Source organism: Nitrospinota bacterium, from assembly GCA_016235255.1.
Taxonomy (GTDB): domain Bacteria; phylum Nitrospinota_A; class UBA7883; order UBA7883; family JACRLM01; genus JACRLM01.
In genome coordinates, this window is record JACRLM010000087.1 from 1 (window position 1) to 54803 (window position 54803).

A 54803-nucleotide genomic window follows, 5' to 3' on the forward strand; every position below is an offset into this window, starting at 1 on the left:
CGGCGAGCCTCACAATCGTGTTGGAGATACCCGTCATACTACGCGCCGAACTGAAATCGAGACCAGAGCAAATCATGATAAACCTTCGTTCTCTCAACCTGTTACAATCAGTCATGTCGTTAGCGTTGGGACACTAGTGACAAAATGTTTAAAATCACTGGATGTATTTTATGAAATTAAGCCTCGGATTGTAACAAATATAAATGAACGGCGATAACACGGACCTTTTCGAGAGAGCCCTCGTCCGAAACCTTATGGAACGGCTGGGCCCCCCGGCGAAAGTGACCTTGACCGATAACCGGCGTTCACTCATCTCCGCGCGCCGCGTCAACGGTGAACTGGACCTTCGCGTATCCAGGTCTTTTGCGCTTGCCAACGAGGCTGTTATAGAAGCCCTCGTACGGTTTGTCACCGGAAAGGCCCGCCGCCTGCCAGCTTGCGTGAAGGAGTATATGGACAGGCGCCAATCCCCAAAGCACGTAGTGAAAAAAGCGCTTATCGGATTGAAAAGCAAAGGAATATGCCACGATCTCGCCATCGTGGCCGGGCGGGTGGATTCAAAATATTTTTCAGGGTCGCTAAATTGCCGCATTGCATGGGGAGAGCCTCCTTCAAGGTTGGCCCGCCGCGCCCGCTCAGGCTCGATCAAGCTGGGATCGTATGACAGGGACCTGGATTTGATACGCATACATCCTGCGTTGGACAGCGATATGGTCCCCGGTTATTTCATTGAAATGGTGGTCTATCACGAACTTCTGCATAAAAAACTGGGCTCAGGCATCGGGCCGGGGGGAAGGAGGACGCCCCATCACCCTGAATTCCGCAGGATGGAAAAACTTTTCGGGGAATATGACGCTGCGATGGAATGGGAGAAAAACAACATCTCCAAATTGCTTCGCGCCAGGCAAAGGATGGTGAAATGATGAAGGAGGGGAAGCGCGCCGGATTTGACATCGGCAAGGCCGTCGCAATTTTGCGGCGTGAGGTGAAAAGGTGGAAAACACCGATAGTCACCGAGTATTCGCAAAGCAGCCCCCATCCGGCTTTCCATGTGCTTATAAGCTGCCTTTTGTCGCTTCGGACGAAAGACGAGCAGACGGCGGCGGCCTCGCGCGGGTTGTTCGCCGTGGCGGACACGCCGGAGAAAATGCGGACGCTGCCGGTGGAGAAAATCGAGAAACTCATCTATCCAGTGGGATTTTACAGGGTGAAGGCGCGGACGATCATTGAAGTGTGCGGCGCGATTATGGAAAGATTCGGCGGCGAGGTTCCTTCGGAAATAGACGAACTGCTCACGTTGAAAGGAGTTGGGCGCAAGACGGCCAACTTGGTGGCGACGCTCGGTTTTAACAAGCCAGGCATATGCGTGGACACGCATGTGCATAGGATTTGCAACATATGGGGCTATGTGAAGACCAAAACGCCGGACAAGACGGAATTTGCGTTGCGCGAAAAATTGCCGGAACGATACTGGATTGAGTTTAACGACCTGCTGGTGACGTTCGGCCAGAACCTTTGCAAACCTGTGTCGCCGATATGCTCGCAATGCAAGCTGGACACGATGTGCCCGAAGATAGGAGTTGGGAAGAGGAGATGAGTATTGATTCAGGCTTGGATAACGTTTGACGCTATTTTTTTCGCCGGACCGTCAGTTTCTTGAATTCGTTTTTGGGCATGTCGATATCGCGAAGTATTTTGGAAAACAGTCCATGCCCTATGGTTTCGCCCCCATGAACCGGTATCACAGTGGCTCTTCCATTGGAATGTGCCAGAAAGACGTGGCTTCCTTTCTGCCTGATGATTTGATAGCCAAGACCGCAAAGAATCTTTATGACATCCGCGCCCTTGAGCGCCGGCATATCACTCATACCGCGATTCTTTGAACGCCTATAAGGTTAGTCTGGGGGAACTTTGTCTTGTTAGCATCAAGGTAAAGCGAAACCGCTTCTTTTGTCCTTTTTAGCAGGACATCCATTGATTTGGCTTGGGTGTGGCAACCGGGCAGCGATGGAACGTCGGCCACAAAATATCCATCCTCGTCCTGCTCGATGACAATCGTAAATTCCCGCTTTCTCATGATTTGCTCCGATAATGATCGGTATTTTATCATCGGGAGGAGAATTAGAAAGCGGTTTTTAACAAAAAAAGCCCCCGCTCCATGGCGGGGGCCGATGAATCGAAGAGTTAAACAAACAGCGATATGTTGGCGTCCGAAGCGTAATCCAGGTACATCGCGGCGCCGCCGACTTCCACACCGTCCACCAAATCTTCCTTTTTTATCCCCATCACGTCCATGGTCATCTGGCAGGCGATCATTTTGACCCCTGCCTTCATGCAAGTGTCTATGAACCACGGAATTGATTTTACGTTCGCCTTGCCCATCCAGCTGTTCATCATGGCGGTGGCCATCATGGTCATGCCGGGAAGGACGCCGATGATGTTTGGCACCGGCATCGGCGCGGCGGGATTGGCCAAGGGGGCCACTTTAAGGTTCTGGTATTTGTTCTTGTTGACAATGTCCAGGCCATAGAAAGTGAAGAAGATGCACGCCTCCATGTCCAGCGCCACGGCGGTGCTGGCGAGAATCAGCGGCGGATACGCCATGTCCAGCGTCCCTTTGGATGCGATAATCGCAATCCTCTTGGGCTTTTGATCAGCCATTGTAAAGCTCCCCCCTTTTTAAATTAAGCTCTCTTGATGAAAAACTGGTAAACACCGCCGGTCTCGGATGATCCGACTATGGGATTGCCAGTCCTTTTGGACCAGGCGGCCATGTCGTTCACCGATCCGGGGTCGGTGGCCAAAACTTCCAGAACCTGGCCAGACGATAAGCTGTTGATGGCCATTTTGGTGTGCAAAATAGGTTCCGGGCAGGAAAGCCCTTTGCAATCAATGCATTTGTCCGCGTTCATGCTGTTTTCCTTCTCTTGGCTTTATAATTTTTCCGGGCATAGCGCCCTACGTTTTTATTATCCGGCCGCCTCAGATCCCAGTAAAGCTAAAACTACCGGCTAACAATGGGATGGAACTATATACCTCACCCTTCAATGAGATAACCTTTTCCCGAAATGGATTCACACTTTATTGAATAAAGAGACGGAGGGAAAGTGTGACGGGTATCAGACTCCGGCGACGGGGGCTGACATCGGATTGGTAAGAATCTTGTGCTTGGTTCCGTAGCCAGATTCGTTGTTTACCACCTGCCGGGCAAGCATGCTTTTTTTATTGATGATGATCGGCCCCTGGAGGTTGGCGGTCATGTCATACGGGTCTTCCGGGATAGTGACTATCGCCTTTATCTCCAGTTCGTCCGGCCCGGCGGCTGACAGGCTTGCCACATCGTACTCGGAAAGGTTGACCGAGTAGCCGGGAACGAAAATATATGGATCTATTATTATGAAACCGAGTTCCGGCGAGTCCACCGCCTGCAGAAGGCGAAGCGGCGAGGAGTCCCCAAGGAAATCCAGTTCCACATACCTTTTCTGGTCGGGAAAGCCGATGATCCCGTCCGTGAAGGTTATGATGGAGGCTGGGTTTATCTCCACATCCCCCATGCGGGCCGATTTTATTTTCATTATTTTGTTTCCCCTTCACCAGCCGGCCTGGAAGGGAACATCCCAGCGAGTTTTTTCAGGTCCACCGCCTTTAGGAAAGCGGCCCGCTGGTTTTCCTCCTGTATCTTTGCGTAAACCTCTTCGCGGTGTATCGTCATGTCCGCCGGCGCTTCGATGCCAAGCCGGACCTGCCTTCCTTTTATGTCTATCACCGATATCTTGATGTTGTCCCCGATAGTGACGGACTCTCCCAGCTTTCTGGTCAACACCAGCATTTGAAACCCTCCATGGTTTACCGTCCTTTCCGGACACCGGCGATGAGCGGCCGGGCCGCGTCATCTCAGGAAGTCCAGCAAACTGGGCTGTACGATGGACGAAGACGATTTAAGCGTCGCCTGATAGGCCGTCTGCAGCATCGCCAGTTCGCTGGCGGCCTGCAGGAAATCGGCGTCTTCCACCTGTGATTTAAGCTTCGTGTTATCGTATTTCGATTGGTCCACCGCTTCCCTGGTGGATACCACCTGGTTCGCCCTGGCTCCAACCGTGCCCCTGACGGAGTTTGTATTTTCCATCGTGGAGTCCAAAAGACCCACTGCGCCCAGTATAGCCGACGTATCATTGGCTTTCAACGCCGCCGAGAACATTTGCAGCACAGGTATGATGTTCCTGCCCCCGCCGACGCCGAGCATGTCCGCGGTCTTGCCCGACCCTGTGTCTGTGGCGTAGGCCACGGTGAGCGGATTGGTGGAAGTTATTGAAAGCCTGTTGCCGGAGGCGGATATGGACGCGGTCAGGTTGATGCCCGCGCCGGCCGCGTTGATGGCGTTCAGGACGTCCTGGACGGTTGTGGCCCCGGCGAAAGACATAGTTGCCGAAGCGCCGCCGTTGAATAGTTTTATGTCGTCAAGCGGCAGGCCGGTCCCTCCGTACAGGCTTGAAAGCAGGGTTGTCCCGGTCACATTCGGATTCAAGTCGGTGCCGGTGAACACGCTTGTGTTGCGCGATCCTTCAATGCCCAGCGCCCGGGCCGTCCCGGCGCCGCCGTCGGTGATGCTCAAGGCCTGGATGGGATTGGCGTTGTTGTCCGTGAGGACCAGCGCCGAGCCGTCCGCCGACAGCGAGGCTGTGACGTTCAAACCTGTGGCGTTGATGGCGGCGAGCAGGCCGTTCACATCGGTTATGGGGCCTGCCGTGGTGTCCACCACCGCCGAGGCTCCGAGCCTGTTTGTTATGGTGAAAGTTCCGCCCGGGACGCCGGTCCCGCCGTTGAGGCTGGCCAGCGTTGTGGCCCCGGCCACGTTTGACATCGCGGGGCTCATGTCCGCGGTCAGGAATTCGGACGCCTTGACTGATATAGGAATCGTGGTTCCGACATTTATTTCCGCCCGCAGATCCTTTTGAGATCCCACATAGTTGCCGTTGGCGTCTATGGCCTGCTGGTCGGAGCGCTGTCCGGAGAATATGTACCTGTCGCCGACCCTCGTGTTTCCGTACTGGATCATCTGCTGGATCATGGCGTCGATGGTGGTGGCCGCGTTGATCCGGGTCTGGGCGTTGGCCACGCCGCCGGACTGCTGGAGCGCCAGTTCCTTCGCGCTTTTAAGCTGGTCGTGGGCGGAGCCTGTGATGGAATCCGCCGTGTTCAGGTAGGAGTCGGCGTTGTCCATCACGCGCAGATACTGGTCTGTCTTGCCTATGTTGGTGCGGAACTGGAGGACCTCCATCATCCCGATGGGATCGTCGCTGGGCCTGTTGATCCTTTTGCCCGAGGAAAGCTGCTCCTGAGCGGCCATCATTCCCGCGTTGTTGCGGAAGGCGTTGAACAGGGTGCTGTTGTACATCATCCTGTTTGTTATCCTGAACATCTTATTCCTCCCTTATCGTCCGGCGCGCCGCATTATCAGGCGCCCAGTCCAAGCAACGTCTGCAACAGTTCGTCACTCACGCTCACCAGCCTTGCGGCGGCCTGGTATGCGTGCTGAAACTTGACCAGGTTCATCATCTCCTCGTCCAAGGCCACGCCCCCCACCTGTTCGCGCCTCCTCTCTATCTCCGTGTTTATCCCCTCCTGCTGGGTGTATGAGGCGGAGGCGACCTTCGCCGAAACGCCCACAAGGCCCACCATGGAATTGTAGTAGTTGGCGAAAGTTGCGGTGCCGCTGGTGGCCAGCGAAGAGCGGTTCATGCTCATGGAATTTTGCGACTGGGCCAGCAAAAGCGCGTTGTCGCCGTCCCCCTGGCTTGTGGTCAGGCCGGCGGCGATCTTGTTTGTGTCCGATATTATGTTCTGGTGGACGGCCATGGCAAGCGATGCGTTGGCCGCGGGATTCACCGTGAATTTGTCGTTGGCGGCGGCGGCCCCGTTGAGCGCCACATTCATCCCCTGCCCAAGCAGCCATGCGCTCGTCTGCGGCCCGCCGGCGTACGCTTCGGTGGCCACCACGGTGTTCGTGGTCATGTCCCGGACGTTGTATGAGTTGGCGGCGGTGAATTCTATCTGGAACTTATGGACGTTAAGCTTGTCTGGCGCCACGATGGAGGCGGCCACGGTGGCCGCGCCGGTGTTGGCGCTGTTGGCGGTGGCCACGATGTTAAGCCCGGAGAAGAAGTCCTGGCCGGTGGTCCCGTCCAGGCCGTACCCGGCGGAGTGGACGTTGTTCAAGTCCCGGATCATTGTGGCGGCAAGCTGGTCGAGCTTGTCCATATATCCCTTGAACTCGGTGTCGCGCATGCCGATCCACGCGCCCATGTTCCCGTTGGAAAACTCGCTGGTGGTGTTGTACTGGACCCCGGAGGTGTCCCGCCACATGATGTCGGCAGCCTGGGGATCGTCGGGCCTGGTCCGCGATGAGAGCTGGAAAGCGGTCTGGCCGATCACAAGCGAGCGGCCGTTTGTCAGCATCACCGAAATCTGGTTTGTGCTCGCGTCTTCCACGGAGTTCACCTGGACATACTGGGACAGGTCGCGCACGAGAGCGTCGCGCTTGTCCCGAAAGTCGTTGGCGTTCACGCCGTTGGACTCCGATTCGTGGATGACCTGGTTGTATGTGGCTATTTCTCCGGTGATGCGGTTGATTTCGTCCAGCGACGAGGTGATTTTTGTGTTCAGGTCGGTCCTCAGGTTTTTCATGTCCTGGTTGAGCTTGTTGAAAACGCCCGACAGGTTCCTTCCCTGCGCCACCACGTCCGTGCGTTCGGTAAGCCCGCGCGGATTGAAGGCCAGGTCCTGCCAGCTTTTGAAGAAGCTGTCCAGCCGCCCGTTGAGCCCGTAAGTGCCGGACTCGTTGAATATCACTTCCATCCGCGAAAGGAAGTCCTGCTTCGAGTCCCAAAAACCGGCGTCCGACCGGCTCAAAGTCCTTTGCGATTCCAAAAACTGGTCGAACCGCCTGATTATGGCGGTGGCCCGCACGCCGGTGCCGATCATTCCAGGCGAACCGCCGGGCTTTATCGGGAACGCCGCTTCCAGCGTCACTTCCTGCTTCGTATAATTGGGGTTGTTCACGTTGGAGATGTTCTGCCCCGTCACCTCCAGCGAAAGCTGGTGGGTGATGAGGGCCATCTTGGCCGTGTTCATCGTTCCATATATAGACATGGCCGGCTCCTTTACAGGGTCCTGCTGACCACTTTACCGGGTTTCAAGGCGACCCGGACAGTGGAGCCCTTGTGATACGTGGATTCCGGCGCCAGCAATTCCTGCAGATTGGCCGCCGCGGCATAGTTGAGCTTCATCAGTTTTTCAATGAAACCACGGTTGAACTCGTTCTTCTCCGTCACGGAGTCCACCTTCTCTTTCAACCTGGTCTTCAATTCGACAATTTTTTCTTTCAGTCCCGCCCCGGCCACTTCCGCAAGCTTGCTCAAGGTTATTTGTTCGGGGGAAAGGCCCAGCCTTTTTGCAATCGCCTGGACCATTTTAATACGAGAGTCCTCGATCATTTTCAGACGCGACACAACCTCCATTTTCTTCTGTATGGCCGTGTCCAGCTTGTCCAGGGAATGGGCCTTAAGCGCCTCCAACTCGTCATGAAGAGCCGATTCCATCTCTGTGTACAGCTTTATGTTGCGCCGCACCAGATTGTCCAGGCTGTCCGTCAGTTCTTTCAGTTCCATTTCTTTGTTCCGGAGTTGTTAGCTCTCTCCGCCTCCCATGTATTATCGGATTTTGCCGTGTGTCCCATTACAACTATATATGTCTACATATTTCAATATGTTGCACATCACTCCGCGACCTTCCCTGTCTGCTTATACGCCTTGCCGGCCTGGGTCTTTACCGCTCCCGAGGTTGCATCAGCGCTTTTACCAAGTTTTGCCGCCATCTGTTCCGCCAACGCTGTGGACATCGGTCCGTTTTGCGAAAAAGCCATTTTCCTGGACAATTCCTCGTCCATCAGTCCGGTGAAAATTTCTTCTCCATGCCCTCCGTCTATCAGGCTGCTTTTACCTATTGTCGAACGCATGGACTTCAACATTTGCCCCAGAAATATAGACTCGAATTCCTTTGCCAAAACACCAAGCTTTTCCTTGTCGTTCATTGACTTTGAGCCGGATATGTTTCGCAACTGCTGCCCGCCGACTCCAGATTCCGGCTCCCGCATGAGCCGCCAATCCGCCGATCCAGAAAGTCCGGCCACTTTGCCGTCCATGTTCATGGTTCCTTTCTTGCCAATAGGTAATGCAGAATAGGCGCCAAAAAACCAACACTAGCCATTTCAGATGATCTCCAACTGCGCCTTCAGAGCGCCGGATGACTTAAGTGTTTGAAATATAGCGATTAAATCGCGTGGAGCCACGCCAAGGGAGTTTAGCGCCTTCACCATGTCGCCAATGCTCACTCCCGGTTCCATCACCATCACGCGGTCAGATTTGCCTCCGATCTCTTCCACTGTGAGCAAAGTTTTCGGTACACTGACAGACTCTCCCGCCGGCAATGCCCTCCCCTGTCCTGCGGCGGACTTGTCTTCCACCCGGATGGAAAGGTTGCCATGAGATATGGCGACTTTTGAAAGCCGGACGTTCTCGCCGACTACGATAGTTCCGGTCCGCTCGTCGAGGACCACTTTGGACTGGGTGTCTGTCTCTATGTCCAGCCCTTCAAGCTTGGCCACAAGCTCCACTTTTTTATCGGCGAAATCCTGCGGAATGGCCACGTCGATCGAACTGGAGTCCAGCGCCTTGGCCGAGTCCGGCCCGATGGCGGTGTTGATGGCGGTTACCGCCCTTTGCGTGGTGGTGAAATCGGGATAGTGCATGTTGAGGGTAAGCTTTGTGAGTTTGGAGAAATCGAATCCCACCTCTTTTTCCACCATGCCGCCGCCGGTGATTTTCGCGACGGTGGGATGGCTTTTAGCGTCGTTGACCCTGCGGATCTTGTCGCCATAACCGCCTCCGACGGAAACGGCGCCTTGTGCCACGGCATAAACCTCGCCGTTGGCCGCTTTAAGCGGCGTTAAAAGCAGCGTCCCCCCCTGCAGGCTCTTTGCGTCGCCGAGGGAAGATACTGTCACGTCTATTTTGGCTCCCTGTCTTGAGAAGGGAGGCAGGTCCGCGGTCACCATCACTGCGGCCACGTTCTCCACCCGCACGTCGCGCAGCATCCTCACGTCGGACACGCCAACGCGGCTGTCGGTGAGCTGGCGGACGTCCACGGTGGTGCCGAGGCGTTCGAGCATGGAGAGTAAAGTCTGTATGGTGAAAGGGCTCTTGTACGACTTGTCGCCGGAATTGCGCAGGCCGACCACAAGCCCATAGCCGATCAGCTGGTTCGGGCGCACCCCCTCTATGGAGGCGATGTCCTTGAGCCTGGCGGCGGATGCTGTCTGCGGGGACGCCAGGAGCCCCATCGCGGCCATGAGCGCCGCCACAACCATGGTGAACCTTGCCGCTGATTTCATGATTTTCTCCTTTAAGCCTTTAGAAGGGCCATACCTTGTTCAACATCTTGCCGATAAATCCAGGCCCCTTGCCTCCGTCCATCCCGCCGGCCCCCGTGTATGATATGTCCGCGTTGGCCATCTGCGAGGAAAGGATGGTGTTGTTGTACTTTATGTCGTCCGGGCGCACCATGCCGCGCACCATGATGTATTGCTCTTCGTTATTGATGGTCATGCGCCGCTGCCCTTCCACCACCATGTTGCCGTTGCCCAAAACCTCCGTGACCACGCAAGATACCGTGGCGGAGAACTGGTCGGACCTGGAGGTCCCCCCGGTTCCCCTGAACTTCTTGCCGCCGCCAAGCTTTATGGAAGTCGGCGTCACGGCCCCGGTGTCCAGGGTGATGGAGTTGTTCAGGTCTGTCTGGTCGGTGGTGTCGGACTTGTTGAGGGCAGTGGTCTTTTCGATCACGTGCACCGTGACTATGTCGCCGATCCTGCTGGCCTTGTTGTCCGAGAAAAGGATGTTCTTCTTGTTGGCGCCCGGCCATAGCGAGCCGTTTTTGTATGACTGCTTTTCCGGTTCGATGTCCACCGCGGGCCGCGCCGGCGGCGCGGACGCGCATGATGTGATAGTCCCCGTGGCCATCACACCCAGCGCAATGAGCGCAAGTGCCTTCCTTAAGTTGCCAAGCATCGCCCTGTCTCCCATTTTAGAATTCAACCGTCACCTCTCCGGGGCCGCTCACTTTAGCGTTCAGGCTTTTGCCGGAGTCCATGTTCACCACCTTGATCCAGTCACCCTTGTCCCCGTCCTGCTTTGCCTTGCCGGGGGTGGAGACCCTTATCGTTGCGTTGCCGGCCACTATGGTCACAGTCTCGCCGGCCGATATCATTTTCTTTTGCGATACATGGTCCAGCCGCAGTGGCGCGCCGGCCTTTAAGTTCCTTGCCGACTGCTTACCCACGATTTTCGCCGGGTCCGTCACAATTTTTTCAAACTCCGCCCCGATGGAAACCTTCTCGATGCGAAGGTCTTCCTCCTCGATGATGGCCCCGTGCTTCAGGTCCCGGGCCGCCACCACTGCGTTCATCGTCATGTCCACCCTGGCCGCCGCCGCGATCCGCATCACCGCCCTTCCATTTTTCAGGAAAGCGATGTTGGCGTGGATCTTTTCCCCTTTCCTGTTTTGGGATGGGATGGAAATGTCGTATGCGTCGAAGTCCTCGGGAGCCCGGACGTTTTCCGGAACAGTCACTTCCACATCCCCCACTTCGCGTCCGGCCCCGGAAAGTTTCGCCATCACTTTTTCCTTCACGGCTTCTTTGAGCCATGCGGCAAAATTTTCCCGGTCCACCGCCGGTTTTTCCAGCGCTTCGGGCATCTTGGCGGCCAGTAACACCGCCAAAGCCGCTAAGACCACGGTTTTTACAACCAACCGGCCGCTGTTCATGGGATATGACCTTTCATATTAACCAGTTAGCCTTATCGCTTCAGGTTATTCGCTGTCTGCAGCATCTCGTCCGAGGCGGTGACGGTCTTGGAATTGACCTCGTAACCGCGTTGGGACATAATCATCTGGGTCAGTTCCTCCACCACAGACACGTTGGACACTTCCACGTACCCCTGAAGGATCGTTCCAAACTCGTTCTGGCCCGCAAGCCCGGTTATGGGCGTTCCGGAACCTTCCGTCTCGGTGAACAAACTTTTCCCGTCCGAAGATAGCCCGGCGGGATTGACGAAGTTAGCAAGCTCGATCTGCCCTGCCTGTGTTGGGGTGGTGGAGCTTGGCTGGCTGGCGTTTATCACTCCCTGTTGGTCAATGGAGACCAGCGTGGTGTCCTGCGGGAGGGTCACTGGCGGATACAGAGGGTAGCCGTCGGAGTTGACGATCTGCCCTGTGGCGTCCACCTGGAAGTTGCCGGCCCGGGTGTAGCCTATCGTGCCGTCCGGTTTTTGTATCTGGAAGAATCCTTTGCCTTCAATTGCCAGATCCAATTCGTTCGCCGTGTTTTTCATGTCGCCCTGCGCGAATAGTTTTGTGACGGCCGATGGCTTCACGCCAAGACCCACCTGTATGCCGGTGGGCACCTGGTTGCCGGTGGAGGTCACAGTTCCCGGTGCGCGAAGGGTCTGGTAAAGCAGGTCCTGGAAGTCCGCCCGGCTTTTCTTGAAGCCGAGGGTGTTGACGTTGGCCAGGTTGTTGGCGATAACGTCAATGCTCATCTGCTGGGCCACCATCCCGGTGGCGCCTGTGTGCAATGATCTGATCATGGTCTGGCCTTCTCCCTTTTTGTGTTTTTCGTTTCTCTTGTGAACCATTGCGACACGGAGGCTTTTGGCGGCGGGAACACGGCGGTCATGGCCTTTCCCTTCCCTTCATGTCCAAAATGGCGTTGTGGCGTTCTCATTTCACGTTACCTTCCAACCTGCATCAGAAGCGTGCTTGTCATGTTGTCGCTTTCGGTGACAGCTTTCTGGTAAGTCTCCGCCAGCCGCTGGTTTTTGATAAGCTCGGTCATCTGGCCGATCATGTTCACGTTGGACTGTTCCATGCTCCCCTGCATCACTTTCGCCTCGCCGGCCGGGACCGCCGCCGAAGGGTCGGAAGCTTTGTAAAGTCCGCTCCCTTCCTTGGAGATCGAAACAGATTTCGGGAACGAGACCACTTTAAGTTTGCCCGCAAGCTTGCCGTAGGAGCCTTGTTCCATCGGCGTCCCGGATGTGTCTGCTTGGCCGGACTCGTTGCCAACCCATACGGAGCCGTCCTCGTCAATTGTCACAGTGCCGTCACGGACGGATATGGCCCGGTTCTGGTCGTCCAGGACTATGTGCCCGTCGCTGGTGACAAGCTCCCCGTTCTGGCCGATTTTAAAAGCTCCGTTGCGTGTGTACATTTCTCCCTGCGAAGTCATCACGGAGAAGAAACCCTCACCGTCAATTGCCACGTCCAGCGGGTTTTCAGTTGTTTTGACGACCCCCTGGGTGAAGTCGGTGTATTGATCCGCCACCATCACATAATCGGATTGGCTCGTTTGCGAGACAGCGGCGCCTTGCGGGGCGGCGTCCTTCGCGTTGGCCAGATAGCTTTCAAAAACAAGCTGATCCGACTTGAAACCGGGCGTGTTTATGTTCGCCAGGTTGTTGGCGATGGTGTCCAGCCTCTTCTGGGCGGCGATATGACCGCTGGCGGAAACATACATGTCCTTGTGCATACGCAAACCTTTCGTCAAATAAACCGACTACACGCATGTTAAGCAAGGACGATGCCAATGTGTTTTTGTTCAAAAAGTTGACGGCGTGAACTCGGCAATGCCAAAGAGAGCAAGCAAGGCGCCATGTGATAAAATAATCAAAAATAGCCGGAGAGCTTCATCTATGGCCGCAACCAGTGAAATCATCTTTCTTGTCGAAGACGCGCCGGAGGGGGGATACACGGCACGCGCCCTTGGCGAATCAATTTTCACCGAGGCGGACAATCTTGACGCTCTCCATGAAAATGTCCGCGACGCCGTAATTTGCCACTTTGACGAGGGGAAGGCCCCGCGCGTCATCCGGCTCCATTTTGTCAGGGAAGAAGTAATCACCATATGAAACTGCCGCGCTCTGTAAACGCGGCTCAAATCGTAACGGCCCTGCGCCGGATCGGATATGGAGTGACAAGGCAGACAGGCTCTCACATCCGGCTAACATTAAGTGAGCCTCCGGAACATCATGTGACCGTTCCCAATCACGATCCAATCCAGGCAGGAACGTTGTCTTCAATTATCGGGGACGTTGCCAAGAGGTTCAATATAACCAGGGAGGAAGCGGTAAGAAGGCTGTTTAAATAATCATTTTTGACCATGGACAACATGATAGAAATCTGCGACAGGTGCGGGGGGCGCATAGGGCCGGGGGATATCCGGTATCTTGTCCGCCTATCTGTGAACGTGGACGACGGCGGCGTGATATCCGGCCCGATCGGCGAGGACGAGATAGACGCGATAATCAGGGAACTTTCCAAGGCCGATCCGGAGGAGCTTGAAAGAGATGTGCACGAAGAACGGTCATACATCATTTGCCCCCGCTGCCGCCGGGAGTTCATGAAAGACCCGCTGGGGAAAAAGGGATTTGAGTGACGCATGACCCGGCATCATAAAAAGAAAACATATCGCGTTGCCATTATCGGTTGTGGGCGCATAGCAAGTCTCCTTGAGGAAGACCCTCTGCGTGAAAAACCGTGCACCCACGCCGGGGCGTTCCACGCCCATCCGAAAACAAAAATCGTGGCGGGATGCGACATAAAGCCTGAAAGGCTGAAAGCATTCGGTGAAAAATGGGAGGTGACGGCCCTTTACGGCGATTACCGCAAGATGCTGAAACGCGAACGGCCGGACATCGTGAGCGTTGCGGCGTGGACGGAGTTCCACTCCGAAATGGTGGTGGAAGCGGTGAAGGCCGGGGTGAAAGGGATTTATTGCGAGAAACCGGTGGCGGCGAACCTTTCGCAGGCCCGGCGGATGATCAAGGCGTGCGAGGAAAAGGGCGTCTCCATGGTGGTGGGGCATGAACGCAGGTGGGACAAGCGTCACCAGGTTGTGCGCGACGCAATACAATCGGGAGAGTATGGAGCGTTGAGATCCATCACCGGTTACACGCTATCCGGGGCATGGCCGAAACTTTCACGCAAGTTGTACGGCGGCGGCCCGATGTTCCACGACGGCACGCACCTCGTGGACCTGTTCCGGTTTTTCGGGGGTGATGTGAAAAGCGTCACGGCCGTGGAAGACAGGCCAAACGGGAAGGATAGCGTGGAGAACACTGTCGTGGGCATCATCAATTTTAAAAGCGGAGCTCGGGGGCTTGTGATCGGCGGAGGTGAACGAAAATATTTTCATTTCGAACTGGACGTGCAAATGGAACGGGCCAGGATGATAGTCGCCAACCACACTCTGGAAATGCACGTGGCAAAGCCGAGCAACAGCTTCACGGGATTCACGGAACTGGAAAAAACGAAATTCCCCGATTGCTCCGGCAGGATCAATCCATTCGTCGGCGGGGTGGAGGACCTTATCACGCAGATGGAAACAGGGGCCAAATCGCTATCCGGCGGGCGGGACGGGCTCAAGGCGCTGGAAATAATACTGGCTCTATACCGCTCCGCCGGCAGTGGCGGGGCGCTTGTGAAACTTCCCCTTCGCTGACCGGACGGAGTTTCGCGAATGCCCGAATACCTTTCCCGCAACATCGAAGCGCTGAAGAAACGTTTTCCCCTCGCCGCCATGGCCGCTTCACAGGCGGCAGGCGCGGTGGATCTGTTCGCGGCAAAAACCGGAGCTGTCACCGGGCGCATCGGCGGAATACTTCTGTCTAGCGCTTATGACCCGGTCCGGGAAGGCGCCATGTTCGCCGGGGCGCATGATATCGGTCCGGGGGGGCATGTGGCCCTGTACGGCCTTGGGCTTGGATATCACATAAAGCCATTGCTGGAGGCCGTCGGCCCGCAGGGGAGGATCGTGGCGGCGGAGGCGAATGGAAGCATTCTCAAGGCGGCGCTGGAGGTGATTGGCGATCCGGCGGTGATCTCGGACGAGCGCATCACATTTGTGGCCGCCACGTCGGAAAACGAGTTCCTGGCCGAATGGGCGCGGGCATTTGAGAAACTCGATCCGGCGCGCACAAGGGTGGCGATACACACCCCATCGTTCCAGTCCATCCCGCAATCGTTCACCAGGGTGAAGAACGCCGTGGAGATGATCCGGATGGAGCGGCGGTTCCCTTTGATAATGGGGAAGAAGGAAAAGGAAAATTTCAGGCGCAACCTTGGCAGGCTTGCCGGATCGCCCGGCGTGTCCGCGCTGGCGGGAATGTGCGAGGGGGGCGCGGTGATCGTTGTGGGAGCCGGGCCGTCGCTGGACCGGGATATCACGCAGGCCGCCTGCTGTAAAGGCCGGGCGGCGGTCTTCGCGGCGGACACCGCGTTGCCATCGTTGCTTGCGGCGGGAATCACGCCGGACCTTTTGTTCACCGCCGATCCGCAGGACGAGAGCATGCGGCACTTTATCGCCGCGGGCAGATATGACTTGCCGCTGGTTCTGACACCCACCGCCAACGCGGACCTTGTGGAAAAATGGCGGGGGCCGCTGTTTTTTGGATTCCAGAATCCAGACAAGTATCCAAAGCCCGCGGACGGCTGGGCCAGGCGGATGGGGGTGTTTTCATCCGGAGGTTCGGTCTCTTCGTTCGCGCTGGAGACGGCGTTGGCCGCAGGGGTGTCTGTGGCGGCCTTGGCTGGGATGGACTTCGGCTATCCCTGGGGACGCGCTTACGCCAACGGCAGCGCGCCCGCTCTGCTTGGGGCAAATGAAGCCGCTTTGCGGGGAAAAGTGGAGGTGAAAGATTATTGCGGAAGGCCGCTTTTAACATCGTTGAACATGTACTCGTACATCCGGGCCTTTGAAAACATCACCGTTGCGCCGGGCCGCACGGTGGTCACGTTCTCCAATGTCGGGGCGCGGCTTGGCGGGATTGAGGCGGTGGCGGCGCTTCCGGCCGGAATTTATACGCGCCGCGGTTTTATTGTTCCAACCCCTGGCGCCAATGGCTTTGACGGACAAATCAAGGCCGCGTTGGAGCAATGGCTTGATAACGCGTAGCCAAAGGTTTTGCGCCAAAGCTCCTTTACGATATACTTTGCCCATGAGGATTATTGCGCTACTGACCGCCGCGCTGGCGGCCATGTTCACTCCGGCGTTCGCGGAAAAGGGGGGGGTGATCTCCGTCCCGGCTGAGGCGAGCGTGGACGTGCCCGACGGCAACTATGCCCAGGCGCGGATGCGGTGTCTGGACGCGGCGATGAGATCGGCCGCCCGGATAGCGGTGGAGGCGGTGGTCCCCCCGGAGGAAGCGGCCAGGCACAAGGACGCCATAGAGAAGAAAGTGATAAGCCGAGGGCAGGATTTTGTGATGAGCTTCAAGATACTCGAAGAGAGCACGGACAATGCCGCGCGCAAAATATCGGTCCGCATCCAGGCGGCTGTCAGCTCCAAGGGGATATTGCGCGTCCTGGGCATCGGCGTAGCTTCGGCCGCGAAAAAGCCGGAAGCGCCGTCGCTGCTTGTGATCGTGGAGGAGAAGAACGCGGCGTATGTTGTTGGGGGCAATTTCCTGGCATTAAACTCCGAGGCGGAGGAAGTGTTGGCGGCGAACCTGCGGCGCAAGGGATTCACGGTGTTTTCCAGGAAAAATGTGCGCGAAGCGGGAATGGACAACGTGACCCTGGCCGCCATGCGAGGCGAGCCTGAAAGCGTGAAGGCGATTTCCGGACATTTCCACACAGGAACGTTTGTGTTCGGATCCACCGAGACCGCCGTCAAGCCTGCGGCCAATGGAGAGATCGCCAGCGTTTCGGCCAGGCTGTCGGTGAGCGGGGCCTTGAATGGAAAGGAGCCGTTCACGATAGCGAAAAGCGGCGCGGGAGTTTATGATGACGCCAATGAGGGGATCAGGGCGATGATCGGCTCGATCATGGAAACGGCGGCAAAGGATATCGAGGCCGCATTAGCGCCGCAACCGTCGGTGAAAGCAGCCCCCGCTCCCGCCGATGCCGCTCCCAAGGTGGCGCCATGAGGGAATTTTGGGCCAGGCCTGTGGTCCGCGCCATTGCGGTGGCGCTGGGGGTTTTGGTCTTCGCCATCTTTATATACGCCGCGCGCGCCGCGCTTTTTCCTTTCATAGTGGCCTTCGCCATCGCCTATGTGCTCGACCCGCTGGTGGACAGGATGGAAAAAGCGGGCATGAGCAGGATTTTTGCGATTGTGGCCATCCTGATCGCTTTGCTCGCATCAGTCACCACCGTGGCGGCGCTTGTGGCCCCGATGATCGGGGCGCAGGTGGAGGCCATGGCCGCCAATGTGCCGCGCTATGTGGAGACAGTGAAAGGGCTCATCGTCCCATGGCTCGAATCGTTGACGGACGTGGACAAGGCAAGGATGGACCAGGCTGTACGGGAAGGGATGATGGCGTTGGGCGACCTGCCGGTAAAGGCGGTAAAGGCCGTGTCGTCCGCCGTGTGGGCCGGGCTGTCAAACGTGATGGACGTGGCGCTGGCGCTGTTCAACCTTGTGATCATCCCGGTGGCGGCGTTTTACCTGCTCAAGGACTTTAACGACATAACAGAAAAGCTGGGCCAGCGCGTTCCCCCCGCCCGCAGGGAGGCTTTGTTCGGCTTTATGGGGAAGATAGACATGGCCCTTTCCGGCTTCGTCAAAGGGCAGCTTACCGTGGCCTCCATAATGGCGGTGGTCTATTCAACCGGCCTTTTTCTCATCGGCGCGCCGATGGGCATCGCCATCGGCCTTGCCGCGGGCGCGGCGAACATAGTCCCATACCTCCCCATCGCGGTGGGATTCATCCCGGCGCTTGCGCTTACCTATCTGCAATACCCCGGATTTGAGCGGGTGCTGATGGTGGTGGCTCTTTTCGCGGCGGGGCTGGCGCTCGAAGGGATGGTGATAACGCCAAGGACACTGGAAAAATCGGTGGGGCTGCATCCTGTGGCGGTGATGGCCTCTCTCTTTATCGGCGCGGCCTTTTTCGGCTTCATCGGAATATTGCTGGCGGTTCCGGCGGCGGCGGTGATCAAGGTGGCGCTTATGGAGCTGGACGATGCGTACCTGAAATCCGAATTCTTCACGGGGAACGGCGGGGAAGGGAAGTAAACCACCGGCAGGGGCGCGAGGGATCAGCGGCCTGCGGCCTTGTGGAATGTCACCTCGTTATCCCGCGCGTTTATCTCGAACACAAAGCGTGAAAGAAAGTTCATCCCGATAATGGCGCTGACATGCCCACGCCCCGGGAAATCCATCACCGCAGCCTCCAGCCGCATGGCATGGGCCCCGCCCACATTAACATCGTCGAGAAATACAACCGGCGCCTCCACGATTCCTTTAGAGGTCCGCAGCCGGGTCTTGCCCGCTTTCCGGATATCGGCCCCTAGGGCGGCCGCCAGCTTGCTTGTGATGATTATGGTCTCCGATCCGGTGTCCAGTATGGCGTTCCGTTTCACAAGGCCGTTGAACATGGCCTCCACCGCCATGCTCCCCGGGGGATTGAAATGGACCGAAACGGGATTTGGCATCGGCGCGGCGAAGGGCTCGGTCCAGTCCTTATCTTCGCGGACGGTCACAAGTTTCATCGGCGAGGCGGTGTTCCTGCGATCTTTGGGAACGTCCTCGAGCCTGCCGGATATCCGCACCGAACCATCCACATCGGTCCAACGGTATGCAAGCCCCTCATGCCGCAAGTCCGCCGAAAGGACCAGCGCGGCGAGCAGGATGACCGTCTGCGGAATCAATCCGCCACCACGAACGATTCGGTAAAACCCTGGCCTTTAAGGGACGCCAGCGCCGCCTTTGCCTTGTCCATATCGTCAAAAGGCCCGGCCTGCACCCTCAAAAGTTTCAGCCCCGACGGCGGCGTGTATGGCACAAGCCGCGTCCCGCCTGCTTTCGCCCTGGCCACCCTGTCCTTCACAAGCTCCGCGTTAGAAGCAACCGAGAAGGCGCCCACCTGGACATAGAACGTGCCGTGCTTGAAATCGGGCACGGGGCCGGAGGGGATTGGGGCGCCCCCATCGGCGGGACGCCCTTCGGCCAGGGCCACAAGTTTCACCTTCGCGGTGCCCGGCCCCGCCACTCCCAGCTTTTGCGCGGCGCCATATGAAAGGTCTATGATCCGTGTCGGCACGAACGGGCCGCGGTCGTTTATCCGCACGGCGAGTTTCTGGCCGTTGTCCAGCCGTGTCACCTCCACCATCGTTCCCATGGGCAGGGTCTTGTGCGCGGCGGAAATCCCGTACATGTCGTATCGCTCGCCGTTGGCGGTGGCTTTGCCGTGGAAATCCTTACCATACCACGATGCGATCCCGGTCTCCTCGAAACCATATGAGTCCGCCAGCGGGTAATATGTCACTCCGGCGATGGTGTATGGCCGGACGTTCTTAAGCTGCCCGGCGGCGGGAGGGCGGGTTGGCTGGGTCACCCCCACCGGTTTTTTGATGGCTTCCCGCGTGGCGCAGGAGGAGCCGATGAAGACGAAGCAGAGCGCCATCACCCAAAGGGGGGCGAAGGTATTTTTGTTTATTGAACTTCTTTTACGTATCATGTCGGATATGATTTTCTCAAAACTTTGGCGATGACACAAAAAAAAATATGGAGCCCGCTCCCGGAGGCGGGGCGCGACTGCCACAGGATGCTAATCAAGGTAGATCCAGGGGACATAGCATACCTTGTGGAGGTGTTCGAAAGCCACGAATCTTTGGGAATCCCGCGGACGATAGACCAGGCGGAAGGAATCGTGGAAATCCTGGCCTCCCCCGATTACGTGGAGGAGGCCCGGGCGCTTCTGGAGGCTTTAAAAGAAGAGATGCGGGTGGACGTTATCCGCATGTGAGCGTCGCCGTTCACCCAAGCCAGGCGTCTTCCTCGTCGGTCTCCGCTTCGATCCATTTGACCAGCCCTTTGCCGTTGCACAGGTAGCACGGCTTCAAATCACGCTCCGTGTCATCCTGTGCGGCGGATTCTTTGTCATACCCCTCCCCTTCGCAGGCGGGGCATGTTTCAAGCTGTGTCTTCATGGTCACACGGTCTTTCGTTCACCCGATCCCCTGGACTCAAATTCGCGGCGGCGTTCCTCGTGCCCCTTGCGCCCCATCATCGCGTATGCGTAGTTCTTGCCGAACTCCACGCCGGGCTGGTCGAAAGCGTTTATGCGGTACAACCCGCCGGCGAAAGCGGTGGCCACTTCCAGCATGTACAGCAACTGGCCAAGGGAATCCGGGCTTGTGTCCGGCAGTTTTATTGTGATGTTGGGCCTTCCGTTGGCCGTCAGCGCATACTCCGTCCCCCGTTTTTCCACGTTCAAAAGTTCATTGAGCGAACTGCCGCCAAGATACGAAAGGTCGTCCACATCCGGATATTCGGCCGGGATCGCCACCGTATTTTCAAACCTGCCCACCTCAAGGAAACACACCACCTTGTCAAAAGGCCCTTCCACATACAATTGCACCTGCGAGTGCTGGTCCGTGGCTCCCAGCGCCTTTATCGGTGTCTGCCCCACGTGGACCGGGCGGCCGTCCACGTCCGTTTTCTTGCCCAGCGATTCGGCCCACAACTGGCGGAACCAGTCCGCCACGTAGTAAAGCTTGCTCGAATACGGCATCATCACGGTCATCTTCTTGGCCTTCGATGTGTCCAGCAGATAATGGACCGCCGCGAAAAGATACGCCGGGTTTTTCATTATGGAGGCCTCCCGGCAACGCAGGTCCATCCGCGCGGCGCCTTTGAGCAGCTTTACGATATCAATCCCTGCGCAGGCCGCCGGCAACAGCGAAACAGGGGTGAGCACAGTGAACCTGCCCCCCACGCCGTCCGGCACCAGAAAACTCTTCAGCTTGTTATCATCGGCGATTTTGCGGAGAATTCCGGACTTCGCGTCCGTGGTGATGACAATGTGCTTGCGCCAGTCTTTCTTGCCGAACTTTTTTTTCAGCAAGTTCAGGGCGATCATGAACTGCGACATCGTCTCGGCGGTGGAGCCGCTTTTTGAAATGACATTGAACACCGTCTCGCCAAGTTTCAACGTGGACAGAAGATCGGAGAACTGGTCGGGATCAATGTTGTCCACCACGAATATTTTCATGCCGCCGCGCTTCTTGGCCGAAATGGAATTGTGAAACGAATGGCGCAGGGCGGAGACAAGGGCGGTCGTACCCAAAGCGGACCCGCCAATGCCCAGCACCACCATCGTGTCAAAATCCTTGCGGAGCCTGGCGGCGGCCTTCACGATCTCCTTCGCTCCTGCGGTCTTTCCGGGAAGGTCGTAAAACGGCAACTTACCGTCCCTTCGTTTGATGGCCAATTCCGCGTGTACCCGGCCTCCCGCCGTCTCCAGCGCCCGGATGTTCTCAACAGAAATCCCGTTTTCACCGCCTATTGCGGCGGTCAATGCATTGGTGTAATCAAGAACAATGTCCATAATGAACACTCCCCTTTCCGGTTCAATCATGAGGGGGGAGGATGAATTCGTTCTTTTCTTTTGGGAAAAAGAAAAGAACCAAAAGAAAACCGTGTGCGCCGTCTTGTGGGGGATTGCATCCCCCCAAGCGGCGCAAATGAGTTTCTTTTTGCTTCTTTTTCTTTCCAAAGAAAAAGAAGAACTCCTCTCCCACCCTCTACGTTAAACCGGAGCGCAGTTTATTTTTGTACCGTTCCCTTCCGGATATCCACACACGGTGGACGACCCGGCCCTCGTTGATTATATCCCTGAAAACCGATCTTCCGCGCATATGATTTATGGAGACCGCCACCGCGTCGAAGGGGGCGCCGGCGCGCAAAGTTCCATGGCCATACGGCAGGCCCAGCGCAGCGGCTCCGCCGGAGGTGGCGATACGGAAGATTGCTGCGTCATCGAGCGAAGGGAAAAGCGCTGAGAGGCTCCTGGCTTCGGCCGCCATGTCCAGGTCGGTGTTGGAGGCCAGGCTGTCCGTTCCCAGTCCAACGGTAATCCCTTTTCCCAGCAATTCAAGCAGGGGATGTTCCATGGTGCGTTCGAACCATTTGTTGGAATCAGGGCAAATGACAACCTTCGCTCCAGCCTTGGCGGCGCGGGAGATGTCCCCCCGTTCCGGGTAATTGAAATGGATCAGCAACGCCGATTTTAGCGCCCCATACTTTTCGATGGCGGCGCATGGCGACGATTTGGGATGGGAGCCGGGGGCGAACGTTCCAAATCGTTTAAGCATGGACATGAACGGCCCCGTCCCGCTTTTCGCGAAAAGGTTTTCGTCGGCGGTCTCCGAAAGGTGGATGGCCAACGGTTTTTTCCTCATGGCGGCGTATTCGGCGGCGCCCCGGATAAGCGGGCCGGAGGTGGAGTATATGGCGTGGGGTGAAACGCCATGGGTCACAAGCTCCGATCCGGGGGTGCGTTCCACGCTGTCCACAAGCTCCCGAAGCAGCACGCCCGCCTTGTCCGGCTGGTATCCCAGTGTTTCGTGGAAGATGACGGCGCGGATTCCCGCACGTTGGGCAAACGGCGTCACCGCCCCGGAGGAGGCCACATCACCGACGCAGGTTGTCCCGGTGGCGATAAGCCTTTCGATCCCCTTTTTGATTCCCGCCCCGACGGTCCGTTGTGAAGCCTGCGACCGCTTTTTCACCAAAGCCTTTATCCATCCGGTGAAGCCGGCTTCCGGGCTTAGTTTGCCCTTCAGGAAAGAAAGCTCCAGATGGCAGTGGGCGTTGATGAAACCGGGGTGGAGGACCTGGCCGGCGAGCGCGATCTTCTTGTCCACCCGGCGCCGGGACGCCGACTCCGCCGGGAGAATCTCGATTACTTTCCCCTCGTGCACGATGAGCGAAGCGTTTTCCAGAATGGTGTTTTCGTCTATCACCACGGTCTTCGCCGTGAACTTGACGACGGGGTCCAGGTGGTGGAAGAGGCTTATCATCCAGCGGCCGTCAGCTTTTTATCCATTCGCGCCAGTTTTCCGGGAGGTCCCCCCGTTTTTTATAGCGCAACATGGCGTCCTTGCAGCCGCACTCCCTGGGCATGCCCGCCGCCGCCGTCAGCGCGGAAATGGCCATGGCGGGCAAGGCGCGCATCGCCGTCTGGACAGTCTGTTTTTCCTCCGGCGTCTGCATACCCTCGAAAAGCTCCCCTTTGACGTAGTCGCGGCGGCATATGCCTTCAGCGTAGTTTGTCAGGTAGCACACCGACGCGTAGCACATCTCAAGCTCCCTTGCCAGGAACAGCTCCGGGACCAGCGTCATGCCCACAAGGTCGGCCCCGTATGAATGGAAGAGGCGGATTTCCGCCGCCGTCTCAAGCCTGGGCCCTTCTGTGCAGATATAAACCGCCTCGTGATAATTCTTTGCGCCGGATAATTGAAGCGAATAAAGAAGCGCGTGACGCAGGTCCGGGCAGAATGGATCGCTCATGCGGATGAAACCCGCGCCGCCGCCGGTGAAAAAAGTGGAGGGGCGAGATTTCGTCTGGTCTATCACGTCATGAGGCACGGCGAAGGCGCCCACTTCGAACGAAGGATTGATTATCCCCGGGCCAGACCATGATATTATCCGCTCCACCCCCAGCTCCTTGAGCGCCCAGATGTTGGCCCGGTAGTTGACGAAAGGAGCGGCCACATTGTATCCCCCCTCGCCGTGGCGGGACATGAAGCAGAACTCCATGCCGTTCACGCGAATTTTGAAGACCGGCGAATGGGCGCCAAAGGGTGTGGCGACGGGAGCCACGGGAACGGGAGCGCTCAGCAGGCCATTTCCGATAAGGTCATAGGCGCCGCTGCCGCCGATGACGGCCAGTGTTGTCATCCGGTCACCAGTCCTTTCCCTGTCTTGGAGTTTCCTTCATCATCCTGTTGCGGATTTTGTTGCGAAGGTTTTTTTCGTCAGCCGCCACTGCGGATAGCACCTGGCTGGCCTGCTCCCCGGTCATGCCTTCCGCGCCATCTTTGCCATCCTTTTCATCGCCGTTTCCCTGGTCTTTTTTGCCTTTGTCTTTTTCTTCCGGGTGTCCGGAATCGCCGCTTTTCCCGTCCTGCTGGTCCTTGGCCTGTTCCTGTGGCCGCTGTTGCTGACCGCTCTGGTTGTCCTTTTTTTCGCTGTCGTCTTTCGCGCTATTATCCTTGTCGTCCTGGTCCTTTGGCGATTGGTTCATGTTCGCCTTTTTTCTCGCTTCGTCCAGCTTTGCCAAGGCCAGTTCCAGCCCCTTTTTCACATTTCCGTCCGCCGGATCGGCCAGGATGGCGGACTTGAATCCCGCCACCGATTTTTCCAGAAGGCCCACCGCCATGTCCGCCCGCCCGGTCTGCAAGGCATGATCGCCCGCCTTGTAAAACGCGGCCCCCTGGCCGGCGACGGCGCTTTTTTTGAGGGCGGGATCCTTTGATTCGGCCGCCCGCTCGAAGGACTTGGCGGATTCGCCGTAATTCCCAAGCTTGTAGAACGCCTCCCCCAAGTTGAAATCTATCTCCCTGGACCGAGGGTCAAGGGTTCCGGCAAGCTTGTAGCTTTCCAGCGCCTCTTTATATTCCCCCTTCGCGTAAAGATCGTTCCCTTTGCGGTTGGCGAAATAGGCCGGATCGCCGAATCCGTACGAAAGAACCGCGGCGGCGATGGCCAAGGCCGGCCTTTTCATGGACTGAATGTCTTTCCGCCAAGCATTTTCATCACCAATCCTTCGCGCAGGCCGTAGTCCGATACAATGATATGGTCCGCCCCCGCCGCCTGCATCGTGGCCAGCAGGATGGCGAATCCCGGGACGATAAGGTCCTCCCGTCCGTTTTTCAGAGATGGAATCCGGGAGCGCTCCTCAAGGGTCATGGAACATATCTTGTTTCTGAGCGATTCTACGGCGTCCGCCGTCAATTTGTATCCGTTTATGCGGACAGGATCGTATTCCACCATGTTCATGTCCATTGCGGCGATGGAGGTTATGGTCCCGGCTGTTCCCACCAGCGTCACATCACGCACCGGAAGGTTGTTGAACACCATGTCCACGGTGGTCTCCACTTCGTCCACAAGGCGGCAGTATTCAGCGTCTTCCACCGGATGTTTTGTGATGTATGTCTCCGCCAGGCGCACGACTCCAAGGTTGGTCCCGTATGATGCGGCGGCCCGGCCCTCCTCCGCCAGGATGTATTCCGTGCTTCCGCCCCCCACGTCGAAAAGGATGAACCTCCCGTCCTCTTTTCCGACAGCCAGCGCGGCTCCGGTGAGCGCCAGATGCGCCTCCTCCTCCCAAGGGATCACCGTGAGGGACACCCCGGCGGTCTTTTGCAAAAGCGCGTCAAGCTCCGCCGTGTTGGATGCGTCCCGGGCAGCCGACGTGGCCGCTATGGTCAATTCAAAAGGGCGGAACCGCTCCGCTTCGCGCAACAGTCCGGCCACCCCGTCCACGGTCCTTTTAATCGCTTTGGGATCGAGTTTACCCGTGACGTGCAGCCTCTCGCCAAGCCGCGTGATCACCTGCCCGGAATAAACCTGCGAAAAGCCGTTTCCGGCGCGCTCGGCCACCAGCATGCGCACGGTGTTCGTGCCCAGGTCCACTGCGGCGGCGCGGGTCATTTTCTTTCCGTTTCAAACAATATGGCGTCCTGCTCCAGGAGCCCTAAAAACTTTTCCACCGCGTCGGGATCGAAATGGGAGCCGCTTCCGAGGCGGAGCTGTTCAATTGCGTCGGCCATCCGCATTTTGGGCCTGTATGGGCGGGTGGACAACATGGCGTCAAAGGCGTCGGCCACCGTTATGATCCGCGCCCCCAGGGGGATGGCGGAGCCGGATATGCCCACAGGGTATCCGCCGCCGGAGAACTTTTCATGATGGTGCAGCGCTATGCGCACGATGTCCTGGAAGTCCTCCACGTTCGAGAGGATGGCCGCGGTCATCGTTGGGTGCGACTGCATGGCGGCCCGTTCCTCGTCCGTATAAATGCCGGGTTTTAGCAACACACGGTCCGGTATGCCTATTTTGCCGATGTCATGGAGCATCCCGGCCAGATATATGTTTTCAGCCTCCGCGTCACCCAATCCCATCTCGCGCGCCACAGCCTTTGCGTTGTCCGCCACGCGCCAGGAATGACCCTCGGTGTATTTGTCCTTTGCCTCCACGGCGGAGACGAGCGCCATGACGGTCTCGTAAAAGAATTTTCTGAGCCGCTGGTTTTTCTCCTCCAGCTGCGCCGTGCGTTCCCGGACTTTCTCCTCCAGGTTTTTCGTGTACTCGATCTTTTCGCGCAAAAGCCTGGTGCGTTCCACGGCGTTGGCGGCGCTCAGGGTGAGCCTGTCGAATTCCATGGGCTTGAACTGGAAATCGAACGCGCCGTGCCGGAGGGCCTGGATGGCCACGTCCACGTCGGCGAACGCCGTGAGCAGTATTATTGAAAGGTTGGGGTCGATGGCCCTTATGTGGGGTATCATGTCCACCCCGCTCATCACCGGCATCTTCACGTCGGTGACCACGGCGTCAAAAACGGACTCCTTCACTTTTTCAACGGCGTCTGCCCCGTCCACTGCGGTGACGCATTCGTAGCCCATCTTTCCGAAACGGCGCTCGAGCACCTTGCGGACGCTCTCCTCGTCGTCAACGAGGAGAAGTTTACCAAAACCTGTTTTTTCCATGGATGAATTATAGCAAAACGCCTATCCCGGCGCTCAATTTGTGGGAAAGCCCCTAAATTAAGATAAAATCCCCTTGTTGATTATATCCGAAAATCCTTTTACGGAGATTTTTCCATGGCGTCCCTTCACGAGATAATCGCTTTCACCGATTCCTACCTGGACACTGGCTCCATAAAGGACTATTGCCCGCAGGGGCTGCAGGCGGAGGGGAGAGGGGAAGTGGGGAAGATCGTTTCAGGCGTGTCGGCCTGCGCCGCTCTTTTTGGCGAGGCGGTGAAACGAAAGGCGGACGCCGTGCTGGTCCACCACGGCATGTTCTGGGATTCGGAACCGAGGGTTTTGAAAGGAAGCCTTAAGGAACGGGTGAAACTGCTGCTGGAAAACGATCTTTCGCTCATCGCATACCACCTGCCGCTGGACAGGCACCCAGTGTCCGGCAATAATATCCAGTTGGTCAAAAGGCTGGGGCTTGTGGACGCGGAGCCTTTCGGCGACTATCACGGCAAGAGCATCGGCTACGCCGCGAAAACGGCCGCGCCGGTGAAAATAGCGGCGTTCATGGAGACAGTTAAGGAGAAGATCAATCCCGCGGCCCGGTTCCACGCCTTCGGCCCGGGTGAAATAAAATCAGTGGCCATATGCTCCGGCGCGGCCCCGGAGCTTGTGCGTGAGGCGATAGAGCGCAGGGCGGACATGTTCATCACCGGCGAGGAGCCGGAATGGATATACCATCTGGCCCGGGAGGAGAAGATACATTATGTTGCCGCCGGGCATCACGCCACCGAACGGTTCGGCGTGATGGCGTTAGGCGAGGTGATATCGGAGAAGTTCGGCGTGCCGGTGGAGTTCGTGGACATTCCCAATCCGATCTAACCAAATGACGGGGTGGCGATCGTCCCGTTGATTTTCACTATTGTGGCGCCGTCCGGCCCTTTCGGGAAGAATGACAGCAACGGCGAAAGCTTCTCCCCAAGCTGGCCTGTCAGGCGGATGTGCGCCTTCAAGGCAAGCCGGGAAAACCGGGGATCGGGCGCGGGGATGATTTCACCCTCCACCGAAAAGTCGAACATCGGCCCCTTGAACTCGCACCGGTTGAAAACGGCCTTGCCGGACTTGAGGACTATGTCCACAATACCGGAATCTATCGGTGTTTCGCCCAATGGGCCGACAAGCACCTTTGACAACATCAGCGACCCGGACGAAAGGGTCGCCTTGAAGCTTCCGTCACCTTTAATAAGCCCGGCGGCGGGGAGCGATATCTCACCGTATCCGTCCACTCGGCCGCGCACCTTGCCCCACCCCTCCTCTTTCCATATGGACATAAGCGCCGGATTCACGCCATCGAGCTCAAGGGTGAGTTTTGAGCCATCCTTGCCGAATCCGGAGCCGGCAAAATAAATCCAGCCGTCCAGAGTGGACGCCGAAATGGAGATGCCTTTTTTCAACATCAGCGCCGAGAGTATGGATGGCCGGGCGGTGACGCTTCTGGCGGAGAGTATCTCCACGTTACGCCCCGGATCGGGGAGCGATATTGCCGCATCGTAAAGTTTGACGCCGGGGGGGAAAGATAACGACGCGTCTTTCGCTTTTATAATCACCGGAGCTCCGGTGGAAACTTTTTCGACGACGGACATCAGGATGTCCGACGGGAACCGGACATAGAAAAACACCGCGAACGCCGCGATAAAGAAAAATATGTAGCCCGAATAGCGCGAAAGCTCCGGCATGTCCGAAAGCCGAGATTTCACCTTTTCCAGCGCCGGGCGCAGCCATGCCGGGACTTTAATTTGCGGGGCTTTCAATTTTGACATCACCGCTTTCATTGCGCAGCCTCATATCCCGCGATTGTTATGGAGACGTCCAGAAGCGACGGATCCTTGAATTGGGGTTTTATGGAGACCCGTTTCACCCGGAGAGACGCATCGGAATTGCGCACTCCTTCGGCGAACCGCACCAGCCGCGCCAGCGTGATCTTCTGCATGTTCACGTCCAGAAGCGTTTCTTTGATGTTCCCGGCGGTCTGCGGCTGCTGGGGTGTTATCCCGGTGATGTTTTCCCGCGCCCCGGTCATCTGCGCCAGCCCCTCTATTTCCCCCACCAGCGAAAGTCCCTGCGGGCGGCGGCGCACGTCCGCCTCCAGTTTATTAAGACCGGCGCGCAACGACTCCATCCTTCCGGAAAGCGCCGAAGCTTCGGCCAGCTCTTCGGCCTTGGTCTCTATCTTATTTTTCATGGTGGCCCGCCGCGCCGCAAGTGGCTCATAAACGCCCACCCATAGGATGGTGAGGGCGATGAACGCCGCCGCCGCCATCACCATGTTGCGCTCCCTGGGCTCCATGTTCCGGATGTTATTCATCGAAATCATATTTTCAGTTGGCCTCCAGCGAAATCTTGAAGTCCACCGATTGGCCTGTGGCAGAGGCCTTCACCCCTTCCACCGCCGCTTTTTTCACCCATCCAAGTTTCTCCAGCCGCTTTTTGTATAGCTCCACCTTGTCGAAAGACTCGGTCCTGCCGGTGATAGAAACTTTGCCCCACTCGTATGTCAGTTCGTCCGTGTCCAGCCGGGTGTTCTCCGGGACGGAGGATGTTATTTCCCCAAGCCTGTCGAGGAACGGATCTTTTTCCGCAAGCGCCGGGCCAAGGGCGCCCGCCCTGTTCTCCATGTCCTTCAGGCTGCTTTTCATCTGCTGGATTTCGGATACGATGTTGGTCACCTCCGGCATCGCGCGCTTGAACTCCGCCCGCAGCGCGGTCTTCAATCCATCGTACTTGCGTCCAAGCCTGATCTCCCCGGATATGTACGATATGGCCCCGGCCGCCAATAGAATCGCCAGCAATACACCGGTGACGGCGATTTGCCTCCTGTCGCCTGTGAACCGTTTCTTTTTTGCGAACTGGCCTGTGCGAAGGTTCATGACCGTCTTTTCCCGGCTGTCCATGGACTCGCAAACCGCCACCGCCGCCCCAAGCGCCGCCGCGAAAACCGGGGCCTTTTCTTGCGGCGTCATCGGGATGGATGAATCCACTCTCTCCACCACAAAGCCAAGCTCCTCCTCCAGCGCCCACCCGACGGCCTGCGCGTTTCCGATCTCTCCGCAAATGATCACATTTTTTACGGGGGTGAAACTTTCGTCGTCACGGGCGGCGGCGATTTGCGCCATTTTTATTTCTCTTGAAACGTCATTTGCGAATTTTTTTAGCGGCTTGTCCCAATTGGCCTTCAAGCTCTCAAGTTTCCCGCCCGTCCCGGTTTTCAGCGCCTTGTCGTGGCTCAAAATGGTTTCCACATCAACAGGCGCGGTGTGGAACAAGGCGGCGGCGCCGTTTTTCAATATCACTATGCTTGCGTTCTTATTGTCAAATTCCAGCGCAAGAGCCCACGTGGCGGCGGGATTGGCAACGGATTGCGAGATGGCGGCCTGGGATGGAATTATCCAGTCCGGGTCCGCTCCGGAAATTTTCAGCGTCTCGATGAACGCGGCCATGTCGCTTTTAAGGGCAAGCGCGCCTAAAACGCGGGTGATCCCGGAGTTCACCTCGACAGGCGACCACGCGCACACAAAATCGTCCGCATCGAAAGGTGAAAGCGACTCCAGCTCGAACGGCAGCGCGTCGCTTATCTGGCGCGCTTTTACGAAGGGCATGCGCACAGAGCGGCTGGTGATCTTGTCCGCCGGGAAAACCGCCGCCACATGGTCTTCCGCAGGATCGAAATCAAGGCTCCGCAGGGCGCCAGAAAGCGTTGCCTCGATTTTGCCGGGCGTATCCAGGCCGAACTTGACGACATTCCGCACCTCGTGGCCCCGGAAACGCTTTTCCACCACGGCAACCTTGATGTTTGCCGTCCCGATGTCTATCCCGAATATTCGCATTTTAAAACACCTTGTAGTAAAGCACGTCCACCGAGCTTGAGCTGCGCCGGTAAACCGCGCGGATCATCCGGGACGTTTCGCCGAATGTGGCGGCCGACTCGGCGGAGTAATAGTCGCTTTTCACTCCGATAAGGAGCGATATTTTCGGATACAGGTCCGAAACGCCCGGCACGCGCTTGATATCTTCCTTCACGGTGAAAGGGCTGGCCGTCCGCTCCCGGATTATCCCCTTGGCCACATCATCGCTGATGTCTTCGTCCAGGGCCATTAGCACCTTCTCCTCCGCCGTGTTTGCGTTGACGGCCCCCTCCGACCACACCGTGACGTACGGGCGAAGCTTGCGTATTGTTTCCGGGGCGAATCCTTTTACCAGCGCAAGCTCGTCCACGGAGTCGAGCCTGGCGTTCTTGGCCTTGTACGGTTTTTTAAGCGAAAGGTAATAGCCGTCCTCGGCCCCGTTGGAGCGCGGCTCCGGGTTGGAGTCCATCCAGTCCACAAGGCTATCGGCCAGTCCTTCGTCCAGCTCCAGTATCTTGAGAAGCCGCTGGAATACAGGGATCCATCTGTCTTCCGGATAGCCCCTGTCGGATGTGAGCCTGTTCAAGTCCAGCTTGCCGGACTCGTCCCGTATGGACACGAAAGCATATTCGTCGTCCAGCGGTATGGGAATGGAGCTTTGAGCCCACTCGTCCGTGAGCGCGTCCCGGGGCAATCCCTTTTTCGCGTCCTCCATCAGGATAAGTTTGGCCGCCGCCTGGCCGGAGCGGGCGGCGTACAGCGCGCGCGTGTCGTCCCGGAAACCGGCCGCCAGCGCCGATTGTATCCACGCCTTGTTGAACATGTCGAAAATGGCGATGGTCAATAGCGCCACCACGGTGATGGTGAGGATCAGGGCCATCCCCCCCCTGTTGGACAAAGGACGCGCGATTCTCATGATTTCCCCCCCACGGGCATGAGCGCCTGTTTTTTCACGGAGCGGCCCGTTTCATCGGCCAGCTCAAATTCGAGGCTCACCGCCTGGGGAAGCGCGCCCCCCTTGTTTTTCGAATCGTATGTGTCCGCCCACTCGCCGTTGGCGTAATAGCGCAGGCGGAAAGATTTGATTTTGTCCGTCACCTCCATCGCTCCGGCCATTTCTTTGGACGACTCCAGGTCGATTACGTACGGATTTTCGGAGCGGACGAGGGTGAGTATTTTCGTTTCCGGATCGGAGACGGTGTACCAGACGATCTGCGCCTGGTCGCTCCCCGTGTCCGGCCCTGCCATACGGCCGCCAAAGCCCGTGAATTTCAGCTGGCTTAACTCCTCGCCGCCGATTTTCTCCCCCTTGCCGGAAAAGATTCCCTGGGTGTTGTTCGTGTACATTGCGGCGGACGAAAGGTCCTCGGACATCTTGCGGATGATAAAGCGCGCCGTGTGATAAAGCTCCGCCTGCTCCTCCACCCCCCGCCCCGCGCCCAGCACGGCGGAGAAGGAGCCGAACACCATTGTGCCGATGATGGCCATGATCGCCACCGCGATAAGCGTCTCGATCAGCGTGAAGCCCGTTTTGTGTCCCGTTTTCATTTCTGCATGTACGCCTTGAGCCTGAAAATCCGGCGCTCTTTCCCGTCATTTGCGCCAAACACATAAACGCCCGTCTCCCACACGCCGCCAAAGGGGGTCTCCTTCACCTCCACGCGCCAGGCGTAGGCCGGATAGTCCTCCCGCGTCTTTTTCTCCGAGACCCCAGCCTCCGGCAATTGGCCCATGTAAAGTTTCTCCATCTCCTCGCGCCCCAGCGTCACCGCGTCGGTGAGCGAGACCGCCTCCGCATTCATCAAAAGCGCCTTGTTGTTCGCCGAAAGCAGCGTCACCAGCGCGATGGAAAGTATCGCCATGGCCACCACCACCTCCAGCAGGGTGAACCCCGCCGTGTCAAACAGGCCTGGCCGTGAATATCTTGAGCGCATGGTAACCTTCCAATATTTTCACCCGCCCCGTGAGCGGCGCCACGGTGAGCGTCATCTCTCGCCCCGCCTCGTCGGTCAGGTATATGGCCGCCTCCTCGGTGAACCCTCCGGGATAAAAGTGGATCGCCGCTTCGCCTTTCACCGCCTTGCCCTCCCCGGCGGTCTGCACGCCGGCGATATGCAGTTGGCCGGAAAGCTTCGTCTTTTTGGCAAAGGGCAGCCGCGTCTCCTCGAAAACGTTCTCCTTGTTCAAAAGCCACACGTTAAACTCGTTTTTCTCCATGTCCATCGTCAGCCGGTACACCATGCCGGTGGCCGCCGCCCTGTCGTACATGTACGATATGGTACCGGCGATCTTCCGCGCCCCGTACTTCAGCCGCGATGCGCCCACGTCCGGCAGACGCGGCACGAGCAGCCCCGCCATGACGGCGATGATCACCATCACCACCATAATCTCGATGAGCGTGAACCCGCCGCGCCGCCGCATGGCCGTCAGTCTATCTCCCAGCTGTTGATGTCGGCGTTGTTCCCTTCGCCGCCGATCTCGCCGTCGGAACCTTTGGACACAAGGTCATACTCGCCGCGGGTTCCCGGTGAGATGTACATATACTCGTTCCCCCACGGATCTTTCGGCGTCTTGGCAAGATATCCTTCCGGCCGCCAGTTTTTGGGGATCTGGCCGGAGGTGGGCTTGCTCACCAGGGCCGTAAGGCCCATTTCCGTCGTGGGGAAAACTCCATTGTCTATCTTGTACATGTTTAGCGCGGTCTCTATCGCCTTGATGTCCGTCTTTGTCTTCGTGATGCGCGCCTCTTCCGGCCGCCCCATGATCCGGGGGACGATCACCGTGGCCAGTATGCCAAGGATCACCACCACAACGAGTATCTCTATAAGCGTGAAGCCGGCGCGGCTCCTTTGTGCCAATGTCATTTTGCCTCTTCTCCTTTATCTATTTGACCACCTGGCTTAACTCGAATATGGGGAGCAGTATGGCCATGACTATAAAGCCGACCACCGCCCCCATCACCAATATGAGCACAGGCTCCACCAGCGACGTTATCGCCGACAGGGCCGTTTCCACCTCGAATTCGTACGCGTCGGATATTTTTTCCAGCATGTCCGGCAGCGACCCGGTGCGCTCCCCGGCGTCTATCATCTGCGTCACCAGCGGAGGGAAAAGCCCGGAGCGGCGCAATGGCGCGGCGATGGGCTGGCCCTCGGTGATGTTCACGATCGCCCCTTCGATGGCCTTTTCGATAAGGGTGTTCCCCACCACACCGCCGGTCACCTTCAAAGATTCAATCAGCGGCACCCCCCCTTTAAGCAGCGTGGACAGCGCCCTGGCGAACCTGCCGATGGCGGCTGCCCGCGCCAATTCTCCGAACACGGGCAATTTTAAAATCGCCGTATCAAAACGTTCCTTGCCCTCTTTGGTCTTAAGGTGGCGCTTGATCCATATTCCAAGCCCGATCAGGATCCCTATCAGCGCCCACCACCATTTTGAAAGGATGTCCGATACGAACAGCAATATGACGGTGGGCATGGGCAGCCCCTGGCGCATGTCCTCGAACATGGACTGCACCTTGGGGGTGACGTACGCCAGCAGGTACAGCAGCACACCGCTTCCGATCAGTGTCATCACCGCCGGGTATATCATCGCCGCCGTGACCTTGGAACGTTGCCGGAGCCGTTCCTCGCCGAAGGTGGCAAGGCGGTTGAGCGTCACGTCCAGCGACCCGGATGCCTCTCCGGCCCGCACAAGGTTCACATACAGCGGATCAAACTGGTCCGGATATTCCGCCATCGCCCCGGCCAATGGTGAACCTTGCATCACCTTTTCGCGGATGCCGGTGACGATTTTCTTGAACCGCACGTTCAAAGTCTGCTCGATGAGCGCGTCCAAAGACTCCACCAGCGTCAGCCCTCCGGTGGAAAGGGTGGCCAGATGCCGGGTGAACACGATGACGTCCTTTGTGGATATGCGGTCGGTAAGGCTTTTAAGCGGATTGGCCAGAAGCTCCCGCCGCCCGGTGTCCTCCGCCAGGGTGGTTATCAAAAGGCCCTTCTGTTTGAGCTTCGTACGGGCGGAGCGGGGGCTGTCCGCGTCTATGATCCCGGCGGCTTTGGCCCCGGCCGTGTCGTAACCTTTATATTCGAATACCGGCATCGTCTATACCTTCATCAATCCCAGTCCGATGTGACCCGCACAACTTCTTCAAGCGATGTGGCCCCGGACATCACGCTCTCCGCCGCCTGTTCCCGCATGCTCTTAAAGCCCTTGGCGGCGGCGGCGCGGCGTATCATGGAAGCGTCCGCCCGCTGCGTTATCAGCGAGCGGATCTCATCGTCTATCAGCAGCACCTCGAAAATGCCAAGCCGCCCTTTGTATCCGGAGTTCGCGCATTCGGCGCATCCGGCCGGATGGTAAAAGACCGTGTCCGGGGCGAATCTTCCCCGGTCCACCCCGAGTTTTGCGAAATGTTCATCGCTAGGTTTATATTGTTTTCTGCACGCGGGACATAGCGAGCGCACCAGTCTTTGCGCCAGCGAGGCTGTGAGGGACGAGGAGATCAGGAAAGGCTCTATCCCCATGTCCACAAGCCGTGTGACGGCCCCGGCGGCGTCGTTCGTATGTATGGTGGAGAAGACAAGGTGGCCTGTGAGCGCCGCCTGCACCGCTATCTGCGCCGTCTCCCTGTCGCGTATTTCGCCCACCATTATCACGTCAGGATCCTGCCTTAGTATGGAGCGGAGCCCGGAGGCGAATGTGAGCCCCACCTTGGCGTTCACCTGCATTTGCCCGATCCCGCCCAGCTGGTATTCCACCGGGTCTTCCACGGTGATGATGTTCTTGTCCGGCGAGTTGATGGACGATAGCGCCGAATACAGCGTGGTGGTCTTGCCCGATCCCGTGGGACCTGAGACCAGGATGATCCCGTGGGGGGAGCGGATGAGTTTTTCTATCACGTCCCGTACGTCCGCTGGCATCCCAAGCTGGCCGAAGCCGACGAGCATGGTGGACTTGTCCAGAAGGCGCATCACCACCCGCTCCCCGTGGGAGGTGGGGATAACGCTCACGCGCACGTCTATCTCCTTGCCCGCGATGACGATCTTGAGCCTGCCGTCCTGCGGCAGCCGCTTTTCCGCGATGTCGAGCCCGGCCATGATCTTTATGCGCGACACGATGAGAGACTGGAATTTCTTCGGCGGCTTGACCACGTTTCGCAGCGTACCATCTATGCGAAACCGCACCGCAAGGTCGCGCTCGTATGGCTCTATATGTATGTCCGACGCTTTTTCCTTTGCCGACTGCACAAGGATGGAATTTACCAGCCGTATCACCGGCGCCTCGGCGGACGTTTCCAGCAGGTCCTCCGGCAGGTCGTGGACTATGGCCGAAAGGTCCGCCTCGCCGGCGATGTCGCTCATGATCTCGTTGGCTGATCCGGCGGACATGTCATAGGCCTTGTTGATGGCGTCCATCAGCCCGTCCAAGTCCGTGGCCACGGCCTCCACCGGCACGCCGTAGATAAGCCGCAAGTCCGCCATTGGGCGCGGATCGTCCGGCCTGCCGGTTGCCACCACAAGACGCCCTTCCTCAAGCTTTAACGGCAGCAGTATGTTGTCCCTTGCGAACTGGAACGGCGTTCTGGCCACAAGCTCCGGGTCCAGCGATTTAACGTCCACCGCTTCAATCCAGCCGAGGCCAAGCTCGTCGGCGATGGCCCTGTTTGGCGAAACGGAGCCGCTTTCACCCGGGGCCAGCGCTGTGTCCGGTCCGGAGTTCATAAAGGGGCCCCGGCGTTACCCGGTTCAACAAGTTCCACCTCTCCATCTGGCTCAGGAGCGGGGGGCGGCGATGGAGCCTGGCTTTCTCCGGAAGGAGCGTCCACCGGTTTTTCCGGTTGGACCGGCGCGGCTGGCTCAGCATCCAGCGGGGATGGCTGCTCCGGCGCGGCTACTTCGCCCGCCGCCGATTCAGCCGGCTTTTCAGCGGGCGCAACGGGCACAGGCTGCTCCACCTTTTCCTTCACCCCGGATTTTTTCTCCTCCAGCTTTTTTTCCACTGGCGCGGCTTTTTCCGCGGCTGGTTCCTTGACCTCTTTTACGGCGCTTCCAAAATCACCTTCAAGCTGGGTGTTCACGGAAATCTTGCCCCGCTTGGAGTTGGTCACCGCGTCAGCGTCCTCCGCCTTGGTGATAATGTGCGGCGTGAGGAAGACGATCAGGTTCGTCTTGGTCTTTTGCTTCTTCGCCGATTTGAACAGCCAGCCGAACAGCGGCACGTCGCCGAAGAAGGGTATCTTCGTCTCCTGGTCGGTAAGGTCGTCACTCATCAGCCCGCCGATGACAATGTTCTGCGAATCATGAACGACAACCGTGGTCTTCACCGAACGGGTGAACGTCATGATGTCCTTGGCCACCTGGTCGGCGGTGGGGAGCACCGATGAAATCTCCTGGTACACGGCCATGCGCACCTCGCCGGAGTCGGATATCTGCGGCTTTATCTTCAAAGTGATACCCACGTTCTTGCGCTCGAAGGTGGACACCACGTTGCCCCCCGTGGTCTGCGACTGGCTTGTCTGGAACGGCACGTTCTTGGCCACGATGATTTCGGCCTCTTCGTTGTCGGTGGTCATGATGTTCGGCGTGGACAGCACGTTCACCCCGCTTTCCGACTGCATGGCGTGAAGCAGCGCCCCGATGTTGAGGAACTCCGCCCCGCCAAAGGATATCAGGCCGTCCACAACGCCCACCGTCAGCCCCTGCGGGGCGTTGAGGGGGTTTTGCGCCACGGTGTTGATGTTGCCGTAGTTCGTGCCGCCGATCCCCTGCACGCCGGTGTTGGTGAAGTTGGAAGTGGTGCGCCACTCTATGCCTAACTCCCGCGTCTTGTCGCTGGAGACTTCCATGATAAGCGTCTCCACGAACACCTGCTTGCGGCGGATGTCCAGCTTGTCTATCACCTGGTTGAGGGTCTCGTAATCGTCCACGGAGGCTGTGATCACAAGGGAGTTTGTGATCTTGTCCGGCGTGATGGTCACCTTGTCCTGCAGCTTGAGCGCCTGCGAGGGGGCGCCCTGCCTGCCTGCCTGGGCCGTGGCGGGCTGGGCCAGGGTCATGTTGTTTAGCACTTTGGCCACGTTCTCCGCGTCCGCGTTCTTCAGGTAGCGCACGTTCACGCCGCCTCGCCCGGTCTCCGGTTTCACGTCCAGCCGGTCAACAAGCGATTGTATCTGCTCCATCATCGGCTTTGCGGCGATCACGATGAGCGCGTTGATCCGCTCGTCCGCCATCACCATCACCTCCGCCTGGCTCCATCCTCCGGTGGCCGTCTGGGCTCCTGCCGCGGCCTGACCAGCCGCCGGAGCGGCCGTCCCTCCGCTTTTTACGTTGCGCGTCTTGAATATCTTTTCCACCTTGTCGGCCAGGTCTTTCGCCCCGGCGTACTTTAGCTGGATGACGGCGGTGATCTCCTCATGGGTCTGCGAGTCCAGTTGGTCGAGGATGGCGGCCAGTTTTTCCACGTTGGAGGCGTTGTCCACGATTATCACCGTGTTGGTGGCGCCAAATGCCGTGATGAAGCTATAGCTGGGGACAAGGGGGCGCAACACGTTCACTATGTCGTCGGCCTTCACATATTTCAGCGGGAACAGCCTTGTGATCATCCTGTCGCCCATCATGGCGGATGGCTTGAAGGAGCCGCGCTGGCGGGCGTCCATGGCCGGCACCACCTTTATCACCCGCCCTGCTTCCACCAGGGAATAGCCGTGGACCTCCAGCGTGGACTCCAGCACCCGTATAGCCTCCGCCGCAGTGACGGGCTGGGGCGATACGATGGTCACTTTGCCTTTCACTTTTTCGTCTATTACGAAGTTGCGTCCGGTGATCTCCGCGATGAACTTCACGACAAGCTTGATGTCCATATCGCTAAAATCAATATTCACCTTTTCGCCCGATTTCAAAGGTTCGGCCCGGGTGGACATGTCCACCTTGTTGGCGATCCCCCCGGCTGGTGATGGAGGTGGAGGGGGGACAGGCGCATCCGGCCGCGCCATGTCCGGCTTTGGCATATCAGGCCGGGCCATATCTGGCCGGGGCTTTGCCTGCATCACCGGCGTTGCGGGGGGCTGTTGCTGGGAAAACGGGGGAGGAGGAGGCGCGGCGGGGGCCTGTGGGGGCTGTGGCGCCTCCGGGGCGGGCTGCTGGGCCGCCTGCGCCCCATCGTCCACCACCTCCTGCTGCTGTGCGGCGGCCATGCGCGATCCGGCCGCGATGGCCAGGATGGCGGCGGTCAAAAGCAGCGCCGCGATGGTCTTTCTTTTTTTGATTCGGGTCTGTCCGGTCATTGCACGCTGAACCTCATGGATGATTTTTGACTGTTCCGCACAAGATCTACGTTGAAATCCGTCTCATTGCGGAGGGCCTGGAAAAGCTCCAGCCCCTTTTCCGCGGAGTTTAACTCTATGCCGTTTATCCTTTTGACCACGTCCTGGTTCTGCAACCCGATCTTGTCGAACAGCGAACCTTTGCGTATCGCAAAAATCTTGAATCCGTCGGTGGCCCCTTCCTTGGTCATGTTGGGCACCGCGCGCACGTCGGTCAAAAGCTGGTTCATGGAGGCCAGTTGCGATTCCAGGTACCGTTTGGATACGGAGTAATCGGTGTCTGACAACTGGCTCACGTCCTGGCCTGGCGTTCCCTTGGCCGCCATTGCGGCGCCCCTGCCCCCCATTCCGGCCCCCTCGCCGAATTCAACCTCCAAAGACTCCATCCGCCCCTGCCGGTTCAAGATCAGTTTGTTCCTGAAAATGGCGGATATCATGGCTCCGGAAACCTGGTCCCCCATCTTGAAAAGTTTTTGTTCCTTGCTATCCTGCAACTCTATGGCGGCCAGCCGGTATTTCCCTTCCGGATCAATCACTGTGCCCACCAGTTTTAAAGGAAGGGAAGTTTTCGGCGCACGCAAGTCCGAGCCCCCCCCCAGCATAGAGCCCATCGCCGGGCCGCTGTCCACCGTTTCCTCCGGCCGCTGGGCCGAGTTGAATATATTCTTTTGAATAATAAAGCCATAGTCCGTTTCCGCCGCCGGGGGAACAGGACGGAAAGGCTGGGGCGCAGGTTTGGCCAAAGCTGGTTTGGGAGCGGACGCAAAGCTTGCCGCTATGATCGCCGAAGCCGCCCCGGCGGTCACCCACGCAATCCAACCTATTGTAAACAGGTGGATTGCCGTCCATCCTCGTTTCGGTATCCGTATCTTCATCCGTTCACTTTATCGTTTGGCCACACGACACCATTGGGAGTGGTACGGACAGGGGAGCGTGATTTTAGTAAATACTGGATAAAAAGTGGCTAAATGGTGGAAAATTATCTTTTTATTTGCCCCGCCACACGCTTATATCGTCACCTATCGTATTCTCTATGGCCACGAGCGTCTTGTTCACCTCCAGCACCATGGTCGGCTTTTTCTGGCTCACTTTCACCATGGCTCCGGGGGCGATGCCAAGCGACAACAACTTGAACATCCTCCCTTCGTGGGGGGTGTTGATATGGGCGATGCGGGCCTCTTCGCCGGCCTTCAGGGAGCTTAACGGCATCACCATGCTGTCCACTGTCCTGCGCTCTTCCTCGCAGCATTTCCCTTTTGGGATGGGGGAGCCGTGGGGGCATGTGCGCGGATGGCCAAGCAGGATGCATATGGACTCCACAAGCTCCGGCGCCAGCACATGCTCGAACTCGCATGCGGCGTTCTCCGTCTCGTTCGGGGCCACGTTTAGCACGTCCGCCACCAATCTTTCGGCGAGGCGGTGGCGCCGGATAATGTCCCGCGCCACTTCACGTCCTTTGTCCGTAAGCTCGATATTGGTCCCGTCGAAAAGCACCACGCCGCTTGCCGAAAAATCAGTGAGCGATTTTTCAAACTCCCCGGTCTGGTCGTGGGTCCTCAATGATTCAAGGGTGAGGTCGTGGCACTCGTCCAGATGCCACAGCATCTCCAGGAACTCGTCTTTCCGGAAACGGTCTTCATCTCCGCCCATATCGGCCTTTCTGTGTTCCAAGCGTTAAAAAATGCCCAGCAGGGCGTTTAGCGCCGTCCCGGCTGCGATGGCTATCACCATTATGGCGCCGTTGATATAAACCGCCGTTTTCAGCCCAAGCTCCTTTATCATCATCATGGTGTTGGAAACGCAGGGGATGAAAAGGGTCATCACCACAAGCCCCACGATTATCTGGCGGATGTCCAGCGCCCCGGAGTCCACCATATTCTTAAAGTATACCGCCCCCAGTTCACGCCGCGCCAGCACGAGAATGAACACTTCCGTCACCTTGTCCGGCAGCGACAAAAGCCCGGTGACGATGGGTTGCGAAAGCTGCTTTACAATCCGCAGAAGCCCAGTTTTGTCCATGCCGTAAATGAGTATGGCCCCGCCCATGAAAAGCGGCAGCGCCTCCACGAGGAACGAGCGCACCCGGAAGTATGTTTTCCGGCCTATGTTCTTAAGATCGGGAGCCTTGAAGGCGGGAAGCTCCAGAATAAAGTCCGAGACGCGGTCGGTCTTCAAAAGCCGGTTTAGCAATATCCCGCAAACGATCTGGGTCAAAGTAACGGTCCCGATGACAAGCACGATTGCCGAAAAAGGAGTGGTGGCGAGGATCGCCAGCATCACGCCAAGCTGCACGGCGCAAGGGACGCCCAAAGCGATGAGAAACGCCGCGATCACCCTTTCCTTTCGCGATTCAAGCATCCGGCTTGTCATGGTGGCCATGGTGTTGCATCCGAACCCCAGCGACATGGAAAGCACCGCCTTGCCGGTGAGCCCCATATAGGAGAACATCCTGTTGGCAAGGACGCTAAGGTTGGGAAGGTATCCCACTTCTTCCAGAAAGCCGACTATCAGAAAGAACACCACAAGGATCGGCACCACGGTTTCAACGGCGTTCATCAGGCCCATAGTGACAATCCCGTATGGCCCCACCATGAAATCGCGCAACACTTGATTGGATATGGATGTCTCTATCAAAACGGTCAATGGGGCAAAGAGCGTCATGTGCAAAAGGTTGGCGATCCAAGTGGCCACGATGGCCACCCCCTGGAATGTGACCCACATGACGCCCAATAGTATCGGCCATCCGAAGACCGGATGGCGCGACGCCCAACCGGCGTAATGGGCAAACCCGGGGGCCGACACAAGCCGCTGCGCCGTGACGTTTTCGGCCACCCTGTCCGCCCATGCGGAGCAGGCGTTGAACACCGCCTGTTTCAAGTCCATCGTTGGAGTCTTGCGGCGCAAAGTTTGAGAAGCGTTCTTTATGACTTCCGCCGCGCGCTGGCCGAATTCGGCTAAAGCGAGTTTATGCTCTCTTTCGCCCCCCAGAAGGAACACCAGCGCCTCACCCCGGGAGACGCCGCGCCCGCTGCCCGCCAATTCCCTTATTACCGTGTCCACCGCTTCGTCCACCGCCGGATGGGGCAGCTGCACCACCCCTTCCTGCGGCACGGCCTTTTTGATCGCCTGCTCGATTTCGTTTAGTCCGATCGCCTTGGCGGCGTCAATTTCTATCACCGGCGACTTGATGCTCCGCGAAAGCTCTTCGGAGTCCACAGCCATCCCCCCCTTCCAGGCGGCGTCCGTCTTGTTCAGGGCGAACACCGTGGGTATGGACAGTTCGGCGATCTGCGAGAAAAGCGTGAGCGACCGTTTCAGCCGCGTGGAATCGGCCGTGAAAATTATCACGTCCGGCTTGCCTGTTATCAGCGCGTCGCGCGAAATGCGCTCCTCCCCGGAGAGCACATGCAGGGAGTTGACCCCCGGCGTGTCCCATATTTCGTATATCTCGCCGCCGATACGGCATTCGTCCCGGATGAGCTGAACTGTGCTGTGGGGATAATTGGACACCTCCGAATAGGAGGGGGCGAACATATTGAAGATAGCGCTTTTGCCGGCGTTGGAAAGGCCTGCGATCACTATTTTCTTTTTAGCGTGAGGCTTTGGCCCGGGCTGTACCGCGTCGTTCAAGGGTTTCGCAACCTTTGCAGGAACCCGGCTATATTATCCGCCGCGCGCCCCGCCGCCCCTTTTCCACCGAGCAAAAGCCGGATTTTGCCCAGTTCGCCGCGCATATGGTCACGCTTGGCCTGGGAGGTAAGGTATGGCAGGGCGGCCGCGGCCACATTCTGCGGTGTGGCGCTCCACTGGATCAGTTCCGGAGCGATTTCGCGCCCCGCCACAAGATTAGGCAGGCCGGCCCATTTAACATGGGCCAACGATTTTGCCAGCATGTATGAAAACGTGTCCGATTTGTAAACGATCGCCATCGGCGTTCCCGCTATGGCGGCCTGGAGTGTGGATGTGCCGGACTTGCAAAGCAGGAAGTCGCACGCGTTCATCACTTCCCATGTCCGCCCTTTGACGATCAAAGGATCGTCCCCGGCGGCCTGGGCCAGGCGGCGCATCATGCCCAAATCAACGGAATCGGCGCAGGCGGCCACGATCTTCACAGGCTTTGTGGCCCGTATGATTTTCACCGCGTCGAGCATCAGCGGGAACATCCTGTTCACTTCGCCGTTCCTTGAGCCGGGCAAAAGCCCAAGAAGAATCTGCCCCGCGTGCGCCCCGAACTCGGCCCTCAACGCTTCCCTGTCCAATCCTTCCATTTGCAGCTCGTCAAGGATGGGGTGGCCTGAAAACCTTGCTGGCACTCCCCACCCCTTGTAAAATTCCTCCTCGAACGGGAACACCACGAACATCATGTCCACCCAGCGTTTGACCGCGTGTATCCTGTAACTGCGCCAGGCCCAGAACTGGGGCGCCACATAATAAAAGACCGGTATCCCGGCCGCGTCCGCCGCCTTGGCCAGCCGCATGTTAAAATCCGGATAGTCGATGATTATCAGCGCCTCGTATTCTCCGGAGGATATCTTCTGCTTCATCTCGCGCAGGACCTTGAGGAAAAACCCGATGCATCCCAGCATGGACGAAACGCCCACCGACGACATCTGGGCGATGTCGTAAAAAGTGGCGCCCCCCGCCTCGCGCATCCGCTGGCCGCCGATGCCTTCCACGGCAAGGTTGTCCATGCGATCGCGCAGCTGTGAAATCAGCCGCCCGGCGTATATGTCGCCCGACTCCTCCCCGGCCACCAGCATGATCTTGCGTTGACGGGGTTTGAGAATGCCGCGCCCTATTGTGCTGTGAAGCGTATCTGCCATACTCTGAATATCGCTTCCAAAAATATTTTCCAGGACATCTTGGACTTGCCGCCCACCCTGTCTGTGAATACTATCGGTATCTCTTTTATTTTAAGCCCCTTTTTATGGACGCGATAGGTAAGCTCTATCTGGAACGAGTAGCCTTCCGACCGCACGGCGTCAAGGTCTATGGCCTCCAGCGTCCGCCTGCGGAAACACTTAAAGCCCCCCGTGACGTCATGAATTGGTATGTTGAGGATTGTGCGCGAGTACACGCTGCCGCCGATGGAAATCATCTTGCGCAACAACGGCCAATTCTCCACCCCGCCACCTTCCACATACCGGGAGCCGAGCACCAGGTCCGCTCTCTTTATCTCCTCCAGGAATTTTGGAAGGTACGCCGGATTGTGCGAAAAATCGGCGTCCATTTCGAACACAACGTCAAAATCCCGCGCCAGGGCATACTTGAAACCAGCTATATATGCGCTCCCCAGCCCCATTTTCCCGGGGCGGCGAAGGATGTCCATTTTCTCAGGATCGAGTTCCTTCATTTTCTCGACGATGACGGCCGTGCCATCGGGCGAGTTGTCGTCCACGACGAGGATACGGGCGGAAGGAACGTGCGAATGGATGGCTCCCGCGAGCTTCTCCACGTTCTCCGCCTCGTTATAGGTCGGGATGATAATCAGGACTTTTTGATCCATGCAAAAACCGCCTCAAATTCCAGCCGCCACCCCAAGCGGGTGGCCTGATATTGAAAACAGCTATTGTATTGCAAGGGGGCAGGGGGGTAAATAGCGGGATTTGACCGCGGTGGTTTCTTTGAAGCAGATTACGATTCGAGCCCATCAAGCAAAATCAAGACGCGCCTCTTGATTTCATCGCGGGTTCCACGGAATGCGGCCATGATTTCTTCTTCGGTCCCCTTGGCTTTCGCAGGATCCTCCAATGGCCAATGATCCTTGCGCGCGCCATGGGGCAGCGCCGGGCATCGCTCGTCAGCCTCGCCGCACACGGTGACCACCAAGTCCGCGTTTTGGATCATTTCATTTTTGAGGATTTTGGACTCCTGGCCGGAAATGTCCACCCCCGCCTCTTTCATCACCACGACAGCCCGTGGATTTTTGCCGTGCGCCTCGATTCCGGCGGACTGGACGCTGACGCCGCCACTTAATGTGCGCGCCCATCCCTCCGCCATCTGGCTGCGGCAGGAGTTACCGGTGCACAAAAACAGGATGTTGATTTTGCCCATATAAAAATACCGGCCTGATCATACGGCCAGGCCGGCCTGAAAACAACCTTCAGTACTTTATTACTGTCCGGAACGCAACACGCGCCGGATCGTCGCTTGTGCCGTCAATGTCGCGCTTTGCATACTCGAGCGTGAACGCAAGATTGCTCAAGTGATAGCGGGCCGCGATGGCATACTGCGAGTCCTTGGTGGCGGTGGCTCCGGTCTTCTTCGTGGTGTCATAGGCCTGGTATGCGCCATATACCTCCAGGGCCTTGGGGAGCACGAAGTAACCGACTCGTCCGTACCACCCCTTGATCTCGTAGCCGGGAAGGAGTGTGTCCTTGTCCCCGGTCTTCAAGGCGGCGTATTCGCCGTCTATCCAAAGCCCGAGGTCGGCCATGTTGAACTCGAAACCGGCGGAGTACATCATGCGGTCGATGTCCACCACGGTCTTGGTGTTCGAGTTGCTAACGGTGACGGCGCTGCCGTCGTCGCCCACCGCGCCGCTGTACGCGTTGAGGTTGACCACGGCGTTGTCATGCTTGTTAATGCCGTAGCCGGCGTTGATGCGCAGCCCGTCGATCGGCTTTGCGATGATGGCGGCGGTGTAGGCCGCGTCACCGAAACCGTTGGACCATATCGCCTTGCCGCCCGACAAAGAGCCGCCCACGTCACCGTTGTTGCCGTAGCCGTTGGTGGCGGAAATCTTCACCGTGGCCATGTCGGCGATGTTCTTGACGGCGAATTCGACGCCGCGGTCGCGGGTGTTGTTCGAACCGGCCAGAAAGTTTGTGATCTGGGTCTTGCCCGCGACGAACTCCTCGAGGTTAGGGATGGCCGAGCCGCTGATCACGCCCACTTCGTAGGAGCCGTAGGGGCGGAACTGGCCGATGTTGATCTCGAAATCCTTGCCAATGGGCCGGATGGTGGCCCACCCTTCCACGAGGAAGGCGGAGCTGGAAGCGCCGGTGCCGGAGCCGATGGATCCGGAACCGTCGAAGAACACGTTATAGCCCAAGACGCCGTCGGCCATGTTCCCCTTGGCTCCAAGACGGGCCTGCTTTAACTGGAACCCGAAGGACTTGTCCTTCCCCTTGTCTCCATTGGCGTCCACGGCGTGGTTGTAGGCGTTCTCGTCGAGAATGCCCCACATGGTCGAATAGCCGTACACCTCGTTGTTGTCGTTCACCTTGAACGCGGAAGCGTCCTTGGGCGAAATGGCGCAGAAGGCCGCCACGGCGGCGCCGTACGCCACCATCTTCTTCAGTCTGTTCATGATCATTTGCCTCATTAAGTTAAGAACGGTAAAAAACATGGCCGCCGATGGCGCGGCCCCCTCCTCACTCGATTTTCTTCAGCTCTTCGGCCACAACGGTCGCCGGTATCGGGAAGTATCCGTCCTTTACCACGACCTCCTGCCCTTCTTTGGCAAGGACAAGCTTGAGGAACTCCTTTGTGATCGGATCGAGCGGCTTGCCCGGCGCCTTGTTGATATAGACATAAAGGAAGCGCGAAAGAGGATATGTGCCCGCGTATGCGTTCTCCGCCGTGGCTTCATACACCTTTGCGCCCTCTTTTTCCGACAGTGGAACGGCGCGTACCCCGGCGGTGGAGTACCCGATGCCGCTGTAGCCCATGGCGCCCTTGTCGCCGGTCACCCCCTGCACCACAGAGGCCGAGCCTGGCTGTTCCTTCACGGTGTCCTTATAGTCGCCGTTTTTCAGCACGTGCTCTTTGAAGAAGCCGTACGTGCCAGAAGCCGAATTACGGCCATACAGGCTGATGGGCTTGCCCGCCCATTCGCCGGAAAGTCCCAGCTTGTCCCACGCCGTCATATCGTCCTTGGCCCCGCGCCTGCGGCTCTTGGAGAACACCGCGTCCACCTGCTCCAGGCTCATGGACTTTATGGGATTGTCCTTGTTGACGAACACCGCCAGCGCGTCCACCGCCACGCGTATCTGCGTGGGCTTGTAGCCGAACTTTTTCTCGAACTGGTCGATCTCGGTCTCTTTCATCCCGCGCGACATGGGCCCAAGTTGCGCAGTGCCGCTGATAAGGGCCGGAGGGGCCGTGGAAGATCCCTTGCCTTCGATCTGCACCTTGGTGTTCGGATAAAGCTTGTTGAACCCCTCGGCCCATAGGGTCATCAGGTTATTGAGAGTGTCCGACCCTATGCTCGACACGCTCCCGCTGACCCCGCTCACCTTTTTATAACCGGATATTTTTGGATCCACCTTCACCGTTCCGGCGGACGCCAGGCCCGCTGAAAGGTTGAAGGCCGCCACGGCCATCGCCATGATCAACGCTGTCAACAGATTCCGCGCACGATTCATTTTATTTCTCCATTTGGTTCCGTTTAAAACACAGGCCGGACGCGCGCCGCCCGCTCACGAAAAAACGATAGCAGAATTGGCGGCGGGACGATGTTAGGATTGCGTTAGAAAAACCGCCGCGATCTTAACGCAAACTTAACGTTCGCCGTTTTGTGTCGCGGTTAAACTTGATGGATGAACAAGGAGACGGTTTTATAATGACTGTTACCGCTGAAAAGATTTGCGATTCATGCAAGCAATCGCTGGACAAGGCCGACAGGGCCATCTCAGCAATAAGCCACGACATCAAGTCACCGATGGTGGCGATCGCCGGATTCACCGAAGCTCTCCTCAAGGAGACACCGGGGACCGGCAATGAGGAAAGATGGTCCGACTTCCTGCAAAGGATCAACAAGGCGGCCAAAGCCTCGCTTGCGCTGGTGGAGGACATCCTTTCGCTGGCGAAGATGGAAGCGGGAAAAGAGCCGGTGGAGCCTGAATGGGTGCATGACCTTGATAATGAGCTTAAGGACATCGTTTCAACTTTCCGCATGGAGGCCGAAGCCAAGGGTGTCAGCCTTGACTTGGAAATCAAGCCGCTTCCCGCTGTCCGGTGGGACATGCGCAGGCTGCGGTATCACGCAATCAACAACGTGCTTTCCAACGCGCTCAAGTTCACCCCGGCCGGAGGCGCTGTAACACTGAAAGCGGAAAAGCTGGACGGCGAAATCATTCTGGCCGTGGAGGACAGCGGACCGGGCATTCCGCCAGATGAACACGAACGGATCTTCAACAGGTTCGAGCAGGCCGGGATGCGGTCGCACCGTGTGTTCAAGGGGGCGGGACTGGGGCTGGCGAACGCCAGGCTTTTTGTGGAGCGCCACGGCGGCCGCATAAGCGTTGAGGACGCAAAGCCACATGGAGCCAGGTTTGTTATAACCCTGCCTGTGGCCTCAAACGCCATCTGAAAACAAATAAAAATCCCCGGCCTTCCGGGGAGGGGGGGGATGAAGGCCGGGGCGAAATGACAGAGGCCGTTTTTATTCCACCGATATCTTAATCGGCTGGGCCTTCTGGGTCTTGGGCACGGTCACCTCCAGCAGGCCGTTACTGTACGAGGCGGATATTTTCTCCGTGTCCGCGCCGACGAACCGGAGCGACCTTGCGAACGCGCCATAGCTCCGTTCCAGCCGGTAGATTTTTTCGCTCTTTTCCTCCGTCTCGCGCTTCTTCTCGCCGGATATGGTGAGAATGTTGTTGTCGCACTCTATCTTGATGTCATTCTTGTCCATGCCGGGGACTTCCAGCCGCACCTTGTAATCGGCCTCGGTCTCCGTGACGTCCATTGCGGGGGAATAAGGCTTGTCCCCGGGCCCGAAAAGGGACGCGGGCCATAACTCTCCGAAAAGGGACAATGCTCCGAATGGATCCAGATCGGCCATCGGACGCTCTTTTAAGTCTCTCCTTGCCAGCAACATGGTAAACACCTCCTTTAGCGATGATTAACAGTCTTCCTGATTTTTTAATAAAATCCGTATATCAAAAAGTCAAGCGGATCGCGGTTCCACTTTCACCATGGCGGGCCGTCGTCCCGCCTGCTGGTGGTGATATAAAACCGGTTGTCTTGCGTGTCAAGTTATGGAGGGAATAAAAAAAGGGGGCCGTGAAGGCCCCCGGGAAAATAGTTGAAAAGGATTCAGACGTCCGTTTTTTGCGCCTGTCCTGGTTCCTCTGCCTGCTCCCCTTGTTCGGACTGTTTGTTTTCGCCGGCTTCGCTTTTGAAAAAGTCTTTGACGAATGCGCCCCAATCGCCACCTTCGGCGGCGGCCTTCCTGGCCTTGTCCGAGCCTTTGCCGAGCATGAAATCGAAGAAAGAATTAAGCTTCTGGTCCACCAGGTCTTTTGTCTGGCTTATGTTCGCGCCGATTTCCTTGGGCAGATCGCCGAGTATCTTCATCGCCTCGGTGAACCCCTGGTTTATCGCCCCGCCCACAAGCTCTTTATATCCTTTCACCTGGTCTTCATAGGACATGTTCTGATGCTGCTTGGCGTACATCGGGAAAAACTGGAGGGCGAAATCGGTTATACGCTGCGCGGTGGCCTCCGGGCTGAACGGGTTTGCGTCCAGCGCCGCCGCCTGCGCGTCCACCACCTGTTGCGCTTGGCTCATCCGCATGTCCACCTGGACGCTCACCTCGGTGGTCTGCTTGTAATAAGCGGAGACTTTGGAGCCGCCGCTTTCCGCCTGGACGGAGCCTTCGAACGTCTGCTTGACGTTTGCCCGCACGGAAAGCTCCGTGATGGACTGGGCGAACTGGTCCTTCGCCATCTTGTTCCCGGCGAAGAAGTTGTTCAGCCGCTCGATAAGCTTGCCGATGAAATTGTCCAGCGATACGCTGTCCCCTTTTTGAGGGGTTGTGTTTTTGCCGTCGGCCTGGCCTGCCTTGGCCTCTTTGTTGTCGAAAGGATTGATTCTTTTGTCCGCCTGGGCGGTCACGCCGCCTGTTTCTATACCCGCCATAATGCACCTATGGATGAAGTTGCCCCTTGGATATATTATCGGCCACCAATGTCAGGACTTTAGCATAATAACGCCCCGTCTTGTGGAAAGACGGGACGTTCGAAAGAAGGGGGGGTACGCCTCCTTGCGATCACTATTGCTCGGAAGGGCCGCCTGCAGGCCGGTTCGCGCCGGGACCGGATTGGTCATCGCTCATTCCCCCCGGGCCGCGCCGTCCTTCCGATAGCAGGCCCATCTTCATCCGGTCGTTCATCTTGTGCTTCTGCTCCGGTGTGAGGATACCCATTATTTTTACCTGCAGCTCAAGCCGCGCCTTGTGCATCTGGCCATGGATCGCGGAGATTTCGTCAATGATCTTGTCCAGCGCCTTTGGATTTGGCTTGTCCTTTTGAAGCTCCTCTTCGAAGTCAATTTCCTTCACCTCCAGCCTTCCCTTGATTTCCGCGTGCTTGCGCCGCATCACGTTGCGCATGTCGCGGATCGCCGTGGTCTGCTCGTTTGTAAGGTTCAACTCCTGGATAAAGTCCATGCCGCCGGGCCCCTTCCGGGCGCCCGGGCCGCCCCCCATTCCTCCACCCATCCCCTGGGCAACCGCCACCGCCGGAATCAATATCAACATCGCCATAGCAACGATCAGCTTACGCATTGGTCACACCTCCGTTTATTCCGTAAATATCTTCCAACTGAGTCTCGATGAATTCATCCAGACTCGCACCCGGGTCTTCACCAAAATCAGGGGCCGAAGCCAAGACGCTCGCTTCCCCGTTGAACACCTCGGCCATGATTTCATTGACCGCCGCCGCCGTGGCAGGATCCACCGGCCCTGGCGCCGGAACCGAAGTCAGCCTCAAGGCGATTACAAGCGCGGCCATAGCCGCCGCCGCCGGCCAAGCCAACCTTGCCAACCTCGGGCGGAACAGCGGCCGCAGAAACTCCACTAGCCGCCAGCCGATTCCCGGATTTTGCCGGGGGGTCTTTTCAATCCGCTCCAGCACCTGCGCCCAAAGCCTGTCTGGCGCCTCGTGCCTTGCCGCTTTCTTGAATAGTCCGTCAATGTCCTTCATTTTCCCTCTCCATCTCCCCGGCGATTTGCGCAAGGTCGTTCCTTCCCCGCGCAATGCGCGACCGCACCGTGCCAACCGGCGCCCCGGTGGCCTCGGCTATCTCCTCGTAACTCAGGCCCTCGATCTCCCGCAATATCACCGCGATCCTTCGTTCCGGCGAAAGCCTTGAAAGAATCGTCATCAGCGTTTTCTCCGCGTCATCTTTTTCCGTTTGCGCCGCCGGATTGTCCTTTATAAAAATCTCCGGGCCGGCAATCCGCGCGGCCTCGTCCTTAAGCTCCATGGCCAGGTTCTTTTTACGCGCTCCGTTCAAGACGCGGTTGACCGTGATCCTGTATATCCACGTAGAAAACGAAGACCCGCCCCGGAACGCCGGAAGGTTCTTCCAGGCCGATACGAACACGTCCTGGGCTATGTCCTCCGCCTCGTCCGTATCTCCGGACATCCGCACCGCCACGTTCCACACGAAACCCTTGTGTTTGTCGAAGAGGATCCGGAACGCTTCCGTGTCCCCCTCCCTGGCCTTTTCGATTGTCTGCGTTTCGTCCATATTCCGAGTAATTAGCGGCGCGCCAAAGCCCGCCTCAGCGGTCAATCCATGCGGCATCATGCGCCAATCCGCCTTTTTACCGCCCGATGCGGCCCATGATCCCGAATGATCATATTACCCTTTTGCTTTTCTTTATGCCCTTTAGACAGCTCCGGCTTTATAAAAGTTCCCGTAATTGAGCCGTGTTAATATGGATCCAAGCGGAAATTAATCCCGGAACGATGGCCAAATATGCCCAACAGGTTGTTTAGATTCTTCTTTCCAGAGGAAGTGGACTTTTTCACCCCCATGGCCCGGATAATCGATTGCATGGCCGAGGGGGCGGAAGCATATATAGAAACCGCCGGGAAATCCTCCCTATGCGGCCCTGAAAAAATTGCCCTGCTCGACCATCTGAAAAAGCTTGAAAAGGAGGGGGACAACATACTGCGAACCGTGGCCACAGGCTTGAAACGCACATTCACCCCGCCATATCCGGCCATCGATATCCACAGGATGTTCGAAAGCCTGGACAACGCCATTGATCTGCTGGATGAATCGGCCAAAATCATCATCCACGCCAATTACCGTGATTACTTCCCGCCATTCGTGGCAAAGCAGTTGACGGCGTTCCTCAACGGGGCCCGGGAGGCCGGCAAGCTGCCCGAACTGATGCGCGATCCGAGGAAAAATTCATCCGCCATCACAGCCGTGTTGGAAGCCATGGGCCGGTGGGAGGCGGAAGGGGACAAGATTTATTGGGAAAACAAAAAGGCGCTCTCCGAGGTGATCAACAGCGCCGCGCAGAGCAATAACCTTGCGGGATTCCGGCGGGGGAGGATGGACGAGATGGCCCTCGATCTGCTAGAGCAGCTTGTGGACACGCTCCTCGATATAATCAAGAACGCCGAGGACATGTTGATCGAACATGCATGATCCGGCTTTCGCCCTTCTCACCGCCGTGGTGGTCCTTGCCCTTATATTCGATTTTATCAACGGATTCCATGACACGGCCAGCACCATCGCCACCTCCATCGCCACAAGGGCGCTCAATGCCAAGGGGGCGCTCATCCTTTCGGCGGCATTCAATTTCGCCGGGGCGTTCTGGTCCCACAAGGTGGCGGGCACCATCGCCACAGGGGTCGCCGCCCCTTCGTTCATGGACCTGAAGGTGATAATCAGCGCGCTGGCCGCGGCAATCGTATGGAACCTTGTCACGTGGTACTTTGCGGCGCCTTCAAGCTCCTCCCATGCGCTGATCGCCGCTCTTTTCGGCGCGGCGGCGATGAAGGGATTTGTGTCCGGAGCCGGGCTTGCCCAGCTTAACTGGCCGATGCTTTTGAACATAGCGGCGGCCCTTTTCACCTCGCCGTTGCTCGGTTTCATCGTTGCGTTCACCATGTTCAAGCTGATGACGGCCCTGGCGCGGCTTGCGGGAGCATGGCCCAACAGGGTCAACAGGGGGCTGGCCCGGTGGCAGGTGGTTTCGGCGGCTCTCATCAGCTTCTCCCACGGAGGCAACGACGCGCAGAAGGCGATGGGGATGATATCGCTGGCGCTGTTCGAGTCCGGCTACGCTTCGGACATTGCAGTCCCTCTCTGGGTGACCGCGTCCTGCGCTTGCGCCATAAGCCTAGGGGTGATGGCGGGAGGCTGGAGGATCATAAACACCGTGGCCAATAAGATCACCACGCTCCAGCCAGCCCATGGATTCTGCGCGGAGATATCGTCGGCGGGAGTCGTCCTTGCGGCGTCTTATATCGGGATGCCTGTGTCCACCACGCATGTGGCCGTCTCCGCTGTGGTGGGGGTGGGCGCCTCCAAAGCGTCCGGCAGAATGCACAGGGGGGTGCTGCTTAGCGTGGCATACGCATGGATCACAACCATACCCGCCAGCGCGGCGATCGCCGGGGGGCTGTATTTCGCTTTGGTCAGTATCTGAATCGGAGCAAAAGAAAAAGGACGGTTTTTGAAGCGCGTCCTTTCAATCCGGAAAATATCAAGCGGTCACGGAGCCGTTCCCCCGCCTTGGGATGGAGCCGGCTTCACCCGAAGAAATCGCAAGGTGAATCTTCACACACCGAAGCGTCGGTCTTAGCGCCCTTCTTGCCCGCTCTCTTGCCCGACCCCCTTCTTTCGGCTCCATCCCAATACTCGCCGTCGCTTAAGATCACTCCGGTGCCCCGGGCGACATCAATGATGGAAACCTTGCGTCTGTCACCCGCCGTCGCGGGCGTTTCTTTCGGATAAAGCAACATTGCCGGGCCCTCCGTTGAACTTCTCCACCTATATTATGCGCCCTTTTGGTTTAAAACGCCAAATAGCCGGATATGGACTTATGATAAATGCTATATATATCAGATAGTTACCCGCCAGCCTTGGCCGGATGCGAAAATTGGTACACCCCCAGCGACCCTATCACCAAAAGACCCGCCGCAACGCTTCCCAAATTGGGGATTTCGCCCATGAAAGCCACCCCGTAAACGAAGGCGAAAACCGGGATTAACAGCTTGAACGCCGCCGCGTCCGCCGCGCCGATCCGCCCCATACCGCCGTTGAACATAAGGGCGGGAGCGCCGGCGCATACTGTCCCGAAAAAGAGCGCCAGTCCAGTCTGCTCCATCGAGTGGAACTTCAACCTGCCTGTCAAAAGCACTATCGCAAGCGACGTGATGAAGGCTATCCAGAAGGACCACCGGGTGATGACCGCGCCTCCCGCCTCCATCACCGGCCTTTCTATCACCACCGTCATGATTGCGATCAGCGCCGCCGAGATCGTCAGCAGGATCACCCCCACCGCCTCTCCGGCGAAAACGCCCCGCTCCAGGCTGATCCACACCACCCCGAGAAAACCGGCCGCCAAAGCCGCGGCCTGCGGCGCCGAAAACCTTTTGCGCCCCATAAACCATGTCATCACGGCCACCATCAGCGCGTTTGAAATCACGATTACGGCGGCCAACGAAGGTGATATCACCTTGGCGCCTTCCATTATCATGATGCAAGTGACTGCGGAGCCCGCGCCATTTATAATCACGGGCCACAGGTGTTTCTTACGCAGTTTTCCGCCGCGCCTGCCGAGTAATTCGAGCGTTATTGCCCCGAACAGCATCCCCTGTGTCACCATCATGTCCATCCCGGCGGCTGGGTCCACCGCCCGGGCCAATGGATAGCCCGCGGCGAAAAGGGCGGCGGCGGTGACCAGTGCCGCATGAGCGCTGTTTAATGCAAGTGGCTTGCGTTGCTCGGTTGGCTCCATCTTTTATTTTGCCGAATGGGCTCCAACCGCGTTCGCCATTATATTTCTCAGCCCGAGTGTGGCCTGCGCAATGTCTTTAGCCGCGAAAATGGCGCTCACAACGCCGATTCTCTTCGCCCCCGCCGCGGCGACTTGCGCGATGTTCTCCTGGTTTATCCCTCCCATCACGGTAAACGGTATTGAGAGTGACCGGGCCGCTTCCCTCACAGGGTCAAGCCCCACAGCTTCCATTCCCGGCTTTGTTGGGGTTGGAAACAGCGGG

General features: G+C 57.8%; 65 protein-coding genes (1 of these 65 running past the window's edge). 14 read left to right on the forward strand and 51 right to left on the reverse strand.

Going from position 1 to position 54803, the window contains the following annotated elements:
* Positions 1 to 203: 203 nt before the first annotated feature.
* Both HZB29_11835 and HZB29_11840 read left to right on the forward strand, forming a co-directional pair.
* Positions 204 to 923 carry a hypothetical protein gene (locus HZB29_11835; GenBank protein ID MBI5816287.1) on the forward strand — a complete coding sequence of 240 codons (720 nt, stop codon included), beginning with the start codon at positions 204 to 206 and terminating at the stop codon, positions 921 to 923.
* Positions 923 to 1597 carry an endonuclease III gene (locus HZB29_11840; GenBank protein ID MBI5816288.1) on the forward strand — a complete coding sequence of 225 codons (675 nt, stop codon included), beginning with the start codon at positions 923 to 925 and terminating at the stop codon, positions 1595 to 1597. The genes HZB29_11835 and HZB29_11840 overlap by 1 nt, the downstream gene beginning before the upstream one ends.
* 31 nt (positions 1598 to 1628) lie before the next feature.
* Here the strand turns inward: HZB29_11840 and HZB29_11845 are convergent, their stop codons facing one another.
* The 15 genes from HZB29_11845 to flgF all read right to left on the reverse strand — a co-directional run bounded on the left by HZB29_11845 (position 1629) and on the right by flgF (position 12643).
* Entirely contained in the window at positions 1629 to 1868 is a 240-nt protein-coding gene (locus tag HZB29_11845) for a type II toxin-antitoxin system HicA family toxin (protein MBI5816289.1), read from the reverse strand.
* Positions 1865 to 2077: a type II toxin-antitoxin system HicB family antitoxin gene (locus HZB29_11850; protein ID MBI5816290.1), complete on the reverse strand. Its 213-nt coding sequence runs from the start codon at positions 2075 to 2077 to the stop codon at positions 1865 to 1867. The genes HZB29_11845 and HZB29_11850 overlap by 4 nt, the downstream gene beginning before the upstream one ends.
* A 107-nt stretch (positions 2078 to 2184) precedes the next feature.
* A complete protein-coding gene (locus tag HZB29_11855) occupies positions 2185 to 2661 on the reverse strand; it encodes a DsrE/DsrF/DrsH-like family protein (GenBank protein MBI5816291.1) in 477 nt (158 codons plus the stop codon).
* 23 nt (positions 2662 to 2684) lie between these two features.
* Positions 2685 to 2912, reverse strand: a complete 228-nt coding sequence (locus HZB29_11860) for a sulfurtransferase TusA family protein (protein ID MBI5816292.1) — start codon at positions 2910 to 2912, stop codon at positions 2685 to 2687.
* A gap of 207 nt (positions 2913 to 3119) precedes the next feature.
* Entirely contained in the window at positions 3120 to 3575 is a 456-nt protein-coding gene (locus HZB29_11865) for a flagellar assembly protein FliW (protein ID MBI5816293.1), read from the reverse strand.
* Complete coding sequence (gene csrA, locus HZB29_11870; protein MBI5816294.1) at positions 3575 to 3829, reverse strand: carbon storage regulator CsrA; 255 nt, start codon at positions 3827 to 3829, stop codon at positions 3575 to 3577. Before csrA ends, HZB29_11865 begins: the two co-directional genes overlap by 1 nt.
* A 60-nt stretch (positions 3830 to 3889) precedes the next feature.
* Positions 3890 to 5419 carry a flagellar hook-associated protein FlgL gene (gene flgL, locus HZB29_11875; GenBank protein MBI5816295.1) on the reverse strand — a complete coding sequence of 510 codons (1530 nt, stop codon included), beginning with the start codon at positions 5417 to 5419 and terminating at the stop codon, positions 3890 to 3892.
* Between the two features lie 35 nt (positions 5420 to 5454).
* Complete coding sequence (gene flgK / locus HZB29_11880; GenBank protein MBI5816296.1) at positions 5455 to 7149, reverse strand: flagellar hook-associated protein FlgK; 1695 nt, start codon at positions 7147 to 7149, stop codon at positions 5455 to 5457.
* Between the two features lie 11 nt (positions 7150 to 7160).
* Positions 7161 to 7667 (reverse strand): flagellar protein FlgN, encoded by a 507-nt coding sequence (locus tag HZB29_11885; protein MBI5816297.1) that lies wholly within the window; start codon positions 7665 to 7667, stop codon positions 7161 to 7163.
* A 107-nt stretch (positions 7668 to 7774) separates the two neighbouring features.
* A complete protein-coding gene (locus HZB29_11890) occupies positions 7775 to 8206 on the reverse strand; it encodes a rod-binding protein (protein ID MBI5816298.1) in 432 nt (143 codons plus the stop codon).
* 60 nt (positions 8207 to 8266) lie between these two features.
* Complete coding sequence (locus HZB29_11895) at positions 8267 to 9424, reverse strand: flagellar basal body P-ring protein FlgI (GenBank protein MBI5816299.1); 1158 nt, start codon at positions 9422 to 9424, stop codon at positions 8267 to 8269.
* Between the two features lie 43 nt (positions 9425 to 9467).
* Positions 9468 to 10151, reverse strand: coding sequence for a flagellar basal body L-ring protein FlgH (locus HZB29_11900; GenBank protein ID MBI5816300.1), 684 nt, complete (start codon positions 10149 to 10151; stop codon positions 9468 to 9470).
* Complete coding sequence (gene flgA / locus HZB29_11905) at positions 10141 to 10881, reverse strand: flagellar basal body P-ring formation protein FlgA (GenBank protein ID MBI5816301.1); 741 nt, start codon at positions 10879 to 10881, stop codon at positions 10141 to 10143. The genes HZB29_11900 and flgA overlap by 11 nt, the downstream gene beginning before the upstream one ends.
* A 32-nt stretch (positions 10882 to 10913) precedes the next feature.
* Positions 10914 to 11702, reverse strand: a complete 789-nt coding sequence (gene flgG / locus HZB29_11910; protein MBI5816302.1) for a flagellar basal-body rod protein FlgG — start codon at positions 11700 to 11702, stop codon at positions 10914 to 10916.
* Positions 11703 to 11845: 143 nt separating this feature from the next.
* The gene (gene flgF, locus HZB29_11915; GenBank protein MBI5816303.1) at positions 11846 to 12643 is read right to left on the reverse strand and encodes a flagellar basal-body rod protein FlgF; all 798 of its coding nucleotides are present in this window, start codon (positions 12641 to 12643) and stop codon (positions 11846 to 11848) included.
* Positions 12644 to 12806: 163 nt separating this feature from the next.
* Here flgF and HZB29_11920 point away from each other — a divergent pair, with 163 nt between their 5' ends.
* The 7 genes from HZB29_11920 to HZB29_11950 are packed head-to-tail and all read left to right on the forward strand — an operon-like array spanning position 12807 to position 18130.
* The gene (locus tag HZB29_11920) at positions 12807 to 13022 is read left to right on the forward strand and encodes a 2-oxoisovalerate dehydrogenase (GenBank protein ID MBI5816304.1); all 216 of its coding nucleotides are present in this window, start codon (positions 12807 to 12809) and stop codon (positions 13020 to 13022) included.
* Positions 13019 to 13261 (forward strand): type II toxin-antitoxin system HicA family toxin, encoded by a 243-nt coding sequence (locus tag HZB29_11925; protein ID MBI5816305.1) that lies wholly within the window; start codon positions 13019 to 13021, stop codon positions 13259 to 13261. The genes HZB29_11920 and HZB29_11925 overlap by 4 nt, the downstream gene beginning before the upstream one ends.
* Before the next feature lie 6 nt (positions 13262 to 13267).
* Positions 13268 to 13549, forward strand: a complete 282-nt coding sequence (locus HZB29_11930) for a hypothetical protein (GenBank protein MBI5816306.1) — start codon at positions 13268 to 13270, stop codon at positions 13547 to 13549.
* A 3-nt stretch (positions 13550 to 13552) separates the two neighbouring features.
* Positions 13553 to 14614 carry a Gfo/Idh/MocA family oxidoreductase gene (locus tag HZB29_11935; protein ID MBI5816307.1) on the forward strand — a complete coding sequence of 354 codons (1062 nt, stop codon included), beginning with the start codon at positions 13553 to 13555 and terminating at the stop codon, positions 14612 to 14614.
* An 18-nt stretch (positions 14615 to 14632) separates the two neighbouring features.
* Positions 14633 to 16066, forward strand: coding sequence for a motility associated factor glycosyltransferase family protein (locus tag HZB29_11940; protein MBI5816308.1), 1434 nt, complete (start codon positions 14633 to 14635; stop codon positions 16064 to 16066).
* Between the two features lie 43 nt (positions 16067 to 16109).
* The gene (locus HZB29_11945; protein ID MBI5816309.1) at positions 16110 to 17039 is read left to right on the forward strand and encodes a hypothetical protein; all 930 of its coding nucleotides are present in this window, start codon (positions 16110 to 16112) and stop codon (positions 17037 to 17039) included.
* Positions 17036 to 18130: an AI-2E family transporter gene (locus tag HZB29_11950; protein ID MBI5816310.1), complete on the forward strand. Its 1095-nt coding sequence runs from the start codon at positions 17036 to 17038 to the stop codon at positions 18128 to 18130. The genes HZB29_11945 and HZB29_11950 overlap by 4 nt, the downstream gene beginning before the upstream one ends.
* Before the next feature lie 23 nt (positions 18131 to 18153).
* Here HZB29_11950 and HZB29_11955 read toward each other — a convergent pair whose 3' ends face one another.
* Together HZB29_11955 and HZB29_11960 are read right to left on the reverse strand one after the other, a co-directional pair.
* Positions 18154 to 18765, reverse strand: coding sequence for a clan AA aspartic protease (locus tag HZB29_11955; GenBank protein MBI5816311.1), 612 nt, complete (start codon positions 18763 to 18765; stop codon positions 18154 to 18156).
* Complete coding sequence (locus HZB29_11960) at positions 18762 to 19574, reverse strand: septal ring lytic transglycosylase RlpA family protein (protein ID MBI5816312.1); 813 nt, start codon at positions 19572 to 19574, stop codon at positions 18762 to 18764. Before HZB29_11960 ends, HZB29_11955 begins: the two co-directional genes overlap by 4 nt.
* 30 nt (positions 19575 to 19604) lie before the next feature.
* Between HZB29_11960 and HZB29_11965 the strand changes: the two genes are divergently transcribed.
* Positions 19605 to 19862 (forward strand): DUF4911 domain-containing protein, encoded by a 258-nt coding sequence (locus HZB29_11965; GenBank protein MBI5816313.1) that lies wholly within the window; start codon positions 19605 to 19607, stop codon positions 19860 to 19862.
* A gap of 10 nt (positions 19863 to 19872) precedes the next feature.
* On the opposite strand, the gene HZB29_11970 is transcribed toward HZB29_11965, so the two are convergent.
* The 7 genes from HZB29_11970 to HZB29_12000 form a co-directional block, all read right to left on the reverse strand.
* Entirely contained in the window at positions 19873 to 20052 is a 180-nt protein-coding gene (locus HZB29_11970; GenBank protein MBI5816314.1) for a hypothetical protein, read from the reverse strand.
* The gene (locus tag HZB29_11975; protein ID MBI5816315.1) at positions 20049 to 21446 is read right to left on the reverse strand and encodes a glucose-6-phosphate isomerase; all 1398 of its coding nucleotides are present in this window, start codon (positions 21444 to 21446) and stop codon (positions 20049 to 20051) included. Before HZB29_11975 ends, HZB29_11970 begins: the two co-directional genes overlap by 4 nt.
* Before the next feature lie 196 nt (positions 21447 to 21642).
* Positions 21643 to 22920 carry an amidohydrolase family protein gene (locus HZB29_11980; protein MBI5816316.1) on the reverse strand — a complete coding sequence of 426 codons (1278 nt, stop codon included), beginning with the start codon at positions 22918 to 22920 and terminating at the stop codon, positions 21643 to 21645.
* A 10-nt stretch (positions 22921 to 22930) separates the two neighbouring features.
* On the reverse strand, positions 22931 to 23800 hold the full coding sequence (locus HZB29_11985) for an MTAP family purine nucleoside phosphorylase (protein ID MBI5816317.1): 870 nt from the start codon (positions 23798 to 23800) through the stop codon (positions 22931 to 22933).
* Positions 23801 to 23804: 4 nt separating this feature from the next.
* On the reverse strand, positions 23805 to 24626 hold the full coding sequence (locus tag HZB29_11990; protein ID MBI5816318.1) for a tetratricopeptide repeat protein: 822 nt from the start codon (positions 24624 to 24626) through the stop codon (positions 23805 to 23807).
* Complete coding sequence (locus HZB29_11995; protein ID MBI5816319.1) at positions 24623 to 25555, reverse strand: Ppx/GppA family phosphatase; 933 nt, start codon at positions 25553 to 25555, stop codon at positions 24623 to 24625. Before HZB29_11995 ends, HZB29_11990 begins: the two co-directional genes overlap by 4 nt.
* On the reverse strand, positions 25552 to 26607 hold the full coding sequence (locus tag HZB29_12000) for a response regulator (protein ID MBI5816320.1): 1056 nt from the start codon (positions 26605 to 26607) through the stop codon (positions 25552 to 25554). Before HZB29_12000 ends, HZB29_11995 begins: the two co-directional genes overlap by 4 nt.
* A gap of 114 nt (positions 26608 to 26721) precedes the next feature.
* Between HZB29_12000 and HZB29_12005 the strand changes: the two genes are divergently transcribed.
* Entirely contained in the window at positions 26722 to 27480 is a 759-nt protein-coding gene (locus HZB29_12005; protein ID MBI5816321.1) for a Nif3-like dinuclear metal center hexameric protein, read from the forward strand.
* Here the strand turns inward: HZB29_12005 and gspN are convergent.
* The 19 genes from gspN to HZB29_12100 all read right to left on the reverse strand — a co-directional run bounded on the left by gspN (position 27477) and on the right by HZB29_12100 (position 47192).
* On the reverse strand, positions 27477 to 28418 hold the full coding sequence (gspN, locus tag HZB29_12010) for a type II secretion system protein GspN (GenBank protein ID MBI5816322.1): 942 nt from the start codon (positions 28416 to 28418) through the stop codon (positions 27477 to 27479). The two genes, HZB29_12005 and gspN, sit on opposite strands and share 4 nt — an antisense overlap.
* Before the next feature lie 8 nt (positions 28419 to 28426).
* Positions 28427 to 28972, reverse strand: coding sequence for a type II secretion system protein M (locus HZB29_12015; protein ID MBI5816323.1), 546 nt, complete (start codon positions 28970 to 28972; stop codon positions 28427 to 28429).
* Positions 28973 to 28976: 4 nt separating this feature from the next.
* Entirely contained in the window at positions 28977 to 30482 is a 1506-nt protein-coding gene (locus HZB29_12020; protein MBI5816324.1) for a PilN domain-containing protein, read from the reverse strand.
* Between the two features lies 1 nt (position 30483).
* Entirely contained in the window at positions 30484 to 31416 is a 933-nt protein-coding gene (gene gspK, locus HZB29_12025; protein MBI5816325.1) for a type II secretion system minor pseudopilin GspK, read from the reverse strand.
* Positions 31413 to 32048 (reverse strand): prepilin-type N-terminal cleavage/methylation domain-containing protein, encoded by a 636-nt coding sequence (locus tag HZB29_12030; GenBank protein MBI5816326.1) that lies wholly within the window; start codon positions 32046 to 32048, stop codon positions 31413 to 31415. The genes gspK and HZB29_12030 overlap by 4 nt, the downstream gene beginning before the upstream one ends.
* Positions 32045 to 32434 (reverse strand): prepilin-type N-terminal cleavage/methylation domain-containing protein, encoded by a 390-nt coding sequence (locus HZB29_12035; protein MBI5816327.1) that lies wholly within the window; start codon positions 32432 to 32434, stop codon positions 32045 to 32047. Before HZB29_12035 ends, HZB29_12030 begins: the two co-directional genes overlap by 4 nt.
* Positions 32400 to 32921, reverse strand: a complete 522-nt coding sequence (locus tag HZB29_12040) for a prepilin-type N-terminal cleavage/methylation domain-containing protein (GenBank protein MBI5816328.1) — start codon at positions 32919 to 32921, stop codon at positions 32400 to 32402. The genes HZB29_12035 and HZB29_12040 overlap by 35 nt, the downstream gene beginning before the upstream one ends.
* Positions 32922 to 32926: 5 nt before the next feature.
* Complete coding sequence (gspG, locus tag HZB29_12045; protein ID MBI5816329.1) at positions 32927 to 33364, reverse strand: type II secretion system major pseudopilin GspG; 438 nt, start codon at positions 33362 to 33364, stop codon at positions 32927 to 32929.
* Between the two features lie 19 nt (positions 33365 to 33383).
* Entirely contained in the window at positions 33384 to 34601 is a 1218-nt protein-coding gene (gene gspF / locus HZB29_12050) for a type II secretion system inner membrane protein GspF (GenBank protein MBI5816330.1), read from the reverse strand.
* Between the two features lie 14 nt (positions 34602 to 34615).
* Positions 34616 to 36223 (reverse strand): type II secretion system ATPase GspE, encoded by a 1608-nt coding sequence (gene gspE / locus HZB29_12055; protein ID MBI5816331.1) that lies wholly within the window; start codon positions 36221 to 36223, stop codon positions 34616 to 34618.
* Positions 36220 to 38784, reverse strand: coding sequence for a type II secretion system secretin GspD (gspD, locus tag HZB29_12060; protein ID MBI5816332.1), 2565 nt, complete (start codon positions 38782 to 38784; stop codon positions 36220 to 36222). Before gspD ends, gspE begins: the two co-directional genes overlap by 4 nt.
* Complete coding sequence (locus HZB29_12065; GenBank protein ID MBI5816333.1) at positions 38781 to 39698, reverse strand: hypothetical protein; 918 nt, start codon at positions 39696 to 39698, stop codon at positions 38781 to 38783. The genes gspD and HZB29_12065 overlap by 4 nt, the downstream gene beginning before the upstream one ends.
* Before the next feature lie 112 nt (positions 39699 to 39810).
* Positions 39811 to 40473, reverse strand: a complete 663-nt coding sequence (locus HZB29_12070) for a metal-dependent transcriptional regulator (protein ID MBI5816334.1) — start codon at positions 40471 to 40473, stop codon at positions 39811 to 39813.
* Positions 40474 to 40497: 24 nt separating this feature from the next.
* On the reverse strand, positions 40498 to 42453 hold the full coding sequence (feoB, locus tag HZB29_12075; GenBank protein MBI5816335.1) for a ferrous iron transport protein B: 1956 nt from the start codon (positions 42451 to 42453) through the stop codon (positions 40498 to 40500).
* Entirely contained in the window at positions 42450 to 43646 is a 1197-nt protein-coding gene (lpxB, locus tag HZB29_12080; GenBank protein ID MBI5816336.1) for a lipid-A-disaccharide synthase, read from the reverse strand. Before lpxB ends, feoB begins: the two co-directional genes overlap by 4 nt.
* Positions 43619 to 44329, reverse strand: a complete 711-nt coding sequence (locus HZB29_12085; protein ID MBI5816337.1) for a polyprenol monophosphomannose synthase — start codon at positions 44327 to 44329, stop codon at positions 43619 to 43621. The genes lpxB and HZB29_12085 overlap by 28 nt, the downstream gene beginning before the upstream one ends.
* Before the next feature lie 128 nt (positions 44330 to 44457).
* Complete coding sequence (gene arsC / locus HZB29_12090) at positions 44458 to 44877, reverse strand: arsenate reductase (thioredoxin) (protein MBI5816338.1); 420 nt, start codon at positions 44875 to 44877, stop codon at positions 44458 to 44460.
* Positions 44878 to 44926: 49 nt separating this feature from the next.
* A complete protein-coding gene (locus HZB29_12095) occupies positions 44927 to 46135 on the reverse strand; it encodes a hypothetical protein (GenBank protein MBI5816339.1) in 1209 nt (402 codons plus the stop codon).
* A 64-nt stretch (positions 46136 to 46199) separates the two neighbouring features.
* Positions 46200 to 47192, reverse strand: a complete 993-nt coding sequence (locus HZB29_12100) for a phosphate ABC transporter substrate-binding protein (protein MBI5816340.1) — start codon at positions 47190 to 47192, stop codon at positions 46200 to 46202.
* 197 nt (positions 47193 to 47389) lie between these two features.
* Here HZB29_12100 and HZB29_12105 point away from each other — a divergent pair, with 197 nt between their 5' ends.
* A complete protein-coding gene (locus HZB29_12105) occupies positions 47390 to 48139 on the forward strand; it encodes a HAMP domain-containing histidine kinase (protein MBI5816341.1) in 750 nt (249 codons plus the stop codon).
* 72 nt (positions 48140 to 48211) lie between these two features.
* On the opposite strand, the gene HZB29_12110 is transcribed toward HZB29_12105, so the two are convergent.
* The 5 genes from HZB29_12110 to HZB29_12130 all read right to left on the reverse strand — a co-directional run bounded on the left by HZB29_12110 (position 48212) and on the right by HZB29_12130 (position 51306).
* Positions 48212 to 48649: an Hsp20/alpha crystallin family protein gene (locus HZB29_12110; GenBank protein MBI5816342.1), complete on the reverse strand. Its 438-nt coding sequence runs from the start codon at positions 48647 to 48649 to the stop codon at positions 48212 to 48214.
* A 218-nt stretch (positions 48650 to 48867) separates the two neighbouring features.
* Complete coding sequence (locus tag HZB29_12115) at positions 48868 to 49692, reverse strand: DUF5610 domain-containing protein (protein MBI5816343.1); 825 nt, start codon at positions 49690 to 49692, stop codon at positions 48868 to 48870.
* Positions 49693 to 49825: 133 nt separating this feature from the next.
* On the reverse strand, positions 49826 to 50338 hold the full coding sequence (locus HZB29_12120; GenBank protein ID MBI5816344.1) for a Spy/CpxP family protein refolding chaperone: 513 nt from the start codon (positions 50336 to 50338) through the stop codon (positions 49826 to 49828).
* On the reverse strand, positions 50331 to 50756 hold the full coding sequence (locus HZB29_12125) for a hypothetical protein (GenBank protein ID MBI5816345.1): 426 nt from the start codon (positions 50754 to 50756) through the stop codon (positions 50331 to 50333). Before HZB29_12125 ends, HZB29_12120 begins: the two co-directional genes overlap by 8 nt.
* Positions 50743 to 51306, reverse strand: coding sequence for a sigma-70 family RNA polymerase sigma factor (locus HZB29_12130; GenBank protein MBI5816346.1), 564 nt, complete (start codon positions 51304 to 51306; stop codon positions 50743 to 50745). Before HZB29_12130 ends, HZB29_12125 begins: the two co-directional genes overlap by 14 nt.
* Before the next feature lie 231 nt (positions 51307 to 51537).
* Between HZB29_12130 and HZB29_12135 the strand changes: the two genes are divergently transcribed.
* A complete protein-coding gene (locus tag HZB29_12135) occupies positions 51538 to 52221 on the forward strand; it encodes a DUF47 family protein (protein MBI5816347.1) in 684 nt (227 codons plus the stop codon).
* Positions 52214 to 53227: an inorganic phosphate transporter gene (locus HZB29_12140; GenBank protein ID MBI5816348.1), complete on the forward strand. Its 1014-nt coding sequence runs from the start codon at positions 52214 to 52216 to the stop codon at positions 53225 to 53227. Before HZB29_12135 ends, HZB29_12140 begins: the two co-directional genes overlap by 8 nt.
* Positions 53228 to 53330: 103 nt before the next feature.
* Here HZB29_12140 and HZB29_12145 read toward each other — a convergent pair whose 3' ends face one another.
* The 3 genes from HZB29_12145 to thiE form a co-directional block, all read right to left on the reverse strand.
* Complete coding sequence (locus HZB29_12145) at positions 53331 to 53543, reverse strand: hypothetical protein (GenBank protein ID MBI5816349.1); 213 nt, start codon at positions 53541 to 53543, stop codon at positions 53331 to 53333.
* Between the two features lie 107 nt (positions 53544 to 53650).
* Positions 53651 to 54541 (reverse strand): DMT family transporter, encoded by an 891-nt coding sequence (locus HZB29_12150; GenBank protein ID MBI5816350.1) that lies wholly within the window; start codon positions 54539 to 54541, stop codon positions 53651 to 53653.
* 3 nt (positions 54542 to 54544) lie between these two features.
* On the reverse strand, positions 54545 to 54803 hold the 3' portion of the coding sequence (thiE, locus tag HZB29_12155; protein ID MBI5816351.1) for a thiamine phosphate synthase. The gene runs 398 nt beyond the window's last position; the window shows 259 of its 657 coding nt (coding positions 399–657); its start codon lies beyond the right edge, outside the window; the stop codon is at positions 54545 to 54547.

Bases quoted from the DNA above. Each gene is read 5' to 3' on its own strand.
- HZB29_11835 (MBI5816287.1), top strand. From the start codon at position 204: ATGAACGGCGATAACACGGACCTTTTCGAGAGAGCCCTCGTCCGAAAC.
- HZB29_11840 (MBI5816288.1), top strand. From the start codon at position 923: ATGAAGGAGGGGAAGCGCGCCGGATTTGACATCGGCAAGGCCGTCGCA.
- HZB29_11845 (MBI5816289.1), bottom strand. From the start codon at position 1,868: ATGAGTGATATGCCGGCGCTCAAGGGCGCGGATGTCATAAAGATTCTT.
- HZB29_11850 (MBI5816290.1), bottom strand. From the start codon at position 2,077: ATGAGAAAGCGGGAATTTACGATTGTCATCGAGCAGGACGAGGATGGA.
- HZB29_11855 (MBI5816291.1), bottom strand. From the start codon at position 2,661: ATGGCTGATCAAAAGCCCAAGAGGATTGCGATTATCGCATCCAAAGGG.
- HZB29_11860 (MBI5816292.1), bottom strand. From the start codon at position 2,912: ATGAACGCGGACAAATGCATTGATTGCAAAGGGCTTTCCTGCCCGGAA.
- HZB29_11865 (MBI5816293.1), bottom strand. From the start codon at position 3,575: ATGAAAATAAAATCGGCCCGCATGGGGGATGTGGAGATAAACCCAGCC.
- csrA (MBI5816294.1), bottom strand. From the start codon at position 3,829: ATGCTGGTGTTGACCAGAAAGCTGGGAGAGTCCGTCACTATCGGGGAC.
- flgL (MBI5816295.1), bottom strand. From the start codon at position 5,419: ATGTTCAGGATAACAAACAGGATGATGTACAACAGCACCCTGTTCAAC.
- flgK (MBI5816296.1), bottom strand. From the start codon at position 7,149: ATGTCTATATATGGAACGATGAACACGGCCAAGATGGCCCTCATCACC.
- HZB29_11885 (MBI5816297.1), bottom strand. From the start codon at position 7,667: ATGGAACTGAAAGAACTGACGGACAGCCTGGACAATCTGGTGCGGCGC.
- HZB29_11890 (MBI5816298.1), bottom strand. From the start codon at position 8,206: ATGAACATGGACGGCAAAGTGGCCGGACTTTCTGGATCGGCGGATTGG.
- HZB29_11895 (MBI5816299.1), bottom strand. From the start codon at position 9,424: ATGGTTGTGGCGGCGCTCATGGCCGCGATGGGGCTCCTGGCGTCCCCG.
- flgA (MBI5816301.1), bottom strand. From the start codon at position 10,881: ATGAACAGCGGCCGGTTGGTTGTAAAAACCGTGGTCTTAGCGGCTTTG.
- flgG (MBI5816302.1), bottom strand. From the start codon at position 11,702: ATGATCAGATCATTGCACACAGGCGCCACCGGGATGGTGGCCCAGCAG.
- flgF (MBI5816303.1), bottom strand. From the start codon at position 12,643: ATGCACAAGGACATGTATGTTTCCGCCAGCGGTCATATCGCCGCCCAG.
- HZB29_11920 (MBI5816304.1), top strand. From the start codon at position 12,807: ATGGCCGCAACCAGTGAAATCATCTTTCTTGTCGAAGACGCGCCGGAG.
- HZB29_11925 (MBI5816305.1), top strand. From the start codon at position 13,019: ATGAAACTGCCGCGCTCTGTAAACGCGGCTCAAATCGTAACGGCCCTG.
- HZB29_11935 (MBI5816307.1), top strand. From the start codon at position 13,553: ATGACCCGGCATCATAAAAAGAAAACATATCGCGTTGCCATTATCGGT.
- HZB29_11940 (MBI5816308.1), top strand. From the start codon at position 14,633: ATGCCCGAATACCTTTCCCGCAACATCGAAGCGCTGAAGAAACGTTTT.
- HZB29_11945 (MBI5816309.1), top strand. From the start codon at position 16,110: ATGAGGATTATTGCGCTACTGACCGCCGCGCTGGCGGCCATGTTCACT.
- HZB29_11950 (MBI5816310.1), top strand. From the start codon at position 17,036: ATGAGGGAATTTTGGGCCAGGCCTGTGGTCCGCGCCATTGCGGTGGCG.
- HZB29_11960 (MBI5816312.1), bottom strand. From the start codon at position 19,574: ATGATACGTAAAAGAAGTTCAATAAACAAAAATACCTTCGCCCCCCTT.
- HZB29_11965 (MBI5816313.1), top strand. From the start codon at position 19,605: ATGACACAAAAAAAAATATGGAGCCCGCTCCCGGAGGCGGGGCGCGAC.
- HZB29_11975 (MBI5816315.1), bottom strand. From the start codon at position 21,446: ATGGACATTGTTCTTGATTACACCAATGCATTGACCGCCGCAATAGGC.
- HZB29_11980 (MBI5816316.1), bottom strand. From the start codon at position 22,920: ATGATAAGCCTCTTCCACCACCTGGACCCCGTCGTCAAGTTCACGGCG.
- HZB29_11985 (MBI5816317.1), bottom strand. From the start codon at position 23,800: ATGACAACACTGGCCGTCATCGGCGGCAGCGGCGCCTATGACCTTATC.
- HZB29_11990 (MBI5816318.1), bottom strand. From the start codon at position 24,626: ATGAAAAGGCCGGCCTTGGCCATCGCCGCCGCGGTTCTTTCGTACGGA.
- HZB29_11995 (MBI5816319.1), bottom strand. From the start codon at position 25,555: ATGACCCGCGCCGCCGCAGTGGACCTGGGCACGAACACCGTGCGCATG.
- HZB29_12000 (MBI5816320.1), bottom strand. From the start codon at position 26,607: ATGGAAAAAACAGGTTTTGGTAAACTTCTCCTCGTTGACGACGAGGAG.
- HZB29_12005 (MBI5816321.1), top strand. From the start codon at position 26,722: ATGGCGTCCCTTCACGAGATAATCGCTTTCACCGATTCCTACCTGGAC.
- gspN (MBI5816322.1), bottom strand. From the start codon at position 28,418: ATGTCAAAATTGAAAGCCCCGCAAATTAAAGTCCCGGCATGGCTGCGC.
- HZB29_12015 (MBI5816323.1), bottom strand. From the start codon at position 28,972: ATGATTTCGATGAATAACATCCGGAACATGGAGCCCAGGGAGCGCAAC.
- HZB29_12020 (MBI5816324.1), bottom strand. From the start codon at position 30,482: ATGCGAATATTCGGGATAGACATCGGGACGGCAAACATCAAGGTTGCC.
- gspK (MBI5816325.1), bottom strand. From the start codon at position 31,416: ATGAGAATCGCGCGTCCTTTGTCCAACAGGGGGGGGATGGCCCTGATC.
- HZB29_12030 (MBI5816326.1), bottom strand. From the start codon at position 32,048: ATGAAAACGGGACACAAAACGGGCTTCACGCTGATCGAGACGCTTATC.
- HZB29_12035 (MBI5816327.1), bottom strand. From the start codon at position 32,434: ATGCGCTCAAGATATTCACGGCCAGGCCTGTTTGACACGGCGGGGTTC.
- HZB29_12040 (MBI5816328.1), bottom strand. From the start codon at position 32,921: ATGCGGCGGCGCGGCGGGTTCACGCTCATCGAGATTATGGTGGTGATG.
- gspG (MBI5816329.1), bottom strand. From the start codon at position 33,364: ATGACATTGGCACAAAGGAGCCGCGCCGGCTTCACGCTTATAGAGATA.
- gspF (MBI5816330.1), bottom strand. From the start codon at position 34,601: ATGCCGGTATTCGAATATAAAGGTTACGACACGGCCGGGGCCAAAGCC.
- gspE (MBI5816331.1), bottom strand. From the start codon at position 36,223: ATGAACTCCGGACCGGACACAGCGCTGGCCCCGGGTGAAAGCGGCTCC.
- gspD (MBI5816332.1), bottom strand. From the start codon at position 38,784: ATGACCGGACAGACCCGAATCAAAAAAAGAAAGACCATCGCGGCGCTG.
- HZB29_12065 (MBI5816333.1), bottom strand. From the start codon at position 39,698: ATGAAGATACGGATACCGAAACGAGGATGGACGGCAATCCACCTGTTT.
- HZB29_12070 (MBI5816334.1), bottom strand. From the start codon at position 40,473: ATGGGCGGAGATGAAGACCGTTTCCGGAAAGACGAGTTCCTGGAGATG.
- lpxB (MBI5816336.1), bottom strand. From the start codon at position 43,646: ATGGCAGATACGCTTCACAGCACAATAGGGCGCGGCATTCTCAAACCC.
- HZB29_12085 (MBI5816337.1), bottom strand. From the start codon at position 44,329: ATGGATCAAAAAGTCCTGATTATCATCCCGACCTATAACGAGGCGGAG.
- arsC (MBI5816338.1), bottom strand. From the start codon at position 44,877: ATGGGCAAAATCAACATCCTGTTTTTGTGCACCGGTAACTCCTGCCGC.
- HZB29_12095 (MBI5816339.1), bottom strand. From the start codon at position 46,135: ATGAACAGACTGAAGAAGATGGTGGCGTACGGCGCCGCCGTGGCGGCC.
- HZB29_12100 (MBI5816340.1), bottom strand. From the start codon at position 47,192: ATGAATCGTGCGCGGAATCTGTTGACAGCGTTGATCATGGCGATGGCC.
- HZB29_12105 (MBI5816341.1), top strand. From the start codon at position 47,390: ATGACTGTTACCGCTGAAAAGATTTGCGATTCATGCAAGCAATCGCTG.
- HZB29_12110 (MBI5816342.1), bottom strand. From the start codon at position 48,649: ATGTTGCTGGCAAGGAGAGACTTAAAAGAGCGTCCGATGGCCGATCTG.
- HZB29_12115 (MBI5816343.1), bottom strand. From the start codon at position 49,692: ATGGCGGGTATAGAAACAGGCGGCGTGACCGCCCAGGCGGACAAAAGA.
- HZB29_12120 (MBI5816344.1), bottom strand. From the start codon at position 50,338: ATGCGTAAGCTGATCGTTGCTATGGCGATGTTGATATTGATTCCGGCG.
- HZB29_12125 (MBI5816345.1), bottom strand. From the start codon at position 50,756: ATGAAGGACATTGACGGACTATTCAAGAAAGCGGCAAGGCACGAGGCG.
- HZB29_12130 (MBI5816346.1), bottom strand. From the start codon at position 51,306: ATGGACGAAACGCAGACAATCGAAAAGGCCAGGGAGGGGGACACGGAA.
- HZB29_12135 (MBI5816347.1), top strand. From the start codon at position 51,538: ATGCCCAACAGGTTGTTTAGATTCTTCTTTCCAGAGGAAGTGGACTTT.
- HZB29_12140 (MBI5816348.1), top strand. From the start codon at position 52,214: ATGCATGATCCGGCTTTCGCCCTTCTCACCGCCGTGGTGGTCCTTGCC.
- HZB29_12145 (MBI5816349.1), bottom strand. From the start codon at position 53,543: ATGTTGCTTTATCCGAAAGAAACGCCCGCGACGGCGGGTGACAGACGC.
- HZB29_12150 (MBI5816350.1), bottom strand. From the start codon at position 54,541: ATGGAGCCAACCGAGCAACGCAAGCCACTTGCATTAAACAGCGCTCAT.